Raw genomic sequence first — 57671 nt, forward strand, 5'->3', positions numbered from 1 at the left:
ACCATCTTGATATTTCCGCGTGCAAATATACGACTAAATATTATAAAATTGAATATCAGCTACTTAAAAGTAAAGCAGGTGGAATTTGGTTTCCCCTGAACCCTTGAATTCAAACGTTGGAGCTGGAATTTTGATCGTATTAAAAATTGTTAACAGGGTGTTAACAAAGCGGGATTTGGTTTCAATTTTTGTCAAATCAACATCAAGACTGAGGTAAAATTGACGGAATCTTTTACTTTCGGGAAGAAAAACTGTATTAACCAACTCGTCATTCCCTGTAATCATGCCTTCAGCGCCATATCCAACTGCCACATTCAGCCATTTCGGAATTGTAGAAGATTTGCCAAAGGAATGAATATTGGCTGACAGCCAATACGTTTGTCCATTGTAATCCTTTAGGATTTGTTCCGATAATGAACTTCCCAAAACATTAGGCCTTGTCGAAGCATAAGGTGTGGTATGGAATGAAAATTTGGGTACAATCCGTTGCTCCTTCCATAACAACTCCTGGGAAACATATAAAGCAGTTCCGGTTATATTTGCTGCTACATCGCCCAAGGAAGCACCCCAATTTGAAGAATAGCCATCAAAAACCTCAACCGCAGTCATGAAAGCCAGACCCAAAGTTGCGCCATAAATGAGTTGGCTTTTTCTGCCTGCTCCACTCCATTTCAATGCATTTGCTCCAAAACTTCCAAGATGATAGGTCGAAAAAACATGCCCGGCTTTGTCCATCTGGAGCCATTCGCCATTATCATTGATAAAATGAAAATCGGAACGCGGATAATCTGCATACCAAACCTGATTCAGGCCAATCAAAGCAGCCGAGCCAATGGCAGCTTCAGAAATAACAAGGGTTTTAAGCCTTTTTTTGTTTAAGGTATCGGAAGGTTTAAGAAAGCTTTCGATGGAACTTTGTGCAGAAGAAAGTTGGAATATTCCAAATAATAAAAGTGTAAGTATGCATTTAAATACTTTCAAGATTATCGGTTTGTTCCTTGTTTATTCAACCAATCAGCGTATTTCTTGGCATTTTTCATATGTTCATTATAATCGGATGCAAAAACATGATAGCCGAATTTTTCAACACTTGCACAGAAATAAAGGTAATTGTGTTTTTCAGCATTCAAAACAGCATCAATCGCATCAACATCGGGCATTGCAATTGGACCCGGAGGCAGGCCTATATTTTGATAAGTGTTATAAGGCGATTTAATAAACAAATCATTGTACAAAACACGTTTGATGACCTGCTCGAAATTATTATCGCGCAATTTCAAAGCGTAAATTACTGTTGGATCGGCCTGCAAAGGCATTCCTTGTTTATAGCGGTTGAGATAAACTCCGGCAATTCTCGGGCGTTCGCTTTTCTTAACAGATTCCTTGTGTACTATCGACGCAACCGTAATCACCTGAACCGGAGTTAAATCTAATGCAGCAGCTTTTGCAAGGCGTTCCTTTGTCCAGAAACGGTTATATTCATCAAGCATTCTGCCTCTGAATTTTTCTGCTGAAATGTTCCAATACACCTCATATGTATTTGGTAAAAACATTGCAAAAACATTCTGTTTGGTGAATCCGTTTGTTTTTAAGAATTCAGGTTCGTAAAAGGTTGCCAGTAATTTTGAAGTGTCGGGCTCAATTTGGGAACTCAAACGCTCGCAAAGATTTTCGAGCCTTTCCTGGTTGTTGAAGGCCAATTTCACCGGAACATTTAGCCTCATAGCCCTAACCATCTGAAACGCGCTCATTCCTTTCTTTAATAGAAAGCGTCCAGCTTTTACATTCTCTGGATATGAACGGCGTTCAGCAATAAATTCGAATGCGCTCATACTCTTTACCAAAGGGGAAAGGATTTTTTCAACGTCCTGATAACTCGATCCGGTTGGAACTTCAACGTATACTTCTTCTTTCTCGAATTTTGTATTGGATGTGAAAAATCTAATAAAAACAACCAATACGAAAACAATAAAAACTATGGCTAAAACCTTGATAATCTTATTTCTATTCAAAACAATTTATTTTTTAATTAATTGAAAAACAGCTTCGTCATGAAAAGCATTGTTGGTAAAATTCCAGTCTTTTTTAACGCCTATTTTCTCAAATCCAAATGTAGTAAAAAGCGACAAACTTGCTTTATTATCGGTTCCAATATTTGCGTACAGCTGATGCAGTTGTAATTGTAAAAAACTGAAATCAATCATAAGGCGTAATGCTTCTTTGCCAAAACCACTATTTCGGTCTGTTTCGTTCTGAATAATTATCCCAACGCCGGCGCGTTTATTTTTGGCATCAAAGTCAAATAAATCAATCAAACCTACAGCTTCAGAAGATTCTTTTTTACAGATTGCCAATCGCAGTTGTTTGGCTTCATAAATATCCTGATGGGCATTTTCGAGATATTGCCGAATGAGGAATTTGCTGTAAGGTGTTATGGTATTGCTCACTTCCCAAATATTTTCATCGTTTTCTATAGCATAGATAAACTCCAAATCTTCGGGTTCCAATGCGCGTAAATAGATATTTTGTCCTTGTAATGTTACCATTCGATTTCTCCTTCAAAAACAAAGGTTGCCGGACCTTTTAAGAACACATTGATATAACGATCGTCTACCTTGTCAAAGGAAACTTCCAGTTTTCCGCCTTCAACATCCAATTGTATCACATGGGAATTGGTTTTTCCAAGCACATTCGTTGCAATCGCTGCTGCGGTTGCACCTGTTCCGCACGATAAGGTTTCATCTTCAACACCGCGCTCGTAAGTCCGCAAACGAAAATGATCACTCGAAAGCTGCTTAACAAAATTGACATTGCTTCCGGCCTTTCCATACAAATCAGAATAACGGATTGCCGCACCAATGCTTTTGACATCATAATTGTCCAAATCCTTCACAAGCATTACATGATGTGGTGAACCGGTATTGAGAAAAACATAATCGGTTTCAATTTTTACTTCTGAAACATCTTTCATCTGCAAGGAAATATCTCCATTGCCCAAAATCGAAGCATAATGCAAACCATCTGTTGCCCTAAACGTAGTTTCATCCGAAATAAGATTCAGGTTTTTGGCGAAAGCCACTATGCAGCGTCCACCATTTCCACACATGGAACTTTGATTGCCATCAGAATTATAATAAACCATGTTAAAATCTGAATCCTTGCTGTTTTCAAGCAATATCAAACCATCCGCTCCAATTCCGAAGCGACGGTCGCAAAGATGTCCGATGAGTTTGGTGTTATTTTTAGGAAAAACATTTAGCCTGTTATCGATAAAGATAAAGTCATTTCCGGTTCCCTGATATTTATAAAAAGTAGTCTTCATCACGTTGTTTCTCTCACAAAGATAACAAATATTAAGATTAACTTAAAAATTGTTAAACCTCCGTTAAAGCAGGTTCAAGTGGAAATTGATTTTTTCTAATTTTACTATCGAATAATTTAAAAATGGTATAAATATGAAACGATTATCAAGTTTATTTTTGGTTTCTTTATTGAGTGGTGCAACCACATTGGGCGCGTACAAATTATTTATAGAAGAAAAGGACAGCAGGAATTCGATAGTCACGACTGCGCCAGATGGTTTTGGAAGGAATGTTGGGCTTGCAGCCGAAGGAATTGATTTTACAACTGCTGCTGAAAACACCGTCCATACTGTAGTACACGTTAAGAATGTTTCTGTCAGAACGGTATCTGACCCAATAATGGAATTCTTTTATGGTTCCCGTGGTGGTCAGCAACAGGAACAAATCGGGACAGGTTCGGGGGTTATCATTTCGCAGGATGGTTACATCGTAACGAACAACCACGTTGTAAAAGACGCCACCGATTTGGAAGTAACCTTAAACAACAATAAATCATACAAAGCAAAACTTATCGGAACCGATTCTAAAATGGATATCGCTTTGTTAAAAATCAATGCAGACGAAAAATTACCGTATTCAACATTTGCCGATTCCGATCAGGTAAAAGTAGGCGAATGGGTTCTGGCAGTTGGTAATCCTTACAATTTAACGTCAACAGTGACAGCCGGAATCGTTTCGGCGAAAGCCCGAAATTTAGAAAACAATGGACTTCAGTCATTCATACAAACCGATGCTGCGGTAAATCCAGGGAACTCCGGAGGCGCATTGGTAAATACACGTGGCGAACTAATCGGAATCAATACTATGATTTCATCTCCAACAGGAAGTTACACTGGATATTCCTTTGCAATCCCATCCAACATTACCCGAAAAATCATTGAAGATATTATGGAATTTGGTAACGTTCAACGCGGAATCCTTGGTGTTGAAGGTGGAGAATTGAACAGTAAAGCTTCAAAAGAATTGGGGATTAATGATACTGAAGGTTTCTATATTAATAAAGTAACCAAAAATTCAGGCGCTGAAAAAGCAGGATTGCAAAAAGGCGACATCATCAAAAAATTAGACAATCAACGCATCAATACGTTCTCTGAACTTTCGGGATATATCAGTACCAAAAGGCCAAACGACAAAGTTCAGGTTACGTTTATCCGAGACGGCGAAACCAAATCGGTTCCGGTAACCCTGATTAAAAACGATTTGATATCAACGGAATTCAAAGGGTTGGAATTGGAAGACATTGAAGCAGCTGATAAAAGAAAATTCAGGATTGGCTATGGTGTTCGGATTAAGGATATCAACAACGAAAATTTGAGGCCTTATTACGACCAACTTAAAGGAAACATCATTCTCTCGGTTGATAATGTGAAAGCTACAGATGTCCAAACGATTTCAAAATTCTTAAACAACAAAGACGAGAACCAGAGTGTTAACATCCAAATGATCAATCGCTCCGGACAACTCATTCAGATAATATTATAAGGTAAAAGGTTAATTATTGAAAAACCAGTTCAGATTTTGAGCTGGTTTTTTTGTTTTATAAAAAAGTAACGAAATCGTTTTCGTGAAACGTCGTAATTTTATACTTTTGCGCCACCCGAGGCTGACAAGCCGAATTGAACGGAGTTAAATTTAATTTTTACACACAACTAAACACATATTTATTTTATGGACAGTAACAAATTTTACGAGAAGGAGTTATCATTTCAAGCTGACAGACGTAAGGCAGCAGTTGAATTAATTAAAATTATCAGTGATTTGTGGTATGACAAATCGATTGAATTGGTACTTTTTAGAAATCAACTGATTGACCGAAATGTGAGTGATATTATCAATTTTCACGAATATGCAGGTGAGTTTGTTCAAAAGCCAATCAACATTTTTGATTCAGTAGAAATTGCACGTGCAATCCTTGATTTAGATTTACCGCCATCACGTATTGACATTGGAAAATTAACTTATGAATACCATCTTGAAGATAATAAATATGACGATGGTCGTGCTTTTGTTATTGACAAATTGAAAAATGCAAAGGATTTCCAAAACATGAAACCAAAAGATGTTGTTTTATATGGTTTTGGTCGTATTGGCCGTTTATTGGCTCGTGAGATGATGAGCAAAATGGGTAAAGGACAACAACTTCGCCTTCGTGCCATTGTTACACGTGACAAAAACGATGCAACATCATTGGAAAAAAGAGCTTCATTATTGCGTTATGATTCTGTTCACGGTGATTTCCAGGGTTCGGTTCAGGCTGATGCCGAAAACCAGGCCTTAATCATCAACGGAACAACAGTACACGTTATTACAGCTTCCGGTCCTGAGGAAATTGATTATACAAAATACGGAATTGAAGATGCCTTATGCATTGACAATACTGGTGCTTTTACAACCGAAGAAGCTTTAAGAAGGCATTTGACTTCTAAAGGAATCAGCAAAGTTTTATTGACTGCGCCAGGAAAAGGTGTTCCAAACATCGTTTACGGGGTAAACCATAATGACCACAATCCAGATAATGTTGATATTTTTTCTGCGGCTTCCTGCACCACAAATGCAATTACGCCAGTTTTAAAAGTAGTTGAAGATGCACTTGGAGTTGTAAAAGGTCATATTGAGACCATTCACGCTTATACCAATGACCAGAACCTGGTGGATAACATGCATAAAAAATACCGTCGTGGCCGTGCTGCTGCCTTGAACATGGTTATTACAGAAACCGGTGCCGGAACTGCAGTAGCAAAAGCTTTACCAAGTTTGGCCGGAAAACTGACTTCAAACGCGATTCGTGTTCCTGTTCCAAATGGTTCTTTGGTGGTTATGAATTTAGAAATTGGCAAAGCAACCACTTTTGAGGAATTCAATAAAATCATGAAAAAATACGCTTTGGAAGGCGAATTGGTAGAACAGATCAGATATTCACTAAATAACGAGTTGGTTTCTTCCGATATTGTTGGAACAGCACAGCCGTCAATTTACGACAGTAATGCTACGATTGTTTCAAGTGATGGAAAAAGCATCGTTTTATATGTTTGGTATGATAACGAATACGGATACAGCCATCAGGTAATCCGTTTAGCAAAATATATTGCTAAAGTTAGAAGATACACTTATTATTAATAGATTATTAGTTCAGTTAAAAGTCCGTCTAATTATACGATTAGGCGGATTTTTTTTGGCTTCAGATTTCAAAAACATGCATTTCGTCGATAAAAATGATGCGACCTGCTATTCCTTTCAATAAATTTTATACTTTTTTTTGAAGTTTTACACAATTTTTTGTGGATAACTGCGTTTTGTATTAAATTAATTATTATTTTTCGTCCCTAATTTGTCGCCCCACAAATCTATTATTTATGAGAAAAGTGCTTTTCGGTTTACTTATCGTGACTTGTTTTGCGTTCTCCAAAGGAGATCCAACAGTTGAGACCTATAATTATGGTCAGGATGGAATGGAGCTGGTTGCCCGTTCTAAAAAAGGTGTTATCATTGTGAGCACCTACAATGCCAAAATGACGATCCGTCAGGAAATTGCCAGGAAAATATACGATTTGTATTTGGCGAATAAAATCCAAAACAATAAAAAAATCACTGTTGACGGTTCAGAAGCAGATGTTACCGGAAAATGTGTTATCAGAAAAAAGAACAGCCTAACCGCTGTAGATTTCTACTATGAAGAAGTGAAATGGAGTTCAGGCCTGAAGGAAGTTTATAAAAGCGTTCAATAAAGTTCAGTATAGTTAAAAAAAATGCCCAACAAATGTTGGGCATTTTTTTGTCCTAAATTGAAATCAATTACGCTTTACCGGCTGCAATCAGATTCAATGCCGAACCTGCAACAAACCAGCCAATCTGGCTTTCGTTGTAAGTGTGGTTCGCTAAGATTATATCTTTTGTTCCGTCTGCGTGAACAAATTCTAAAGTCAATGGTTTTGCCGGAGCAAACTCTGTCAAGTCCAAAAAGTTGATGGTGTCGTTCTCCTGTATCTTGTCATAATCCGCTTCGTTAGCAAAGGTTAATGCCAACATACCCTGTTTCTTCAAATTCGTTTCGTGGATACGTGCAAATGATTTCACCAAAACCGCTTTCACTCCAAGGAACCTTGGCTCCATTGCTGCGTGCTCTCTTGAAGAACCTTCACCGTAGTTTTGATCCCCAACAACAATCGTTGGAACCCCAGCTGCTTTGTAAGCCCTTTGAACTGCAGGAACTGCGTCGTAGTTTCCGGTTAATTGGTTTTTAACTTTATTGGCTTCCTGATTATAAGCATTGACAGCCCCAATCAACATATTGTTTGAAATGTTATCCAAATGGCCACGGAAACGTAACCATGGCCCAGCCATAGAGATATGGTCGGTAGTACATTTTCCGAAAGCCTTGATCAACAATTTGGCTCCTGAAATATTTTTCCCATCCCAAGGTTCAAATGGTGCCAATAATTGCAGCCTGTCCGAAGTTGGAGAAACTACAACCTGAACTCCGCTTCCATCAGCAGCTGGTGCCTGGAAACCTGCATCTTCAACATCAAAACCTCTTTTTGGCAATTCATCACCATGAGGAGGATTCAGTTTCACAGCTTCGCCATTATCATTGATTAAAGTATCCGTAATCGGATTAAAGGATAAATCTCCAGATATTGCCAAGGCAGCAACCATTTCTGGTGAAGTTACAAAAGCGTGTGTATTTGGATTTCCGTCAGCACGTTTAGAGAAGTTTCTGTTAAACGAGTGAACAATGGTATTTTTTTCTCCTTTGTCTGCTCCTGCCCTGTCCCATTGCCCGATACAAGGTCCACAGGCATTGGTAAATACTTTGGTTCCCATTTTTTCAAAAGTGGCAATGATGCCGTCTCTTTCGATGGTGTACCGGATTTGCTCTGAGCCCGGATTGATTCCGAATTCTGCTTTCGGCGTGATTCCGTGTGCAACTGCCTGCTCCACAATAGATGCAGCACGCGCCATATCTTCGTAAGATGAATTGGTACATGATCCAATTAATCCCCATTCCACTTTTAAAGGCCAGCCATTTGCAATAGCTTCTTCTTTCATTTTTGAAACCGGAGTTCCTCTATCTGGAGTAAATGGTCCGTTGATGTGTGGTTCCAATTCTGATAAATTGATTTCAATAACCTGGTCAAAATATTGACTAGGATTTGCATACACTTCAGCATCGCCAGTTAAGTAATCCGCAACTTTATCTGCAGCATCAACAATATCCTGACGGTCTGTTGCAGCCAAATACCTTCTCATCGAATCATCATAACCAAAAGTAGAAGTGGTTGCTCCAATTTCGGCTCCCATGTTACAGATGGTTCCTTTTCCGGTGCAGGACATATTTGTTGCGCCTTCGCCAAAATATTCAACGATGGCTCCGGTTCCTCCTTTTACGGTAAGGATATCAGCTACTTTTAGGATTACGTCTTTTGGAGCAGTCCAACCGTTTAATTTTCCGGTCAATTTTACTCCGATTAATTTTGGAAATTTCAACTCCCATGACATTCCCGACATTACATCAACTGCATCTGCTCCACCAACACCAATGGCCAACATTCCTAAACCTCCGGCATTAACGGTATGTGAATCGGTACCAATCATCATTCCGCCAGGAAAAGCATAATTTTCCAAAACGATTTGGTGGATGATCCCGGAACCTGGCTTCCAAAAGCCGATTCCGTATTTATTGGAAACTGAAGAAAGGAAATCAAAAACCTCTTTTGATTGTGAATTGGCTACAGCTAAATCGGTAGTGGCTCCAACTTTCGCCTGGATTAAGTGATCACAATGAACTGTAGTAGGAACGGCTACTGTCTTTTTACCTGCATGCATAAATTGCAATAAGGCCATCTGTGCAGTCGCATCCTGGCAGGCTACCCTATCCGGAGCAAAATCGACATAATCCTTTCCGCGAGTGAACGATTTTGAAGGATTGCCTTCCCATAAGTGAGAATATAAGATCTTTTCTGAAAGCGTTAATGGTCGGCCTACTAATTCACGTGCCTTGTCTACACGCTCAGCCATTGTCCCATAAACTTTTTTAATCATTTCAATATCAAAAGCCATAGTATATTTGGTTTATTTGTTTCGCAGTGCAAATTTACGAAAACGTTGTATTTAAGTAAATATTTTTCAGGAAATATGTTGTCTGCATATGATGTTTTACGAAATACTGATTTTTGACATTTGCTTTTTGCCAATGTGATATTTAAAAGCATAAAAATTAACTATTCTCAATTTTTATCCCTTAAATCCATAATTGGTTTTTCGTAAAAACGGTAAAAAACATAACTTACAACCACTGTAGTAATAAGATAAAAAGCCGTAATCAGATGAAGCTGAATCAAAGATGTCTTTTCCTTATCCACAAACAACATCAATAACTGCATAATTACGCTGTAATGCAGTAGGTAAATTGAATAGGAAATCCTGCTGATAAATTCAACCGGTTTTTTTATGATTCCAACAGAAGTTTCCAGTTGTGAAAAGAACGGAACGAAAAACGCAATTGAAAAAGATGCCAATGGAAGATAGATGACATTCCATACAAAAGGGTAATTCTCCGGAAGAATGCGTAAAAAACCCATTCCGAAATACATGAACAGCATGATTAAAACTCCGATGAATACAGCTGTAAATTTATATTCAGTCCATTTTTTTTGATAATTAATGCTCAGCCAGGCACATAAAACTCCCATAAAAATGGCATCCAGACGGTAAATCATCACCGACTTTAGGGAAACGTTCCATTCGTCCAGATTGGTTGTTGGTGTTTTGGAATGGTAGATTATTTTGAACAAAATAAATAACGTAATTAATAACAAAGTGATTATTAAAAAGTATCGGTTTTTGTTTTTTGGTTTAAAAAAAATTGACAACAATAACAAGGAAAACGGTAAAACAATGTAGGCCCATTCCTCTACAGAAAGGCTCCACGACTCAGGGAAAAAAGTCGGCATTTTGGAAAATCCATTTTGCAGGAAAACAAAATACAGACCTAGCTTTGGAATACTATATCCGAGGCTGATGGTGATGATTATATTAATGATCAAGACCAGGAAATAATTCGGTAACGTCCTGAACCATCTTCGCTTCAGGAAACCCAAAGCACTTTTGATTGTAAACTCTTCTTTGATGAATATCTTATAGAGAATCCTGCCAATCAGAAAGCCACTCAGTAAAAAGAAAAATTCTACACCAAGAAAACCGAATAATGCAAAAAGCTGTCGGATGATGCCATCATTGGGGTTATAAATCCAAAGAATGTGTGAGCAAAGCACCATAGTGATTGCCATCGCACGCATCAAATCTAATCCAAAAACCCTGGTATTAGTTGCCATCCAATTTTAATTTTTTGTGCCTGTATTCATTGATTGGTTTTTCAAAATAATTGTATAAAAGGTAACTCACGCCAACCGTAACCAACAAATAAAACAACGTAAAGATATTCAACTGCCAGATATTATAATTACTGGTATCGATAAAATTTTTGAGCAGGAAAAGTATAAAACTGTAATGCAGCAAATACACAGAATATGAAATTTTGCAGATGAACCTAATACCATTTCCGATGCTTTCCGAAGGTGATTCGAGGTTGAGCAAAAATGGGATAAACATGCAGATTGCCAATGAAACTGTGGGAAGGCAAATGAGATTCCAGAACCAGCCGGCATTGCTTAATGTAAATCTGAAAAGCACAATACAAATAATCAGCATCAGGAATAATAAAATTCCGCTTGCCACAAACAGCCATCGTTTTGACAGCATAAAATCTTTGTAATTCTGATAGAAATAACCAAACAAAACTCCAATCAACACCGAATCCATCCTATAAACCACAACCGAGCGCACCTGAAAACTCCACAGCTTCAAATCTACATTCGTCGAATGGATATTGTAATACATTTTTAAAAGGAATACAACTGCAATAAGCCCGATGATAACGCTAAGGAACAGAAATCGTTTGGAGGTTTTTACAAATACATGCGAAATAAAAAATAGCAGGAAAACGGCAAAAATGTAACCCATTTCCTTTACGGGCAGACTCCAGGATTCCGGAAAAAATGGCGAAACCGGAGAAGCAAAATTTTGCAGCAACAGGAAGTATTTCCATATTCCTGCAATCGAAAAACCGTATGCTGTAAAAACAACTGCATTAATAATAATGACCAAATAATAACTTGGCAAGAGCCGCATCAGCCTTCGATAAATAAACAAAGAGCCGTCTTTCAGCGTATACTCTTCATGCAAAAACTGTTTGTAAAGCATTCCGCCAATTAAAAAACCGCTCAGCACAATGAACAATTCAATTCCCAAAAAGCCACTCATGTCCTGTAGTTTCCCAAGAACTCCGTTGGAATTATAAATCCATGATGTATGAGAAAACAAAATCATGCTCACGGCGAGCACTCTTAAAAAATCCAATCCAAAAAATCTTTTTGCACCGATTTGTTTTCTTTCATTCATATAAAATGTATTTTTGAAAAAGATGAGAAAATCAAAGATATATAAAATTTTAGGAGTTCTAATTTTGTTAGGAATTATTGGCGGTGGAATTTGGTACTGGCAATTACCAACACGTCACAAAGCCATTGTAAAATCGTTTTTGTTTGAAAAGCTGGGTGTTGTAAATCCGAATTGGAAGGTTGAAAACCAATCGGAAACCTATAAAATGATTTCTCCCGAATTTTACATTGACGGTATCTACAAATCGATGGAAGGACCAAAATCTTCCAATTATGTGCAGCTTTCCAAGGATTCAACCCTGCTTTGGCTGACCGGATTCCATGTAAAGGCTTTGGATGCTAAATCATTGCAATATATTTCGAATGATTTTATCTGCCACACCAATGTCGATTTCAATGATGTGAATTATTACAGTTCATTCCATCTTCAAAAGCGGATTGGTTCGCAATACCCTCGATTGACATCGCTTTCTCACGGCATGGAAAGCTTTAGTTTTCCCGAAGGTTATGGCGTTCCGATGAAAGGAAATGAATATTTGTACGTAACGACACAATCCTTAAACCATAATCTTCCCGATGCTAATTTCTGGGTTCGACATGAGGTTGACATCAATTATTCCAAAGAAAAAAACCTAAAGCCATTGATGAGCCGTACAGCTTTCATCATGCTGCCTTTCAATCAATCCGATCCGTATAAATCACCTTTAGATCCCGGAACCAATCAATGCATTCCGGTGGAAACCAAAAACCATACGTATGATGACGGAAAAGGAAATAAACTCTCTGGGCATTGGGTAATTCCGGTTGGGAAAAACACTTATAGAAGTTCGGTCAACAATCAGCTCCAGATTCAGGACAGCCTGCGTTTGCATGCCGCAGCAATTCACGTGCACCCTTTTTCAACAAGGATTTCCTTATTTGATAAAACAACAAACAAAGCAATATTTAGCAGCAAGATTGTAAACCACAAGGACAAAATTGGATTGACCAGCATTGAACCTTTTTCTTCTGTAGAAGGTATTTGGTTATACAAAAACCATGAATATGAAATTGTTTTAGACGTCAACAACACAACCCAAACCGAGCAGGACATGATGGGAAGCATGTTTTTGTTTTTTTATGACAAAGAGCTCGACGATTTACTCCAAAAGAAATAAGGCAATGGAAAAACTTGAAAAAATTATATTCTACAATATGGATAAGGCGATTAAGTCTTATCGGATGTTTGCTCAAAAGAAACTCAAGGAAAATGGCTTTAAGATTACGATTGACCAATGGCTGATTATCAAAACCATATTAGAAAATCCAACAATAACACAGCAGGAAATTGCCCGGAATGTCTTTAAGGACAATGCCTCAGTAACCCGAATTATTGACCTGCTTGTAAAATCGGAATACCTTGAAAGGCGCGACAATCCGGACGACAGAAGAAAATCAAACCTTGTCGTTACCGAAGAAGGGGAATCAATCATCTACAAAGTGCAGGACCTGGTGCTGCAAAACAGGAAAAACGCACTGAATACCATTACTCCAGAGGAATTGGAAACCATGAACCTTGCGCTTAAAAAAATCATAGACAATTGTTCTTAGCTGAATTAAATGTTAAAATTTTAAGGAATTTATTTTTTTGCTGTAACAAATTTATTTTGTGATGTACTTATAATAGTTGTTTGACATATCAAGCAAAATGATTATTCTATTACATTAATCAAAAAACCAACAACTTATGGCACACAAAATTGGGTTATTATTGGCTTTGGCTGCTTCTTTGCTCGGCGCAATATCAGATCAGGAGTTAAAACCAATCAAAAATCACGCATCGGAAATCAATATTACACGTACCCGATAAAATAAATCAAAAAATGAAGCAGTTAATCTTATTAGCAATCCTTTTGCTACAGTCCTCCTATTGCCTTTCGCAAACGAATATTGGAAAAATAAACGGTACCATTTCAAATGAAAAAAACGTGCCGGTTGAATTTGCCAATGTCACCTTACATCGCGTTGCAGATTCCGTATTTGTAAAGGCTTCGATAAGCGATGAAAAGGGAAATTTTGAACTGGATAACCTTTCCAACGGTGATTACTATTTAAAGGTAACACATGCCTCATTTGAAAATTACAGAAGCGGGAATTTCGTCATTTCGCCTGAAAAACAATCCATAAGTTTTGAAAAAATTATTGTAAAACCCAACTCAAATACCTTGAAGGAAGTTGTGGTCACCAAAGAAAAACAATTCATTGAAAGAAAATTAGACAAGATAGTTGTTAATGTTGAAAATAGTATTGTTTCTGCTGGAAACACTGTATTAGATGTTCTTGAGCGTTCTCCGAGTGTCATGGTTAACCAGGAGAGCTCAATAAATTTGAAAGGAAAATCGGGTGTGATTGTAATGATTGATGGCAAACCTACACCTCTTTCCGGTACTGATTTGATTGTATATTTAAAAAGTGTTCCAGCAGCAAACATACAAACCATCGAGATTATCACGAATCCATCAGCCAAATATGACGCGGCAGGAAATGCCGGGATTATCAACATCAAATTTAAGAAAGACCAAAAACAGGGTTTCAATGGTTCGGCGACCTTAAGCTACGGACAAGGAGTTTACAAAAAACCATCGGCGAGCATCAACCTGAATTTCCGTGATAAGAAATGGAATTTCTTCGGAAGCCATTCTTATGCAAATCCGCTCAATTACGGCGCCTTTTTTATCAATAGGAAATTCTTTGATGACAGCCATAATGTGACTTCAATTTTTGAACAGGATTCGTTTACCAAAGTACCGTCAATCAGCAACAATTCGCGTATTGGTGCCGATTTTTATGCAACCGAAAAAACGGTTTTTGGGGTTTTGATGAATGGAAACTGGAATAATAATGACCGATATGCCAACACCGATGCTGTAATTACACATCCGGACGGAACACTTGATTATACTACGCAAACCAGTATTTTATCGGATGAAAGCCGTTTCAATGGTTTTGCCAATTTTAACTTTAAGCATAGTTTCAACACAGCCGGAAAAGAGATAACAGCCGATATCGATTACGGAAAATTCGATGCAACAACACTTCAGGACATTCATAACATTAATGCCAATCCTGATGAAAGCATCATTTCAGACACCATGGTTGCCACCGACCAAACCGGAATCATTACCGTAAAATCAATAAAGACAGATTATACTCATCCGTTTTCTGAGAAAATGAAGCTGGAAGTTGGACTCAAATCAAGTCTGGTAACTTCCGACAATGACGTTAAGTTTTATAATGTAGAAAACGGTGAGTCTATTCTGGATGTCACAAAATCGAATCATTTTATTTATGAGGAAAACATCAATGCGGCTTATGGAAGTTTTGCAAGAGAGTTTACCAAATGGGATTTTCAGGCTGGTTTGCGTATGGAACATACCAAAACCAATGGAAAACAATTGGCTACAGGAGACCAGTTTTCGAGAAATTATGTAACCTTCTTTCCAAACATTGTAGTCAATAGGAAATTCACTGAGGAGAATTCACTTTCATTATCCTATACCAAACGCATTGACAGACCAACCTATCGCCAGCTCAATCCTTTCAAGGTTTTTGTGGATTCGTATACGTATGTTGTGGGTGACCCAACGTTGAATTCGGTAATTACGCACTCATTTGAACTCAATCACACTTATAAATCAAAATACATTACAACGCTGAGTTATACCAGAAGCAAGGAAAGCATCACCGACATTTTTGTACAGGATGATGATACCCGCATTTCCTATCAGATTCCGGCCAACATCCAGGATTATGAGCAATTTAATTTGGGAGTTTACATTCCGCTTAAATACAGAAAGGTTGTCAACTCAACACTTTCGGCTTCGGTTTACTTAAATAAATATTCAAGTCCGCTTGACGGTGGAAGCCTGCAACAGGATTTTACTTCCTGGGATATGAATATGAACAACAGCATTGTTTTAGGAAAAGGATGGACTGCCGAATTGAATGGTTATTATCAGAGCCGAATGGTTTGGGGATTGTTTTACATCAAACATCTATCTCAAATTTCAGCCGGAATCCAGAAAGTTTCCAATGATAAAAACTCCATTTTCAAGCTGAATGTCAGTGACATTTTCCTAACCAATCACATTGCGGTAGATGTTCGCTACCAAAACCAGGATTTCTTTACTGAAAGAACCTGGGATGCGAGAGTTGTGACACTTTCTTATACGTATCGCTTTGGGAAAAATACAGTCTCAAGGGCACGTCAGAGAACTACCGGAGTTGAGGATGAAAAACGCAGGGCGAGCTAATCCTAAAAGGCTTTACAATGAAAAAGGCAGTTTTAATCAGCATTTCAATATTATGGAATGTAATGGCTATTGATGCGCAAAATGTGGCTTCCTTTAAAATCAGTTTTGACGAGGATAAAGTTGTGCTTCCCATTTCTTACCGCAGCGGTGCCAATCCCGTTATCGAGGTACAATTAAACGGGAAAGGCCCATATAAGTTTATGTTTGATACCGGAAGCCCAATAGTTGCCAAATTAGACGAAAAAGTTTTCAACGAACTCAATCTATCCGTAACTGATTCTGTACTGGCTGGAGATGGCAGCGGTGCCAATTCGAAATCCTTTCCGGTAACCAATCTGAAAGAAATATCCATTGGCACTTATCATATCAAAAATGTTGATGCCATGGTTCGGAACTACAATCAGCGCAAAAACATTGATGTAATTGATGGGGTAATTGGGCTAAGTTTTTTTAAGGGTGTTTTGGTCGAATTGAATTTTGAAACAAATCAGTTGATTATTAGCAAAGGCAAATTGGATAAAGAGGATAAAAGTGCCTTTGCTATGTCAACTGAAAATGACGTTCCCAGGATAAAGTTAAAGCTTGGTTCCAAAGAACTGCCAGCAATCCTTGACACCGGAAATATGGGTTGGCTGACTGTGCATAGTTCTGATATTACAAATGAGATGATACTAGGAACGCCAAAGGTTGTTGGCAGGGCAAAAACGGTAAGCAATGAATTTGAAATCAGGGAAGCTGAACTCAATCAGGCGATAGCAATCGGGTCAATTGAATTCCAAAATCCAACAATCATCATAAATGACGTTTTGCCACAGAGTAATGCGGGAATTCGGTTTTTAAGGCAAATGAATATCACATTTGACATGAAAAACAACTTGGTAAGATTGGTGAGGTTCCAACCTAAATTATCGGAAACCAATTCGAAAAACGATAATGAATACACCGGAAAATATGGAGACCGAACAATCACTGCAAATGATGAAGGAACATTATTCATTCAAAGGCCAAATGGGATGCTTATGAAAATGGTTGCCAGGTCAAAAGACGGATTTGGATTGGAAATGGTGCCAAACGCTGCCATTGTTTTTGAAAGGGATTCCAACAATAAAATAATTGCCGTTAAAGTCAGCAAAGGTGATGGCGTCTGGGAAAGAAGCGCTAAAGATTAAAACACTTTCGACAAAAACTTGTAGATCATAATGATTGAGGAAGCAAAGAGCAGTATGCAGAATGTTAAACCGAAAATCAATAAATTCCTTGCTTCAGGTGTAAAAGACGAAAACTCCCTAAATTCAGACATTACAGCAAAAACCATGTAAATGGAAAACAGTGCCGTAATGGTCGCCAAAAACATTCCTATGAATTTGTTCTGGAAAATTACCTGGAACAGCAGTATGAAGAATACTGCTAAGGCAAATGGATTAATGACATTCCTTCCCAGATAATTGTCTAAAAACCAATAAGCGCTTAGGATGACAATGATGATTTCGGGGAGCAGTAAAAGGTATTTTTTTTTCATTTGATATAGATTTTTCTCCGCTGCGCTCCGAACAGTTCGGCTTTGCCTTGGGTTTGATTTTTTCCGCTGCGCTCCAAACAATTCGGCAACGCCTCGGGTGATGATGTACTATATAAACGAAAAAAAAGCTGTTTTATTACAACAGCTTATCAATTATCATTTCTTCGGTAATGCCTTCGGCATCAGCCTTGTAATTTTTAATGATTCGATGGCGCAGGATTCCGGTTGCAACCGCCTTTACATCTTCAATATCCGGAGAGAATTTTCCATTGAATGCGGCATTTGTTTTGGCTGCCAAAATCAGGTTCTGTGAAGCTCTTGGACCTGCGCCCCAATCCAAATAATTCTTGATATAATCATTCGACAAAGGATTGTTCGGACGTGTTTTGCTCACTAAGGTTACTGCGTATTCAATAACATTATCGGCAACCGGGATTCGGCGTACCAAATGTTGGAAATCAATAATCTCCTGAGCGGTAAACAACGGGCTGATTTCTGGTTTAGCGTCAGAGGTTGTGCTTTTCACCACATCAACTTCTTCAGCAAAAGAAGGATAATCCAATTTAATGGCAAACATAAAACGGTCCAATTGCGCTTCAGGCAAAGGATAAGTTCCTTCCTGCTCAATTGGATTTTGGGTTGCCAAAACGAAATAAGGCAAATCCAATTTATAATTTTGTCCAGCAATCGTTACAGAACGTTCCTGCATCGCTTCAAGCAAAGCTGCCTGTGTTTTTGGCGGCGTCCTGTTAATCTCATCGGCCAAAATGATGTTGGCAAAAATAGGCCCTTTGATGAATTTGAACTGACGGCTTTCATCCAGGATTTCACTTCCAAGTATGTCCGACGGCATCAAATCGGGTGTAAACTGTATTCTTTTGAAGTCTAATCCTAAAGCCTGTGAAATGGTGTTTACCATCAAGGTCTTCGCCAAACCGGGAACACCAACCAAAAGTGCGTGTCCTCCAGAAAAGATACTCAATAAAATTTGGTCAACAACGGCGTCCTGACCTACAATTATTTTGGCGATTTCTGTTTTAAGTTCAGCTCTTTTTTGAACTAATTTTTTAATGGCGGTAACATCTGACATAGGATTTACGCTTTAGGTTTATGACTTATTTTTTAATCCAATTATTGACAAATACACAATCCCTGTATTCACCATTAATCTTGATGTAAGTTTCCTTGATTTTTTCATCTGTCCATTTTGCAATGGCTTTGATTTGTTTTTCCTTCAATGCCAAATCCTTGATTTTGGTATAATCTTTAGCATAATCGGCAGTGTGCTCATTAATCCTGTTAGTGATTGTGATGATTTTGTATTTTTTACCTTGTCTTGGATCATCGTCTAAGATTGGCTGTGTAATCGCATTGTCTTTTAAATTGGAAACTTCGCTATACAGGCTTGGATCCATTTTGGTCAATTCGAAATGCGTATCCTGTGTTTTTGGGTTGATTAAGGTTCCTCCATTGGCACGGGTTTCCTTTTCGTCAGACATCGTTCTGGCTGCATCCGCAAAAGTGATTTCTCCGTTTTCGATTTTTCTTTTAATGCTTAGGATTTTTTCTTTCGCATCTTTCAATGCCTGGTCAGAAACTTTTGGCATCATCAGGATGTGCCTTAATTCCACTTCCTGTCCTTTGATTTTTTCAACCATGATGATATGGTAACCAAATTCGGTTTCAAATGGCTCAGAGATTTCACCTTCATTAAGTGAGAAGGCAACTTCCTTAAACTCTTTTACAAACTGCGATTTCCTGTTGATTTTATAATAACCTCCACTCGAAGTAGAACCTCTGTCATCAGAATAAATAACAGCCCTTGTCTTAAAACTTGCTCCGGCCAGGACTTCGTCTTTTATTTCCTTAAGCCTTTTGATAACCCTTTGTTTTTCCTCATCGGTAACTTTTGGCTGCACGACAATTTGGGCTACTTCCATTTCAGCTCCAAAAACCGGCAAATCGGCTTGTGGAATGGCTTTAAAGAAATTACGGGTTTCTTCCGGTGTGATTTCTACGCCGTCAATGATTTTTTTCTGCATTTCTGCACCCAACTTAATTGTTTTGATAATGTCAAACAGCTCGGTTTTCAATTCTTCTTCAGAGCCTTTTTTGAAATACGTAACAACCTTATCCATCGAACCTAATTGCTCCACCATATAGGAAATCTGATCGTTCATTTTTTCCTTAACCTCTTCATCCTTAATCACGATACTGTCCTGAACAGCCTGGTGTGCAAACAATTTATCTTCCAATAGTTTGCCCAACATCTGGCAACGCGTAATATCTTTTGTGGATTGACCCTGGCTTGATAATTCCAAAAACGATTTATCGACATCAGAATCAAGGATGATGTAATCCCCAACAGTTGCAATGACACCATCAACCTTTTGCTTTTTGAAAGAACTGGTCAACGGTTTTGTTTTTACCGTGTCCTTAATGACTTCCTGAGCATTGGCAAAGCCTACAGTGCAAAAAATTGCAATGATTGCTACGGTAAGTTTGCTATTTATATATTTCATAATCCTTGTTTTTAATGGCATCATTAGTGATATCTTTTTCAAATTTTTTAATCAATTCCAATTTTCTTTTATTCAATATAACTTCTTTCAAAGTTGGCTTTATGTATTCAAATGGCGAAACCTGATTCTTGTCAATTACATTGGTAATCTTTATCAGATAAGTATCATCCTTATCCTGAATCTGAATCTTTTTCCCGGGCCTCATTAGTTCATCCCTGTTATCGGGATTGATTACCGGCAGTTTTACATACACCTGGTTCATATCAACCCAAACACTGTCGTTTAATGCAAAACTCTTGAATTGCAACTTGTAAGTGTCCCAAAACTTTTTGTCCTTTTTATTGTAATCAAAGAACTTACTACTTATGGTTGCAAAACGAGGATTGTCTTTTGACAGATTGATAAAACGCAACCGGACTAATGTTCCGTTGGTTTTAAAATTTTCCTTGTTTTCGTCGTAATACCTTTTTAAATCGTCCTGGCTTACAACCGTGTCAACCGTATTCCTAACTATTTCCTCTATATACGCCTTGGTATATAAATCTATTTTATATTGCTTTATTAAAGCATTGTACTCTGCTTTTTTCCTGTCGCTCAGGTTTCGTTCTGCCGCATCGATCAACAATTTCTGGCTTGCCCATCGATCGATATAATCCCTTACCAAAAGGATGCTGTCCTCTTTAGAAGTTCCGGCCGGAACCAAGGTTGCGATGTCGCTTTTATACAAATAGTTTTTTCCTACTCTGGCAATTGATTGCGGTTTTTGTTCTGGTTTCAAATAATTACAGGAACAAACCATCAAAAAAACCAGGAAAAAACTTTTTCTAATCATTTATTTCAGCTGTTGTTTTACGTGGGTGAAGGCGTCTGTATTTACCTTAACCGTAAACTCCTTTTTCAAATCATCAACCCAACGCTGCTCCAAATATTGCTGGTAATCATTGACGATTTTCCCTTTGCATTCCTCAAGCGTTTTAGGGCTTTCGGGTAATACGCGTTCTACATTGGTCACAAAATAGTATTCTCCTTCCTTAAATACATTTGAAACGCCAACATCATATTTCATAGTTTTTGGCAAAGCATCAGTTCCTTCTTCAAAAACTCCGCTGTTGGTCATCACATTGATGACATTGTTAACATTGAGCTTGTCTTTGATGGTTTGTGGCTCGGTGTTCTTTTTTAAAAGTGCCTGAGCTTTTTTAATCATGTCTTCTTTGGTTGATGAAGCCACGGTTACTTCCACTCTTTTCTTCCACATATGCTCCATTTTGTGTTGGTCGTAGAAGCTTTTCAATCCAAGTGTATCTGTTTTTGCCCTATCCCAGATTTCTTTTTCCATTAAGTCAAAAAGCAATAAACCGTCACGATATTCTTCCATAACATTGGCAAATTCAGGGAAATCATTTTCCAAATTCTCATCATAATAAGCAGTCAGCTGATCGTCTAAGAATTTCTCGTATAATTCTTCCGTAAGTTTTGCTACTGGTTTGGTTTTCAAACCTGATTTTTGCTGTTTTTCAACAAAATCCAAAAACGCCTTATTATCAATCTTTTTTGAATTTATGGTAAGCAAAGTGGTGTTGTTAAACGTTTCTGGAGCTTTCCATTTACCGTCATAGAAATCATTGGTAACCAATTTAGACATGGCAGCAAATTGTTTATTGTCTCTTTTATGAGTGTATTTTTTTCTAAGCTTTTCGTTTAAGGAAGCCGTAATTTTTTTAGATCGGTCGTCTTTACCCACTTTGGTTTCCAATTCAGGTTTCATTTCATCCAAAGATTTTATCGGATGCTTTTCAATCAGCTTAATGATGTGCCAGCCAAATTGGGACTGGAATGGCGCAGAAACATCTCCGACATTTTTAAGTGCAAATGCCATGTTTTCAAATTCCTCAGAGCTCAATTGCCCTGAACCAAATTTGTTCAACACTCCGCCTTTTGATGACGAGGATTTGTCCTCCGAAAACTGTTTTGCCAAATCCTCAAACTTTTCGCCTTGCTGCAGTTTTTTGTAAATATCCTCAATGATTCTTTTGGAATCCTTGTCAACATCTTCCGGTTTCGGGCTCAGGATCATGATGTGGGCAACGGTGATTTCACCACGGTTGGCTCTTACGTCATTAATCTTTAGGATATGGTAACCAAAACGTGTCCTGATAATTTTAGAAATTTCACCTTTTGGTGTATTGAAAGCTGCCGTTTCAAAAGGATAAACCATTCTGAAAGCAGAAAAATATCCTAAATCACCTTTGTTTTCCTTCGCTGATGGATCTTCAGAAAACTGTACTGCCAAATCGTCGAAGTTTTCTCCGGCAACCGCTTTTTTCCTAATATCCTCAATTTTTTTATACGCTTTCAAAGTATCTTCTGCAGTTGCATTTTCATCAACAAGGATAAGAATATGCGAAGCCCTAACTTCTTTTTGAAGACGGTTGTAACCTTCCTCAATAAGCTCCTGAGTGATTTTGGTATCGTTAAAATAATTTTTGGCTAACTGGCTTCGGTACGATTTTAATTCATTTTGGTATTGGGCACCATTCTGCAAACCCAGTTTGTAGGCTTTGTTTACCTTCAATTTATAACCCACAAATAAATCCAAATACTGATTGAGGTCTTTTTGGGTATCGTCTTTTACTAAGTCCAGGTTTTTCTTGTAAATTCTTGCAAATTCGTCGGTGTAGTAAGGCTTGTCGTTGATTGAAAATAGAACTTCCCTTGTGTTATTTTGTGCAATATTGGCATATGATATTAAAAATAACAATGCGAAAAAAAACTGTTTTAAGTTCATGCTGATAAAAAATTTCAATAAAAATTTACAATTAAATTTTGTGTTCCTTGAATTGTCAAAAACTGCTTAAAAATTGCAGTGTAACAATCAACAAAAATAGTAATTCAAACACATTATCCAACTATACACGCTACTATTAACAAAATTTTATTAACACTTAAGGAAACCTTAATAAATGCCAAAATATTTGAAACGGAAAGCATATCGAAATAATCAGTAAATAATAGTATTTTTGCAACCAATTTATCAAAATCATGAGCTTTTTAAAAGAAATACAACGCCGCAGGACCTTTGGAATCATCTCGCATCCCGATGCCGGAAAAACAACTCTTACCGAGAAATTACTACTCTTTGGTGGAGCCATTCAGGAAGCTGGTGCGGTTAAGAACAATAAAATCAAAAAAGGAGCCACTTCCGATTTCATGGAAATAGAGCGCCAGAGAGGGATTTCGGTTTCGACTTCGGTTTTGGCATTCAACTATCAAGGCAAAAAAATCAACATCCTGGATACGCCCGGACACAAGGATTTTGCTGAAGATACTTTCCGAACGTTAACGGCTGTCGACAGTGTGATTGTGGTGATTGACGTTGCAAAAGGGGTTGAGGAACAAACCGAAAAATTGGTTGCCGTTTGTAGGATGAGAAACATTCCGATGATTGTTTTCATAAACAAATTGGACAGGGAAGGAAAGGATGCTTTTGATTTGATGGACGAAGTAGAGCAAAAGTTAGGCTTGAGCGTAACGCCATTGAGTTTCCCAATCGGAATGGGGTATGACTTTCAGGGAATTTACAATATCTGGGAGCAAAACATCAATCTTTTTAGTGGTGACAGCCGTAAGAATATTGAAGATACGATTGCCTTTTCTGATATTGACAGTCCGGAATTGGAAAAAATCATTGGAGAGAAACCAGCTGTAAAACTTAGGGAAGAACTCGAATTGATTTCAGAAGTTTATCCTGCCTTTGACAGGGAACAATACCTCAGCGGTAATTTGCAACCCGTATTTTTTGGTTCGGCATTGAACAATTTCGGAGTTAGGGAATTGTTGGATTGCTTTGTGGAAATCGCTCCGGCACCAAGGCCAAAGGAATCTGAAACGAGATTGGTAAAACCCGAAGAAGAAAAAATGGCCGGATTTGTATTCAAAATCCACGCAAATATGGATCCGAAGCACCGCGACAGGCTGGCATTCGTCAAAATAGTTTCGGGAACCTTTGAGCGCAACAAACCGTATCTGCATGTCCGTCAGGGAAAGAACCTGAAATTCTCAAGCCCTAATGCATTTTTTGCTGAGAAAAAGGAAATTGTAGACATCTCATATCCTGGCGATATTGTTGGTTTGCACGACACCGGGAATTTCAAGATTGGCGACACGCTTACCGAAGGGGAAATCATGAGTTTTAAAGGAATTCCGAGTTTCTCACCCGAACACTTTAGATATATAAATAATGCTGACCCTTTAAAAGCAAAACAACTGGACAAAGGTATTGACCAGCTGATGGATGAAGGTGTGGCGCAGTTGTTTACCTTAGAAATGAATAACCGAAAAGTCATCGGGACTGTTGGAGCACTTCAGTATGAAGTAATCCAGTACCGTTTGGAGCATGAATATGGTGCCAAATGCAGCTATGAAACTTTTCCAGTTCATAAAGCCTGTTGGGTAAAGCCCGATGACGCCAAGAGCGAAGAATTCAAGGAATTTAAAAGAATTAAGCAAAAGTTTCTTGCGCATGATAAATATGGTCAATTAGTGTTTTTGGCAGATTCTGAATTTACAATCCAAATGACTCAGAGTAAATTCCCAAATGTAAAATTGTATTTTACCTCAGAATTTGAGTAAATCGTCGTAAAATTTGAACTAAATTTTTTAGTTCTAAAAATGATTCCTATATTTACCGGCTGTAATAGAGCGTTTATGAAAAACCTATTGAAATTTTACTTACTGGCTTTTATTTTATTGTCTGATTTTGTGGCTTTTGCACAACCAGGCGATGACGATGGTGGTGGCGGACTTGAAGGTGGTGACCCGGAACCAGCGCCAATTAACAGCAAATTAATCCTGTTAGCAATAACCGGTATTCTTTTCGTAATGTATACTTTTAGAAAAAATAAAAAGCAAGCTTAAAAAAAAATTTTAAGCTTATTTTTTTATAAAAACCATAAAAAAATCCCCACCGTTTTGGTGGGGATTTTTTATTTAACAATAATATAATATCATCGGATAACCTTCTTGGTAACCACGATTCCATCTTCGGAAGTAATTTGAAGCAATAAAACTTCATTTGCCAATCCGCCACTTATTGTAGCCTGATTCGAATTGATATTGGTTTTGTCGAATAACAATCTTCCTCTGATATCAAACACTTTTACCGATTTCATAATTGTGTTTCCTGAATTGATTACAAACTCATTGCCCTGGCTGTAAATAACCACTGAATTTGCAGTGAAAGTATGATTAGACAATTGTGCCTGGTATACAACTTCAAAACGATTGGTAAACGTTCCTGCATCTGAAGCAAAAGTATAAGCGCCAGTACTTAAATTATGGATTGTAGTCGTCAGGTTGTCTTTTAAATAAACTGCCTGTGCACCGTTAGTAAATATTCCGTCAACATGATCAATGGCAATGGTGTAGCTTCCTGCTGTAGTTATTTTACAACTTAATGGAATCATATCAGAGGCATTGAATGGCAATGCTTTTCCTTGAATGGTATAATCTGTATTGTCAAGGATTGAGCTCAACAAAGCACTCCCTGTATTGATATTTTTACCGTCGTATAAATCCACATCGTTGGTTGCACCAGTCATATAACCGGCAGCCATTTGGCAAAATGCACCCGAAGCATTCGTTAAATTCAACCAGAATCTGTTCGTTTCAACAACATCATTCACAGCAGTTGCATTGCCTGTTTTAAAGAATTGATCTGCATTATCGGAAGAACGCTGCCCGTTTCTAAAATCAACAGTTGTCGCAGCACCGGAAGCTTCTACAAAGAAACCTTGTCCGGTTCTCAGGATTCCATTCGGATTGAATACCTGCGCTTCATTGTTGGATGTAAATGTTCCTCCTGCCCAGGTACAATAAGCATTATTGGAAGTATTGTTGTTGGTTTCCCTCCAAAAATACAATGTCCCGGTAATGTTGGTACTATTATCTGAAACAAATTGCGTCATGCTGATTGGTGACGGATAAGGATTTCCAACCAAATTAAAGCGTTGTCCTGCACCACCGTTTATCATATTAAAAGTTATGTTCCCGTTATTTGGAACCCCGGTAAATGTACCATTCCAAATGGTTGCAGCAGTTGGATGATCCCAAGGCATACGGATTAAGTATCCTTTCGCCTGAGCAAACTGAACATTATTGCTGTCAGTACCATTAACGCCACTAGCATTCAAACCTGTCAGGTTGAATCCGAGGTCAGCGTTGTTGAATACATTAGTGTTCGTTCTGTAAACGTAAAACCTGTTTCCGAAAGTAGAAGGGGAATAAGCATATACTCCCTGACCCGTAACTGGCGAAGACCATAAGGTATAATCAAGACGCTTCAACGCTGATGAATTCCTTTTTACAATTATATTACCCGAATTGGCCAAAGTGGTGTTCTGCAATAAATTGGCATTGTTATTTAAGGTAAATGTACTTCCGGCTTCAACAGTTAACCTTCCGTTCAAAGTAACATCGAATCCTGACGGAACAGTTACTGTTGCATTATTTTTCAATCGAAGCGAACAGGCAGCTAAATCACCGCTCAACGTTGCTGTTGAACCATCGAACACAACTGATTTTCCAGATGTTGGCGTCCCATTCGACCATGATGCACCTCCATTGGTAGAAGTAGTCAAATCAATGGTAATGGAAGCTGAACCTGTATTACCTGTTCCTACACAACCGCTGGCACCTGTTACAGAAACCAAAGTATAAGTCGTCGTTGCCAATGGCGAAACTGAAATATTTGAACCACTCGCATAATTGTTTACGGTTGTATTTGAAGTCCCATCATTGTAAACTACTGTAAATGGAGAAGTTCCTCCGGTTATTGCAACACTTAGATTCGTTGGGCTGCCTGAGCAGATAGCGGCGCTTCCGGTTAGGATTGCGGCAGAAGTTGTTGCATTTACTGTAACCAATTGCGAAGCACATGTTGTGGTGTTACAAGTTCCACTGTAACGCACATAGTAAGTTGTATTGGATGAAGGAGAAACTGTTATTGAATTTCCGGTTCCTGCAGAAGTCCCTCCGCATGAACCCGTAAACCATTGCACTGTTGCTCCTGTTCCCAATGTACCTCCACTTACTGTAAGTGTAGTACTGTTTCCGTTGCATATAGTCGTCGTTCCTGTAATTCCGGTTGGAGCTACAGATGGTGTGTTTACCGTTACCAATTGCGAAGCACATGCTGTGGTATTACAAGTCCCGTTATAACGCACATAATACGTTGTATTCGACGAAGGTGAAACTGTAATCGAGTTTCCTGTTCCGGCAGAAGTTCCACCACAAGAACCAGTGAACCATTCTGCTGTTGCTCCAGTTCCAGCTGTTCCGCCACTTACTGTTAAAGTAGTGCTGTTCCCGTTGCAGATTGTTGTTGTTCCTGCAATTCCGGTTGGAGCCACAGATGGTGTGTTTACCGTTACCAATTGCGAAGCACATGCTGTGGTATTACAACTTCCGCTATAACGTACATAATAAGTTGTATTGGTTGAAGGTGAAACGGTAATCGAGTTTCCTGTCCCTGCTGATGTTCCTCCGCATGAACCTGTAAACCATTGTACTGATGCTCCCGTTCCTGAAGTTCCGCCACTTATTGTAAGTGTCGTACTATTCCCGTTACAGATTGTAGTGGTTCCGGTAATCCCGGTTGGAGCTACCGATGGTGTATTCACTGTTACCAATTGCGAAGCACATGTTGTTGTGTTACAGGTTCCGCTGTAACGTACATAATAAGTTGTATTCGATGAAGGCGAAACTGTTATTGAGTTTCCTGTTCCTGCAGAAGTTCCACCACAAGAGCCTGTAAACCATTGCACCGTTGCTCCGGTTCCTGCAGCTCCACCACTTACTGTAAGTGTTGTACTGTTTCCATTACAGATAGTACTTGTTCCTGTAATTCCGGTTGGAGCAGTTGACAAGGTGTTTACTGTAATCAATTGCGAAGCGCAGGTTGTAGTGTTGCAGGTTCCGCTGTAACGCACATAATAAGTTGTGTTGGATGTCGGTGAAACTGTTATTGAAGTTCCTGTTCCGGCAGAAGTTCCACCGCAAGAACCCGTAAACCATTGTACTGTTGCTCCAGCCCCTAATGTTCCTCCGCTTACCGTTAAAGTAGTGCTGTTTCCATTACAGATAGTGCTTGTTCCTGTAATTCCTGTTGGAGCTACCGATGATGAATTTACATTTATGGTTCCTGTTGCATTCACATTTCCACAACCTCCAGTCAAAGGAATGCTGTAATTGAATGTTCCGGTCGCTGTTGGTGTTCCGCTTATTGTTATTGTATTTGATGACCAGGCAGCAGTTACTCCGGTTGGCAAACCTGAAGCAGTACCAATTCCTGTTGCTCCTGTTGTAGTGTGGGTTATTGCGGTTAAAGCCGTATTCACACATAAGGTCGGTGAAGATGAAGCAGCGCCAGCTGTATTAGTTGGGTTTACTGTTATGCTCGGAGTTGTTGTCAATTGGGTTGTACAACCTGTTGCAGTTATTGTAGCCAATACATTAAATGTAGTAGCAACCGTTAAGTTACCTGTAGGCAGGTTTAAATTACCGCCATTACCTGTAAGGGCAGATCCTATATTAGTATTTCCTGAATTATTCCTTAATTGATAGTTTTCAGTGGAAAGAGAACCTGCAACAATAACATTGGCTCCGGTTCCTGTACATACCGCTGCCGAAGAAACTGTTATAGTTTTATTTGCTGGATTCGGAGTTGTTGATACATTTACCAAATTACTTGGAACCGACGCACAACCAGTAGTTAGGTTTGTCGCTTCAACGTAGTAACCTGTTCCAGCCGGCACATTGGTAAAGCTAAGTGCAGCTCCTGTTCCGATTATTGGGTCACCAACCTCTTCATCTGCATCATCAATCAATTGATATTCTATTCCAGCTACAGAGGTAGTCGAAGTAATTGTTCCATTATCTCCGGGACTTGCGCAAATAGTGCTTCCTGTTATAACAAGTGCTGCAGGATTTGCTGTTGTTGTAACATTAACAGCATTACTGTTAGAAGAAATACATCCCGTTGTAGCATTGGTTGCTACAACATAATATCCATTTCCTGCATCCAAATCGGTCCAAGTCAAAGCACTTCCTGTACCAGGCAGTACTGCCTGAATCGCTACATTACTTGAATTATACAGCTGGTAATTCACGCCTGTTTGGGAAGTTGAAGAAGTAATCGTTCCATCATCTCCAGGACTTGCACAGATTGTACTTCCGGTCAAAACCAAGGCTGTTGGATTAGCATTTGCAGAGACATTTACAGCCGTGCTTGTCGAAAAACATCCGGTAGTAGCATTGGTAGCAATAACGTAATAGCCATTTCCAGCTGCCAGTGCTGTCCAGTTCAAAGCTGAACCTGTTCCTGCCTTAGCAGCCTGTACAGTTGCATTACTCGAATTATATAATTGATAATTAACTCCGGTTTGAGAAGTTGTTGTTGTTATTGTTCCATTTCCTCCTGGGCTTGTACAAATGGTACTTCCTGTTAAGGAAGGCACAGCTGGATTAGAATTTATAGTCAATACAACAGCCGTTCTTGTTGCACTCAAACATCCTGTTGCTGAAACTCTGGTCTGAGCATGGTAAGTCCCGGCTGCTGCAGGTGTATAAGAAGTAGAACCTGATAACAACAAAGTTCCACCACTAGCCTGATTATACCAGTCGACAACCTGCCCAGCAGTTACTGTTACTGTTAATGCCGGAATGGTAGCTCCTGAACAAATTGTTTTATTTCCACCACTTGTTGGTGCACTAGGCGCATTACAGTTAATATTGATGATACCGGTTGCAGTTGATCCAAACCAGGTAGCATTTTTATTTACCGCTGGCGAAGCGGTAGAACCCCAAGTTCCGATAACCTGAGAAGCCCCACCAAGCGTAAGCGATAAAGCGCTATGAGTCAAACCTGTTCCCAAATTGGCTACAGCTGTTCCGCTTATTGATAGATTGTTGTTTATTGTAGTAGCGTTACTTAATGTCTTGATTCCAGAACCTGAAAATCCAAGGTTGTAGAAAGACGAATTGGCTGCAATCGTTTGATTTCCGGCTGCGCCAAAATTTACTGTCCCGGTTGAAGGCACAAACACGCTTCCTGTTCCGTTCCATGCAGTTGCGCTCACAGCATTTACATTCAATATGCTGCTTCCACCATTTAAGACTCCAGCTGTAAGTGTTACAATTCCTGTGAAAGTATGTGTAAATCCTATTCCAAGATTCAATGCAGCAGTTCCTGAACCATTTATTGTCAGGGTTGATCCATTTGCATTTCCCGTCATAGTTGCTATACCTGCAATTTTAGTAAATGTAACCGCTCCTGTCGTAGTAAAATCGTCTATTGATTGCGTTGCTGTTGTACCCGCAATTGTTACGCCTCCTGAACCACTTGTTAGCGTTCCGTTATTGATAAAATCACCATGGAAAGTCATCAAATTTGCCCCTGGCGTTAAAGTAGCTCCTGTATTGATATTCAGAGGAACACTAGTATTGTTACCAATCTGAACAACTCCCGGTGTAGTTATAGCTCCCGTGTTTTTGATAACAATCCCTCCAGTGGCCACGAATGGTGTAATCCATTCCTCAGTAGAGGCTGTTCTTGCTGTTGCAGTGTTATACTGCAAAGTTGCCGCCGTTCCATAAGATATTGCTCCTGTAGTTACAGTAGTGATAGCCGTTCCTTCCATTGACAACACAGCATTGATGGTTGGCGATGTGGCAAAAGTCTTCGTCCCTGAACCCGATAAGGTTAGATTGCTATAGGTTGTTACGTAAGCAGTTTGTCCAGCTCCGGTATAGTTAACAGTATTTCCCGCTGTTGCTGCGTTTAGTGTTGTAATTCCGATTGTTCCGTTTAAGTTTAAAATCCCTGTTGCTCCCTGAATAAAACTTCCAGTTCCGGTTAATGATGCGGCAGCAGTAACTGTACTGTTATTAGTAACAGAAACTCCGGTTACTGTAAGTGCAGTAGCAGAAGTAAATATGCTGTTGATGGTATACGCTCCGGTAAAAGTTGCCGTTGGGATAATTGTTGAAGTGGTTCCGCTAATTATTTTTGTTGCTCCGGTAAAATTATGCGCTCCTGTATTGGCTGTAAATGTTGTAGCATTATTAGTAAAATTTCCTCCAAAATTAATTGCAGAAACAGCTGATTCATTCCAAACACCATTTAGGGTTACGTCTCCAGTAAATGTTTTTGCGCCGGTTCCTCCAAGAACAATCGATCCTGTAACCGAAGTTGCGCCACCTACACCTAAGGTAAAGTTGTTACCTGTCGTAAATGTGGTACCAGAATTAATCGTAAGATTATTGGTTATGGCCAAATTAACAACCGAAGTAGTTGTTGCAGTCCCGCTCAAAGAAAGCGCACCAATTGTTGTAGTTCCTGTGGCTAAGGTTTTTGCGCCGCTTCCTGAAAAATTTAAATTACTATAGTTTCCGGTGTGGATTGTTTGTGCCGCTCCGGTATAATTAACCGTATTTCCTGAAGTAGTAGCATTTAATGTTGTTATCCCGGACGTCCCTCCAATATTCAAAGTCGCTGTAGCTCCTTGAGTTACACCTCCTGTACCGGCAAGCGATGTAGCCGCGGTAATCGTTCCGTTATTGGTTAAAGTTACTCCGGTAACCGTAAGTAAGGTTGAGCATGTCAGAGTTCCATTGTTTGTATAAGCAGATGTAAATGTTGCCCTTGGCATAGCCGTATTTGTGCTTCCTGACAAAGTCCCTGCTCCTGTAAAGTTGTGCAAACTAGCTACTAACGAAGTAAACGTCGTCGCATTATTAATAAAATTATTTTTTATAACATATGTATTTGCCACAGTATTCGCACCTGCATTCGACTCGTCCCAAACAGCACCTGCGTTCAAGGTTAAAACCCCATTAAAGTTGATTGTACGCTTTGTAGTGCTTGTCGAACCAAAATTGATTCTTCCTGTTATGGTGGTAGCGCCCAGTATGGTAGTATTTCGCTTAATTGTCATTGTTCCTCCACTATTAACCGTAAGCGCTCCAAAAGTTACCGTAACTCCGGAGTTATTCATGGTCAGTATGGCGCCGCTATTCACCGTTACAGAACCCGCAGCGGTTTGCGTTATTGAGGCGGCAATGTTAACGAAATTAGTTCCAGTGGTTGCAATAATGACAGTATCTCCCGTTCCTGGCGCTACACCGCCAACCCATGTTGATCCGGTTGCCCAGTTTCCACCTGTAGCAGTACTGGTAATGGTTGCTGCCTGTATAGCAAATGTTGACAGGACAAAGGGCAGAATGAATAAAGATTTTTTTAAGGTTGAAAGGTTAATTCCTTTCGGATTCGAATTGAGAACTATTTTTTTCATTTTGACAGAATGATTAAAAAATTTATTTGTTGCGAATAATTGAAAAGCAAAAATAGATATTAAGTTTAGAAAAAAACAAAAAAAAATCCGATTAAATACGCTTTTTATCGATTAAATGCATATTTTTATATATTTTTGTAATATTTATCTTTATTTTACTTGATTTTATTTTGCTTTTTTGCAAAATTAATGATATGTAAGGCTTAGGCTATAAGTTAAAATCTTAAGTAATACACTAGTTATTAACATTCGCAGGACGCGATACAATAAAAAACCCCGCTATTTCTAGCGGGGTTTTGAGTATAATTTTAAGATGATTTTATCGAATCACTTTCTTAGTTACTGTGATTCCATCTACTGATGTTATTTGAACCAAAAGAACTTGATTGGATAAACCGGCACTGATTGAAGCCTGGCTCGAATTGATTCCGTTTTTCTCTTGAATCAATCTGCCTCTGATGTCAAATATTTTTACAGATGACATGACAATGCTGCCCGTGTTGATTACGAAATCATTATTCTGGTTGTAGACAATTACATTGTTTGCAGTAAAGGTTGGATTATTGGTTCCCAATTGGGTTTGATAAATAATTTCAAAACGATTGGTAGACGTTCCTGGTGCTGCCGTAAATGAATAACTTCCAATTTTCAGGTCATGTTCTGTACCCATTAGATTATCCTTTAAGATAATGGCTTGTGAGCCCGAGAATAATCCGTCAACATGGTCGATGGCAATTGTATATTCTCCAGCATCTGTAACTTTAAAGCTAAGCGGAATTACATCTGAGGCACTAAATGGCAAAGATTTACCTTGAATTGTGTAATCTGTATTATCCAAAATTGAGTTCAATAATACACTACCGGTATTGATGTTTTTACCATCGTATATATCCACTTCATTGGTAGCATTGGTCATATAACCGGCGGCCATTTGCGAAAACGCTCCTGAAGCATTTGTCAGGTTCAGCCAGAATCTGTTGGTTTCAACAACATCGTTGGCAACATTGGTGTTTCCTGATTTAAAGAACTGGTTTGAATTGTCTGAAGAACGTTGTCCGTTTTTAAAGCTTAAAGCAGTTGCTGCCCCAGAAGCCTCAACAAAGAACCCTTGACCTGTCCTGATGATTCCGTTCGGATTGAAAACCTGAGCTTCATTGTTGGATGTAAATGTTCCTCCTGCCCAGGTACAATAAGCATTATTGGAAGTATTGTTATTGGTTTCCCTCCAGAAATATAGTGTTCCGGTAATATTCGAACTGTTATCTGAAACAAACTGTGTCATATCGATTGGCGATGGATAAGGATTTCCAACCAAATTAAAGCGTTGTCCTGCTCCACCATTGGTCATTGTAAAATTGATGTCTCCATTATGAGGAATACCTGTAAATTGACCATTCCAGATTGTAGCCGCTGTTGGATGATCCCAAGGCATACGGATTAAATATCCTTTAGCTGATGCAAACTGAACATTGTTGCTGTCGGTACCATTTACTCCATTCGGATCTAAACCGGTAATGCTGAGTCCAACATCTGCATTGTTATAAACATTCGTATTGGTTCTGTAAACATAAAACCTGTTTCCAAATGTAGAAGGTGAAAAAGCGTAAACTCCCTGACCCGTAACTGGTGAAGACCATAAGGTATAATCAAAACGTTTTAACGCCGATGAGTTACGTTTTACAATGATGTTCCCTGAATTGCTATAGCTTGTACCAGATGGAATAGTCTGCAATAAATTAGCATTGTTATCTAAAGTAAATGTACTGCCAGCTTCTACAGCTAAAGCACCTGTTAAAACAACATCCGATCCTGATTGAATAGTTACAACTGAACTATTTTTTAATGTAAGCGAACAGGCCGCAAAGTCAGCACCCAATGATATGCTTGTATTGTCAAAAATTACTGATTTTCCTGCCGATGGCGATCCATTAGACCAAGGCCCACCATTCGTTGAAGTAGTCGAATCGATTGAAACCAAAGCAGAACCACTATTTCCAACGCCAACACAGCCATTAGCATCAGTAACTGATGTTAAGGTATAGGTTGTTGAACTTGTTGGAGTAACAGGGATATCGGTACCACTGATATAACTTCCAACACTGCCGCCAGAATAAACCACTGCATAAGGAGAAGTTCCACCAGTAATAGTAACCTGTATATTAGCTGTGCTTCCTGCACAAATAGAGGTAGAACCTGAAATTACTGAAGCACTTGGCCCATTCACCGTTATTGTTCCTGTAGCATTAGCACTTCCACATCCACCAGTTAATGGAATCGAATAATTATATACGCCCGGCGCTGTTGGTGTTCCACTAATTGTAATCGTATTAGTTGCCCATCCTGCACTTACTCCTGAAGGCAATCCGGTTGGCGATCCAATTCCGGTTGCTCCTGTAGTAGAGTGTGTAATTGGTGTTAGTGCCGTATTAACACATAAAGAAGGTGTAGAAGATGGCGAACCAACTGTATTAACCGGATTAACAGTAATTGTACCGGTTGCATTTACGCTACCACAGCCTCCTGTCAATGGAATCGAATAATTGAAAGTTCCTGAAACTGTAGGTGTACCACTAATGGTAATTGTATTGGTTGCCCATCCTGCATTTACCCCAGAAGGAAGGCCTGTTGGTGACCCGATTCCGGTAGCTCCTGTTGTGGAGTGTGTAATTGGAGTCAGGGCTGTATTAATACACAATGTTGGCGTTGTTGATGGTGAACCAGCGATATTATTTGGTGTTACTGTAATAGTACCTGTTGCATTAATACTTCCACAGCCACCTGTTAATGGAATTGAATAGTTGAATGTTCCTGACACTGTAGGTGTACCACTAATTGTGATTGTATTTGATGCCCATCCTGCAGTTACGCCTGTAGGAAGGTTCGTCGGTGTTCCGATTCCTGTTGCTCCTGTTGTTGAATGTGTAATTGGAGTCAATGCCGTATTGATACACAATGTTGGCGTTGATGAAGGTGAACCTGAAATATTGTTTGGATTAACGGTTATTGTTGCAGTATTATTTGAAGTTATTCTTGTAACACAATTATTGGTAAGATGATTTATAGTAATTGTTGTAGAACCGCTATTGGCCAAAACTGCCGCTGTTGTAAAACTTCCTGAACCAGCTCCACCTGATACTGTCATGGTTGCATTACCTGAACCAGTATTAGACCCACTTAATGTATAGAATACACTATAGGTTCCATCTGGTAAATTAGCTCCAGATGACGTAACCGAAACTGTTGCTGCAGTTCCGATACATGTTGAAGTATTTACTGTACTTGCGAGACTATAGGTAGCACATGATCCTACATTCAAATAACCTGTATTATTTGCAAAGAATGCAGAGTCAATATTGGCTGCAGGTGAACCTGTTCCACCATAGGATGTACCTGTTGTTCTTACTGAACCACCAGTAGTCAGCGTAGCCGAAGTGGAACCAAAAGTTCCAAGGTCAGCCTTAACTCCTGTATTGATATTCAGGTTTCCATTGATTGTAGTTGCTACTCCTAAAGTTTTAGTACTTGTGTTGGTTGCAAAAACCAAATCCTGGAATGTAGTTGTTGAGCCTGAAATACTTTGTGCAGAACCATTTAAGGTAACCGTTCTTCCGTTGGCTGTGAAAGTTCCATTATTGGTAAAGTTTCCTTTTATAAATAAATCTCCCGAAGCTGTTGTACTCATGGCAAATGAACCACTACTGATAGTGAAGTTTCCATTAATGTCTCTATGAAATGCATCTCCTCCGGTACTATTCCAGTTTACGGATGAACTATTTGAAATTACAAAATTCCAAGGCACACCTTGCTGTGCAGAACCTGTAGCGGTAACATTTCTAAACCAAGCTGCTGATTCATTTGCGCCTGAATTGTCATATAATGAAAAACTTCCTCCGTTACTGATTTCCAATGTTGAACCACTGGCATAGATTGGAGCCGAATTACCAGATGCAAATCCTCCGCTTAAAATCTTGAAAGTTCCATTTAAGGTCGTAAGGTTTGAACCGAAATTCACACCGCTGTTGGTTTCCAAAGTAACGTTAACACCCAATGACCAGCTCCCGCTTGCCGTTGTGAATGTTTTGGTACCATTTGAAACTGCTATCTTACTACCTGATGCTCCGTTGATTGTTGAAGCAACTCCATTAGCATGGATATTTCCGCCTGTCGAAGAGAAAGAAATGGTTTGCCCATTCAAATCTAAATTACTCGCAGATGTTTTTATTTCAAATGTGTTTCCAGAAGTGGCAGCAATGGCTAAATTGGTTCCTGTAGCCAATGTCACAGTTCCTGCAGTTGCTTTATCGATTAATAAATAATCAAAGGTTTCTGTTCCTCCTCCGGTTACTGTTATTGTTTGTGTTGTACCGCTTCCGGTAAAGAATACTGCTTTCGAGTTTCTTGTAAATGTTAATCCCGATGAAGCTTTAGTCCAGTTTCCACCAACCTTTAAATCTCCGTTGATAGTAAAATTGGCGCTATAATTTACATTTCCTGTAACGGTTGTGGTTGTCGTTCCGCTTAAAGTTAATGGTGCAGTAGTCCCAACAGTTATATTGGCACATTGAAAAGTATTTCCGTTCAAATCCAGAAACATTGTTCTTCCGTTTGCATTGGAAGTGCTCAAGGTTCCTGTAATTGTTCTTGCAGCACCTAATTGAACCGCACCGGCATTGATTGACGCACTGTTTTGCATTTGCAGGATTACGTTAACCGGACCATTTGAAGCCGGCCAGTATCCATGTGTAGAATCTACAGGGCCATAAGCTGTGGTTTGGGTAAAATTATAGATAAGCGTTCCGCCCGAACCATAAGTCCACGTTCCTCCGGCACCACTACCTGTAAAAGATCCCTGATTCACCTGGAAAGAACCATTAACAGTCATGGTACGGCTACTGGCTATCCAGTTTCCTGCAGCAAAATTGGTATTGTTTGCCAAAGTTTTACCCGAAGCAATAACCCAGTTAATATTGGTATTGGTAAATGTTCCTGCTGATGTCGAAAAAGTCGCACTTGAAGCCCCGCCTGTAAAATTAAAACTCGAGACTGAGCCGGTACATTTGAAGGTTCCTCCAGTCTGGCTGAAATTCCCACCCAAATTAATTGTTGGCGCCGCAGTACCGCTTGCTAAATCAAGAATACCTCCAGACACAGTTAAGTTTCCACCAATGGTAAGGGTGTAGCCAGTATTTCCCGATAAACGCAACTCTCTGGTGCTTCCGCCCGTTGACTGCACAGTAAGGTTTCCATTTACCGTGGTAAGTGCTCCCTGCTGATTCCATGAACCAGCCAAAGTGGTAACGTTGAAAATCAAATTACCCCATGTTACCGAAGGCAATGTTGCTAAGGCTGTACCTGTACCATCACCCCATTTTTGAATTTCCACCGTACTGGTTGTCGCAAAAGATTTTGTTGTACCTGGGATATCAGTAGCTGAACCATTGGCATTATTGGAAGCGTTATGAGTATATTTCGCCCCGGCTTCTATTGTAAATGTTCCTGTCGCAGCAAAAACGGCTGTAGCAGTTGTGGTAGAACCTGTTTTAATTGTAACGTTATTGAAGGAACTAGCCGTTGTGATGGATGGCGTGGCTCCAGTAAAGTTAACCGTGCTGGTTGATTTAGTAAAGGTTGCAGCCGTATTTAAGGACCATGCAGAAGTGGCTCCTGTCATATTAATAATACCTGCTCCCGAAAAGGTCAAAAATGATTTGGAATTAGCTGCAGAAGTAAGATTTCCTCCTATCGACACTGTACCGGTGCTTATGCTCAATATGGCATCGTGGGAGTGCGCACCATTGGTACTTTGCCCTTGTATGTCAATATTACCACCAACCGTAAGCGTATTGGAATTAACATCTATCGTATTGGTACGGTCTCCATTTGCCGAGTTAGACAAAATGGAAACATTCCCCGTTACAGTCAAACTATTATTTAAATTTATCGCTGTCGTAGCGGATGTTCCTCCTGTTAGAGTAATGGAATTAGCTGCTGCAGCTACGTTTACGGTAACCGTGACACCCGTGTTGATTGTAACTGCATCAGAAGAAGTTGGTGTGGCAGCTGAACCAGCTACTCCACCTGCCGTTGTGGCCCAAATTGAACCATTCCAGTTACCAGTGGCTACAGCAAACCTTTGGGCATGAAGGTTATTGAAACCAAAAAATAGTAAAAGCAACAAAATGCATTTTCTTGCTCCAGAAATTGCAAACCCATTGTAAAGCGTTCTAAAAGAAGTAATTATTGCATCCATAGTAATAGTCATTAGTTTAACTGTCAAAAATACCCTAATCACAATTTGATGAAAAATAATATCGATTAGATGCAATTTTAATTGTTAAAGTGCTGTTTTTAGTTAAAATTCAGCCAATTAAGACTATAAAAATGTTATAACTTTACGCATAGCGTTTTTCCCTTAACTCTTGCTGGTCACTCCTATAAATTTCAAAAAAAAATCCCCGCTATTTCTAGCAGGGATTTGAATATAAAAATTGAATGTTTTTATCGAATTACTTTCTTCGTTACTGTAATTCCATCTTCTGAAGTAATCTGAATCAGGTGAACTCCATTTGACAAACCAGAACTTATAGAAGTCTGACTCGCATTGATATTGTTTTTCTCCTGCAATAACCTGCCTCTGATGTCAAAAACTTTTACCGATTTCATAATCGCATTTCCGGAATTAATTACAAAATCATTGTTTTGGTTGTAAACGATTACATTGTTTGCGGTAAAGGTTGGATTATTGGTTCCCAATTGCGTTTGGTAAATCACCTCAAAACGATTGGAAGACGTTCCTGCGTCAGCTGTAAAAGTGTAGCTTCCTGTTTTCAGGTCATGTTCTGTATCCATTAGATTATCCTTTAAGATAATAGCTTGTGAGCCCGAGAATAATCCGTCAACATGGTCGATGGCAATTGTATATTCTCCGGCATCTGTAACTTTAAAGCTAAGCGGAATCACGTCCGATGTATTAAAAGGCAATGCCTTGCCCTGAATGGTGTAATCTGTATTATCCAAGATTGAGTTCAATAATACGCTACCCGTATTGATGTTTTTACCATCGTATAAATCCACTTCATTGGTAGCATTGGTCATATAACCCGCAGCCATTTGGGAAAACGCTCCTGAAGCATTTGTCAGGTTTAGCCAGAATCTGTTGGTTTCTTCAACGTCGTTGGCAACATTTGCATTCCCCGATTTAAAGAACTGGTTTGAATTGTCTGAAGAACGTTGTCCGTTTTTAAAACTTAAGGCAGTTGCTGCACCCGAAGCCTCTACAATAAACCCTTGACCTGTCCTGATGATTCCGTTCGGATTGAAAACCTGAGCCTCACTATTTGACACAAATGTTCCTCCTGCCCATGAGCAGTAAGCATTGTTTACAGTAGTTCCGTTTGTTTCCCTCCAGAAATAAAGTGTTCCTGTAATATTCGTACTGTTATCTGACACGAATTGTGTCATGCTTATTGGCGAAGGATAAGGATTCCCAACCAAATTAAAGCGTTGTCCTGCTCCACCATTGGTCATCGTAAAATTGATGTCTCCGTTGTTAGGAACTCCTGTAAATTGACCATTCCAGATTGTTGCTGCCGTTGGATGATCCCAAGGCATACGGATTAAGTATCCTTTTGCCTGGGCAAACTGAACATTGTTACCGTCTGTTCCATTGACACCGTCTGAGTTCAAACCTGTGATATTGAATCCAAGGTCAGCGTTGTTATAAACATTGGTATTGGTCCTGTATACATAAAAACGGTTGGCAAAAGTAAATGGCGAGAATGAATAAACTCCCTGACCTGTAACCGGCGAAGACCACAAAGTATAATCAAGTCTTTTTAATGCAGAGCTGTTGCGTTTTACAATTATATTACCCGTGTTGGAATTTGTAGTTCCGCTTTGCAATAAATTGGCATTGTTATTCAATGTAAAGGTACTTCCTGAATCTACAGTTATTGCACCAGTTAATGTTATATCAGTTGCAGATGCCACAGTAACCGTAGCATTATTAGTCAATCGTAATGTACAACCAACAATATCAGAACTTATTGTTCCTGTTCCTCCATTAAAAATAACCGCCTTAAGGTTGGTTGGAGTCCCATTACTCCAGGTTGCCCCACCATCAGTTGACGTAGTTGTTGGTAACGCAAGAACCGCATTTCCGGTCATCGTCTGGCTTACATTACAACTTCCGTTGGTGTTGGTTGCTACAACCGTGTAAGTTCCTGTAGTGGTCTGAACTCCAAAATTCAAAGCACTTCCCGTTCCCGGAACCGCAGAACCCACATTATTCCCATCAACCTTAAGCTGATAGTTCACATTTGTTTCTGAACCTGATAAGGTAACCGAAACACCGGTACCTCCAGGGCAATAAGCTCCTCCACCTCCAACAGTAAAGGTCGCAGGTGTTTTACAGGTAACATATCCTTTTACGATAACATCATCTATACGGAAGTTTCCGGCACCAGATGAAGAACGTGAACCATTTAACCATCCTTGGATAAGAACTGGTATGGTCGATAAATTTGTTAAACCAGTTGTATTCTGATTAACTGATACCAACGTTCCGTCTGGAGCGTTCACTGTATATAAAGCGCTTCCACCTGCAATGTCATATGAGAAAGCAGAAGGTCCGGCAGCTGTTGCCAAAGCATTAAACTGCATGCTGGTAACTTCAATCACATAACCCGTATTGGCAGTAATTGTAAAATTAAAATTCTTAGCTCCGGTTTGAGTTGTTGTTGTATATCCACCTGAACCGGCAACATAAGGTTCATTAGGGAATTCACTACCCGTCGTAACAAGAGTAGAAAGTGTTCCAGCAGAGATAGCAAAATCAGTAACTCCAACGTTGGCATTTTTTGCAGTATAATTTATGTATGGACTTGTTGTAAAATCGAATTGGGCAATAACGGTTGGTGCCAAAGTAATTACTATGTTTCCACTGGTAATTGTCGTAAAACTTCCTGAGTTCGCCGTGATGGTAAACGTGCTTGCAGTATCAAATTGTGCCGCACTGAAAGTAGCAACACCAGCTACAGCTGCAACTGTTAATGTTCCTGATAAAACACCCGTTCCACTGGCTTTAGCAATTGTAACGTTTCCTGTATAGGTATTATCTACACTGTTATCCGGCCTTCTTGCCTCAACTGTGAATGACGCTAAATTCACCCCAACATTTCCTGTTGATGGTACTCCAACAAAAGTCAAATGATCTGCAGCAGCGAGTACTGTAAAAGTAGCACTGGTTCCTGCTGTTGCCACTGCAACTCCCGAAGTATTGGTAGCCGTAATGGTTACTCCTGTTCCGGCATTCGCCAAAATAATCCCGCTGACAACTACCGAGCTCGAACCTGAATTTATAGTTCCGGTAGTAGTTCCTGAGATTGCTCCTGCATTTCCGTTTGTAGTCAAACTAAACGAAGAACTTGCCGATAAGGTAGTATTGGAACCGTAATTATCCTGTACTGTTACGGTTGCACTAAATCCTGAACCCGCTGTTGGCGAAGAAGGAGTGATAGCTGTAACCACGTATTTAGAAGGTACTGATAACAATCCATTGTCTTTTCCAATGGCAAAATATTGTGTTCCTGTCGTTAAATCTGCAGGCGAAAGCGTTGTGTTTGTTGTAACGGTGAATGGATTTGCTCCAGCCACAGTAGATGCTGCCTGTTGTGAATAAGCTGTTCCGTTATAATGCCCGATGAAATAATCAGTAGCTGCTGCGAAACCTGCTCCGGTTTCTCCAGTATTGTATTGCGCAACTACGGTTAGGGTACTTCCTCCTGCAACGGCTTCGGTTGTGATCCATTGTCTGGTAACCGTTTTTGTATTATTGGCACCAGCTGGCGCTGTATTGGCTACTCTCACTCCATAAACGTCTGAAGTTCCTGAGTTAGTGAAGGTAATTGGATTGTAGGCTGTATTTCCTACTGCAAATAAGGTAGCGGTTCCTCCAACGGTTCTTTTCAACTGACCGGTGCCGGCAGCAACTACATAGTTGGTAGTACTTGCTCCTGTAATGTTCCCTGCACTTCCAATGTTCAGGTTATTTGTTCCTAAAGTTATTTTTCCTGAAGTGAATGCCAAAGTTTGATTCACAATCACCGAATTATTTAATGTCAATCCTGTACTATTGTTCAAAGTCAGGTAATCAAAAGTAGTAGCTCCTGTTATTGCCTGGGCACTAGCTCCGTTGAATCGAACCGAACGCAGGTTTGGTATGAAGGTACCGCCAGATAGGGTCCAGTTTCCTGCCACATTCAAATCTCCTCCGACAGCATCCCCTAAAGAAAGACTGCCCGAAAGCACTATATTCCTTCCAACGGTTAACGCACCGCTTTTGTTGTTTCCATTACCGTAATCCATGTATAAAGCCGAACCGGTATCGATAGTTAAATCCCTTACCAAAGCCAAAGCTGTTGAAAATGCTGCTCCGGCTGTATTTGGATAATTTAGTGTAGTGGAATTGGTCACCTGTACATCATTTGGATAACCTGCACCCGAAACGGTACTCCATTCCAAACCTCTTCCATAAGTACCACCGCTGTTATATTTCAATAAAGCTGCAGCTCCGTAAATTGGTGGATTGGTATTTACAAAACAGCTTGTCGTACTATTGATAGACAAAGTTCCGTTCAGGGTTGTGATGTAAACCGCTCCCGATTTACCAAAATCAAGGTTACCATTAGTATTCAGGTTCACGGTAACATTGGCAGCCAATGTCAAACTTCCTGTTCCTGCATTGTTGGCAACAACCTTATAATTAGTGAAAGCCAAACTACCACCGGCAACTGTCGAGTTGATGGTTCGGGTTCCGTTTACATAGATGGCACCGCCCGAATTGTTAAAAGTAATGATACGGCCATTCAGGTCAAGGCCTCCTGTATTGATAAGTTGTAACACATTCCCACTTGCGGCATTTACAGTAATGTCGGTAGCCGGTGAGCTGCTCAAAACAAGGCTTCCCGCCGTTTTGTCTACGACTAAGTAATCGAAAGCTATGGTTCCGGCACCTGTTTTTGTTATCGTTTGTGTGGCAGCTCCATTAAAGAAAACCGCTCTTCCGTTTGTTGAAAAATTGGCAGAAGCACCAACAGTTAAATTCCCTCCAACATATAAATCTCCCGAAGAGGTTCCCAAAGTAATATTACCATTAATGATAACATCTGAAACCACAGCCAAACCGGCATTTCCGCCACTGAAGTTTTGGTATAATGATGAACCAGCGTCAACCGTCAATGTTCCGTTGGCTTTATAAGTACCCGTTCCGCCATTGGCAAAATTCAAGGTTGTATTGTTACTCACCTGGACATTGTTTGGATAACCAGGTGTGGTTCCAATGGTTCCTGTAGTTGCTGTCCATTCGGCAGCTCTTCCCGGAGAACCTCCCGAATTGTATTTCAACAATGATGCAGAACCGTAAATTGGGTTTCCTGTTCCAGACCATCCGTATCCAGAATTCAACTGAAGCGTACCATTGGTGCCGATAGTAATATTACCCGGATTGTTTATGTTGGCCGAAGTTTGGAACAAACCTGTAACCGTTCTGGCAAAACCTAAATCCAAAGGACAGCTGGTATTAACCGTAACGTTTACCGGACCACTTGAAGTAGGCCAATAGTTTCCATTATTTGCGGTATAACTTGTATTAAAAATCAGCGTTCCGGCTGAGCCATATACTAAATTGTTTGTTCCTGAAGTACTGGTAACCCATCCTCCTGAATTAAGCTGGAAAGAACCATTAATAGTAGTCGTTCCGTTATTGGTATAGGTAACAGCTGTTGCCAAAGTACCTCCTGAGTTCACCGTTGTGGTTGTATTTGCATTTCTGGTGCTGTAAGTTCCATTATCCATAGTGATGACAGCTCCTGAAACAATTACTGCATTGTCTGCAGACGTTGGAACCACACCTCCAACCCAACTTGAGGTTGAAGACCAGTTTCCGGTTACTGCATTTGAGGTAATTGTAGTACCTGCAGTTCCCTGAACCGTAAAATCATCAATTCTAAAATTACCATTATTAGTTGAAGTTCCAGTCCATCTAAATCTTAAATTTGAAACACCAGCTGCTCCAGATGGAAGGCTGATTCTAGTTCCTCCATTCACCAAAGCCCAGTTTGCATTATAAGTCACCTGAGTGTAAGTGACCGCATTCCAATTCGTTCCATCAGAACTCCATTCAAAAGGAATTGCGCCAGAAAAAGTAGCTGTTCCTCTAGCTCCCCATAAAACTGTGATTCCGGTATATCCTACAGTAGATAAGCTATTATTGTAAGTAAGGGTATGAGTCGAACCATTAGTTCCTGTAGCTGCGAAAAGCACATTTGCTCCTGCTGAAAAACCAGGGTAAGTCGACGATACAGAAGCTGTACTTCCGTTCCAACCGTTGGTTGTGTTTGAGCTTGTCCAACCTGTAGGCAATACGGCATTAGTTGTTCCAAAATTTTCTGTTAGCAATGTTGTCTGTCCAAAAGACAACGAACTAACCAGCAAAAGTGCGAAAAGCACAAAACCCATAGCAACATTTTTGAAAGGATTACTATTGGAAACAATAGTAGGATGCGTAAAAATTTTCATAAATCAATGGTATTAATAATGTTTTTAAAAATATGTTTGGCTTGTATTGGTTTAAATTAATCGCAAAAAAAAGAACTTAAAACTAATTTTAAGTCCCCGCTTTTGTGTCGATTTTGGGGTGATAAATCTACAATAAAATTCGACAAATTAACATTAATTTACGATTAAATCGATGAAAAGAAATTTGTTATAGGAAAAGACAGCGGAAAACCAATTCATTTGTAAATAATAGTAATATTTCTCCGCTTATTTTTTTGCTCTAAATCAAATTTTAAAGTTGGAAACAGCCTGTTTTAGCGGTTAATACATTCACAATAAATCATTTGTGCCCAACTAAAAAAAAAAAAATGGCAAATCCCCACCCGTCATCCCTTGAAAAACAGGACTTCCATACTCTTAAGAAAATCTTAAGTATTATCTTATTAAATATGGCATTGTGTTTGGTTCGGCAGAATCATGGAATAGTCCATGCAAAACCATCTAAATTTTTAAATTATGAAAACAAATGAAACCGGCCACTACAAAAATGTAGTCAGCCTAAACGCCCTCAAAGTATTCGCCGAAGGATTGGGAAACGGATACGCTCCACAAAAGGAAATCCTGCAGCTGCCTAATGTGGTCTCCCTGCTGGCAGAAGCAAACCTGCTGCATAATGCCGTAAAGGATCAATGCAATACCGTGTCCCTAAGTGTAGACCACCGCCAATTGGTTTTCAAGGATGTAAAACCGCTAAGTACCAGGATAATCAACACGATGCAGTCCACAGAGGTAGATCCGAAAACAGTCGATGATGCAAAGTATTTTAATGCTAAAATCCAGGGCGCACGCATCAACAGGAAACCCAACGGAAAAGAAGGTGAGGAATTAAACGGTACCAATTCCGTATCAAGGCAGAGTTATGACAGCATCTATGAAAACTTCAGGAGCCTAAACAACCTGCTGATACAGGACGGCAATTACAACCCTGCCGAAACCGAAGTCAATACTGCCGGGTTGACACTGAAGCAAAACGAGATGCTGGCAGCCAATCAGGAGATACTCGTACAAACCAATGACCTCGCTTCCAAGCGTATCCAAAGGAACAATAGGTTCTACGTGGGCGATGCCTGCCTGGTAGCCGTCGGAAAGGGAATCAAAACATACATCCGTGGCAAATACGGCATCCACTCCCCAGAGTTCGCCCAGGTAAGTACTATTAACTTTAAAATTTATAAAATAAGATAAATGGGAAACAATACTTGCTAAGACCGCCTCAAAGGCGGTTCTTTTTTTGCCCATTCCCAAGTAGAGGCAATTCTCATTCTAATTGCAGGTTTCCGTTACATTATCCTCCCATCCCCTTTTAAAAATGCCCCTGTCAACCGCAATCTTACGATAGTTAGTTTCAATATAGTTAGGGTCAACTATAAAACGTTGGGCAGCCATTTCAATACTGCCAACGGCAATTTTAGTAGTGCGGGTTACATTTATAGTGTTGAATCCCGCCAATTCAATGTAGCCGACGGCAGTTTCAATGTTGCGCACGGTAGTTTCAATTTTGCTCACGGCTGTTTCAATGTCGCAGACGTCGATTGCAATGCTGCAGGCTGTAGTTACAATAATTCCACTTACGCCATTCCGAATAATTCCAAAGCTGTCAGAATTACATCATGCCCAGTTAGAAACCGGCACGTGCAAATCAAACCACAAATCGAAAATTACCAACAAATAAAAAGCCCTTTCAACTATGAAAGGGCTTCTTAAAATTCGAATAATGCTTATGCCTGTCCGGCTGTACCAAAATTCAAAGGAATTTGTGGCTGTTCGGTATCCTTGATTTCTCCATTGACCTGTTCAAACCTGTGGATGTTTTCGCCTAATGCCTTTAGGAATCTTTTGGCATGTTGTGGTGTCAACACGATTCTCGCTTTTACTTTTGCCTTGGGAACACCGGGCATGATCGTTACAAAATCCATCACAAACTCTGAAGCAGAGTGATTGATTATTGCTAAATTTGAATAAATTCCTTCTGCTGTTTTTTCATCAAGTTCGATGTTGATCTGACCTTGCTGTTGTTGATTGTTATCGCTCATTTGATATTAGATTTTGATATTGGAATTAAAAAGCCACTAATTTAGAAATTAAAATAGTGGCTTTTAGTTAATTTAACTTTTAATCCTGCGACTAGTAGATATACTCTTCTTTGCTCGCCATGATTTCGTTGTAGTCTTCTTTCGAGCCAACAATTGTATGATCGTAATCTCTCATACCTGTTCCGGCCGGAATTCTGTGTCCAACGATAACATTTTCCTTAAGTCCTTCCAATGTATCCACTTTACCAGCAACCGCTGCTTCGTTCAATACTTTTGTAGTTTCCTGGAACGATGCCGCAGAGATAAATGATTTCGTTTGTAACGAAGCTCTTGTGATACCTTGTAATACAGGAGTTGCAGTAGCTGTAACTACATCACGTGCTACAACCTGGTTTTTATCATTACGTTTCAATAATGAATTCTCATCACGCAATTCACGTGGAGAAACAATCTGACCTGGTTTTAACACTTCTGAATCACCTGCATCTTCAACCACTTTCATTCCGTACAATTTATCGTTTTCTTCCAAGAAATCAGAAGTGTGGATTAATTGCTCTTCTAGGAATAAAGTATCTCCCGGATCTTCAACCTGAACTTTACGCATCATCTGACGGATTACAACTTCAAAGTGTTTGTCGTTGATTTTTACTCCTTGCAGACGATAAACTTCCTGGATCTCATTAACCAAATACTGCTGAACAGCGGATGGTCCTTGGATTCTTAAGATATCTTCCGGTGTAATGGCTCCATCTGATAAAGGCATACCTGCTTTCACGAAGTCATTTTCCTGTACAAGAATCTGGCTTGATAATTTCACTAGGTATTTCTTGATTTCACCAAATTTAGATTCGATTACAATCTCACGGTTACCTCTTTTGATTTTACCAAAAGAAACTACACCATCAATCTCAGATACAACCGCTGGATTCGAAGGATTACGAGCCTCTAGCAACTCGGTAATTCTTGGAAGACCTCCGGTGATATCTCCAGCTTTTGAAGAACGACGAGGGATTTTAACCAAGACTTTACCAGCTTTGATTTTCTCACCATCTTCAACCATAAGGTGTGCCCCAACAGGTAAGTTGTACGAACGGATTAATTCTCCGTCTTTACCATAGATATGTAATGTTGGAATCAATTTTTTGTTTCTTCCTTCCGAAATTACTTTTTCCTGGAAACCGGTTTGCTCATCGATTTCAACCTGGAACGATTGTCCCTGCTCTAAATCTTCGTAGCCAATTTTTCCGGTAAACTCAGAAACGATAACTCCGTTATATGGATCCCATTTACAGATAACCGCTCCTTTTTCAACAGTATCTCCATCTTTTACATTGATAGAAGAACCGTAAGGAATGTTGTGTGTGCTTAATAGGATTCCGGTTTTAGCGTCAATTAATTTCAATTCTGTTGAACGTGAAACCACGATATCCACTTTTTCTCCATCTGCATCTTCTCCAACAACAGTTTTCAAATCTTCAATTTCTAGTCTTCCTCCGAATCTTGCAATGATTGCAGATTCTTCAGAAACTCCTCCTGCAACTCCTCCAACGTGGAAGGTACGAAGTGTCAACTGTGTTCCCGGCTCACCAATTGATTGGGCAGCGATAACTCCGACTGCTTCACCTTTTTGGGTCATTTTACCGGTTGCCAGGTTTCTTCCGTAACATTTAGCACAGATACCTTTCTTAGCCTCACAAGTCAATGGAGAACGAACATCGATTCTTTCCAATGGAGATTCTTCAATAGCCTTAACAATAGCTTCGGTAATCTGCTCACCAGAGTTAACCAGAATTTCGTTAGTCAATGGGTTGATTACATCCTGCAACGCAACACGTCCAAGGATTCTCTCTCCTAATGTTTCAACGATTTCCTCGTTTTTCTTCAAGGCAGAAACTTCAATTCCTCTTAAAGTACCACAATCTACAGAGTTAACGATAACGTCTTGAGAAACGTCATGTAAACGACGGGTTAAGTAACCAGCATCCGCAGTTTTCAAAGCGGTATCTGCTAATCCTTTACGCGCACCGTGCGTAGAGATAAAGTATTCTAAGATCGAAAGACCTTCCTTAAAGTTAGAAAGAATTGGGTTTTCAATAATTTCACCACCTCCAGCAGTCGATTTTTTAGGCTTAGCCATCAAACCACGCATACCGGTTAACTGACGGATCTGTTCTTTAGAACCCCTCGCTCCAGAGTCAAGCATCATATATACCGAGTTGAAACCTTGTTGGTCTTCACGGATATTTTTCATAGCTAACTCCGTCAACTGCGCGTTTGCAGATGTCCAGATATCAATAACCTGGTTGTAACGCTCGTTGTTCGTGATAAGACCCATGTTATAGTTCATCGAGATTCCGTCAACCTGCTCTCTTGCATCAGCAATCAATTTCTCTTTTTGTTCCGGAATTCTAATATCTCCTAATGAGAATGACAATCCACCTTTGAAAGCGAATTTGTATCCCATATCCTTCATTTCATCAAGGAAAGCTGCCGTTGTAGGAACGTCTGTTACTGCAAGGATTTTTCCGATGATGTCACGTAAAGATTTTTTAGTCAATACTTCGTTGATATATCCTGCTGCAGCTGGTACTACTTCGTTGAATAATACTCTACCTGCAGTAGTCTGTATAATTTTGTATACTAATTCTCCTTCTTCATTAAAATCTTTAGCTCTGATTTTCACTCGAGCATTCAATTCAACTCTTCCTTCGTTCAAAGCGATATTACACTCTTCAGCAGAATAGAAAGTTAAACCTTCACCTAAGATTTTGTGTTCAGGAACTGACAATCTTTCTTTGGTCATATAATATAGACCCAATACCATGTCCTGAGATGGAACCGTAATTGGCGCACCATTCGCAGGGTTCAGGATATTGTGCGAAGCCAACATCAATAACTGACACTCAAGGATAGCCTCTGGCCCAAGTGGCAGGTGTACCGCCATCTGGTCACCATCAAAATCCGCGTTAAACGCCGTACACACTAATGGGTGTAACTGGATAGCTTTTCCTTCAATCAATTTTGGCTGGAATGCCTGGATTCCTAATCGGTGCAAAGTAGGAGCACGGTTTAGCAATACCGGGTGACCTTTGATTACATTTTCAAGGATATCCCAAACTACAGGCTCTTTTTTGTCGATTATTTTCTTGGCCGACTTAACTGTCTTAACAATTCCTCTTTCGATTAACTTACGAATAACGAATGGTTTGTATAGTTCAGCAGCCATATCTTTTGGAAGACCACATTCGAACAATTTCATTTCCGGCCCAACGACAATTACCGAACGGGCAGAATAATCCACACGTTTTCCTAATAAGTTTTGACGGAAACGACCTTGCTTACCTTTCAATGAATCAGAAAGCGATTTCAACGGTCTGTTTGATTCTGTTTTAACCGCAGAAGCTTTTCTTGTATTATCGAATAGCGAGTCAACAGATTCCTGCAACATACGTTTTTCGTTTCTTAAGATCACTTCAGGAGCTTTAATCTCCATCAATCTTTTCAAACGATTGTTACGGATGATTACCCTTCTGTACAAATCATTCAAATCTGATGTAGCGAAACGACCACCATCAAGCGGCACCAACGGACGCAATTCTGGCGGGATAACAGGTACAACCTTCATGATCATCCATTCCGGACGGTTTTCACGGTTTTTGTTGGAATCACGGAATGATTCCACAACCTGTAATCTTTTTAACGCTTCGGTTTTTCTTTGTTTAGAAGTTTCATTATTCGCAGCGTGACGCAATTCGTATGACAAAGCATTCAAATCGGTTCTTGCCAATAAGTCCATGATACATTCAGCACCCATTTTGGCAACAAATTTATTTGGATCAAAATCATCCAAATATTGGTTTTCCTGTGGCAATGAATCTAAAATGTTCAAGTATTCTTCTTCCGTAAGGAAATCTAATCTCTGCAACGGCTCGCCTTCTGCGTTAACCGCAATACCAGCCTGGATTACTACATATCTTTCATAGTAGATAATCATATCTAATTTCTTAGATGGCAATCCAAGGATGTATCCGATTTTGTTTGGCAAAGAACGGAAGTACCATATATGAGCAATTGGCACAACAAGGTTGATGTGTCCTACTCTATCACGACGTACTTTTTTCTCCGTAACTTCAACCCCACAACGGTCACAAACGATTCCTTTGTAACGGATTCTTTTATATTTTCCACAAGCACATTCAAAATCTTTTACCGGACCGAAGATTCGTTCGCAGAAAAGACCATCACGCTCAGGCTTGTGCGTTCTATAATTGATCGTTTCCGGTTTCAACACCTCTCCTCTTGACTCTGCCAAGATTGATTCTGGTGAAGCTAAACCAATTGAAATTCTGTCAAATCTTTTGATAGTATTTTTAGTATCTTTATTTCTATTCATCATAGTCGTAAACTTTTAAAGTTTTAAGTTTCAGTCCGAAGCACCCAATTACGGGCACTTCTTCCCGATTACTATATTTATTCTTCTAATCTGATGTCTAATCCAAGACCTTTCAATTCATGCATCAATACATTGAATGATTCTGGCAATCCTGGTTCTGGCATAGACTCTCCCTTAACGATTGCCTCGTAAGTTTTAGCTCTACCAATAACGTCATCCGATTTAACAGTCAATATTTCTCTAAGCGTGCTTGATGCTCCATAAGCTTCAAGTGCCCAAACCTCCATTTCTCCAAAACGCTGACCTCCAAATTGAGCTTTACCTCCAAGTGGCTGTTGTGTAATAAGAGAGTATGGACCGATAGAACGTGCGTGCATCTTATCATCAACCATGTGTCCAAGTTTCAACATATAAATCACTCCGACAGTTGCTGCCTGATGGAAACGCTCTCCAGTTCCACCATCATACAAATAAGTATGACCAAAACGTGGAATTCCGGCTTCATCAGTAAGTTCATTGATTTGGTCTAATGTTGCTCCGTCAAAAATTGGTGTAGCATAAGTTCTACCCAAGTTCATTCCGGCCCAACCAAGAACAGTCTCATAAATCTGACCGATGTTCATACGCGAAGGTACACCAAGTGGATTCAATACGATATCAACCGGAGTTCCATCTTCTAAGAATGGCATATCCTCATGACGAACGATACGAGCCACAATACCTTTGTTTCCGTGACGTCCCGCCATTTTATCACCCACTTTCAACTTACGTTTCTTAGCGATGTAAACTTTAGCCAATTTCAAGATACCAGCTGGTAACTCATCTCCAACAGTGATGGTGAATTTCTCTCTTCTTAAAGCACCTTGTAAGTCGTTCAACTTGATTTTGTAATTGTGAATCAAGTCGTTAACTAAAGTATTTGACTCTTCGTCAGATACCCATTGCCCTTTGGTTAAGTGAGCGAAATCTTCAACTCCGTGTAACATTTTTAGGGTGTATTTTTTACCTTTTGGTAAAACCTCTTCTCCTAAATCGTTCATAACACCCTGAGATGTTTTTCCGTTTACAATGTTGAATAATTTGTCAACCAATTTGTCTTTCAATTCAACAAATTTCGTTTCGAATTCCATTTCCAAAGACGTCAAATCGTCTTTATCCTTGGTACGTTTCTTTTTATCTTTTACCGCTCTTGCGAATAATTTTTTGTCTAAAACCACACCGTGTAATGATGGAGAAGCTTTTAATGAAGCATCTTTCACATCACCAGCCTTATCCCCGAAGATTGCTCTAAGAAGTTTCTCTTCCGGAGTTGGATCTGATTCTCCTTTTGGTGTAATTTTTCCGATAAGAATGTCGCCAGGCTTAACTTCAGCCCCGATTCTGATCATTCCGTTCTCATCCAAATCTTTGGTTGCTTCTTCAGAAACGTTCGGGATATCATTAGTCAACTCTTCGTTACCTAATTTAGTATCCCTAACTTCCAAAGAATAATCATCAACGTGGATAGACGTGAAGATATCATCACGAACCACTTTTTCAGAAATCACAATCGCATCCTCGAAGTTATACCCTTTCCAAGGCATAAACGCAACTTTAAGGTTTCTACCCAAAGCCAACTCTCCGTTTTGCGTGGCATATCCTTCGCAAAGTACCTGTCCTAATTTCACTCTGTCACCTTTTCTAACGATAGGTTTCAGGTTGATAGACGTACTTTGGTTCGTTTTTCTAAATTTGATTAACTGGTATGTTTTTTCATCTGGGTCAAAACTTACCATTCTTTCAGCTTCAGTCCTGTCGTATTTGATGGTAATCATGTTCGCATCAACGTACTCAACAGTACCGTTTCCTTCAGCATTAATCAATACTCTTGAATCAGAAGCAACCTGTCTTTCTAATCCAGTTCCAACAATCGGTGCTTCAGGACGTAACAATGGTACAGCCTGACGCATCATGTTTGATCCCATCAACGCACGGTTCGCATCATCATGTTCCAAAAATGGAATCAATGAAGCCGAAATCGATGCAATCTGGTTAGGAGCAACGTCTGTATAATGAACCTGTCCTGGATCAACAACCGGGAAATCACCTTCTTCACGGGCAATAACCTTATCGGCAGTGATTTTTCCTTTTCCGTCCATTTCAATGTTTGCCTGAGCAATCATTTTTCCTTCTTCTTCTTCTGCGCTTAAGTAAATTGGTTCAGCAGTTAAATCAACCACACCATTTTTAACTTCACGGTAAGGAGTTTCGATGAATCCCATTCCGTTCACTTTAGCGTAAACACCAAGTGATGAAATCAATCCGATGTTTGGTCCCTCAGGAGTTTCAATTGGGCAAAGTCTTCCGTAGTGCGTATAGTGAACGTCACGTACCTCAAATCCTGCTCTTTCTCTTGAAAGTCCACCTGGTCCAAGTGCTGACAATCTTCTTTTGTGCGTAATCTCAGCCAATGGATTTGTTTGATCCATGAATTGAGATAACTGGTTCGTACCAAAGAAAGAGTTGATAACTGATGACAATGTTTTTGCATTGATCAAATCAATTGGTGTAAACACCTCGTTATCCCTAACGTTCATTCTTTCACGGATAGTACGCGCCATACGCGCTAAACCAACACCGAATTGTTGTGACAATTGTTCTCCAACTGTTCTAACACGACGGTTTGATAAGTGATCGATATCATCAATATCCGCTTTCGCGTTGATTAATTCGATTAAGTATTTTACAATGGTAATGATATCCTCTTTGGTCAAGACCTGCTTTTCCATTGGGATATCCAAACCAAGTTTTTTGTTCATTCTGTAACGACCTACTTCACCTAAGTTGTAACGTTGGTCAGAGAAGAACAATTTATCTATGATACCACGAGCCGTTTCCTCATCAGGCGGTTCTGCATTACGCAACTGACGGTAAATGTGCTCAACGGCTTCTTTTTCAGAGTTTGTTGGATCTTTTTGTAACGTATTGTGGATGATTGCATAATCACCTTGATTCGCATCTTCCTTGTGTAACAAAATAGATTTAACGTTAGAATCGATGATTTCTTCCACATTATCTTTGTCAATAATAGTGTCACGGTCAAGGATAATCTCGTTACGTTCGATAGAAACTACCTCTCCGGTATCCTCATCTACGAAATCTTCATGCCAGGTATTTAATACTCTCGCTGCTAATTTTCTACCGATATATTTTTTAAGTCCTGTTTTAGAAACCTTAATCTCTTCAGCAAGGTCGAAAATCTCAAGGATATCCTTATCTCTTTCGAAACCGATTGCACGGAATAAAGTAGTTACAGGTAATTTTTTCTTTCTGTCGATATAAGCATACATCACGCTGTTGATATCGGTAGCGAATTCAATCCATGAACCTTTGAAAGGAATTACCCTAGCTGAATATAACTTCGTACCATTTGCGTGGAAAGACTGACCAAAGAATACTCCTGGAGAACGGTGTAATTGGGAAACAACCACACGCTCAGCACCATTGATTACGAAAGTACCGCTTGGTGTCATATAAGGAATAGTTCCTAAGTAAACATCCTGTACAATCGTTTCAAAATCCTCGTGCTCTGGGTCAGTACAATAAAGTTTCAGACGTGCTTTTAACGGCACACTGTATGTTAAACCTCTTTCGATACACTCTTGAATAGTGTAACGTGGTGGGTCAACAAAATAATCTAGGAACTCCAATACAAATTGGTTTCTTGTATCAGTGATTGGAAAGTTTTCCATGAAGGTGTTGTATAAACCTTCGTTGCCTCTTTCGTCTGATTTCGTTTCCAATTGGAAGAAATCTTGGAAGGATTTTACCTGAACATCCAGGAAATCCGGATATTGAGGAATGTTTTTGGTAGAGGCAAAATTCAATCTTTCAGTCTGATTTGTTATCATCAATGGAGAAAATTTTGATTTAAAAAAAGTAATTTGTTGTGTGTAAAAACACTGTTTAATCTATACTTTCCTTTTTTTGATAATCAATACCTCTTAAAAATAAACCAGGAAATTAGTCTATTTTTTTCTTCGTAATTGATTAAAAGCTTATTCGTAACTTAAGCTATGTGGGAATAAAATTGGATATAATTTTATTATACGAAAAATGGTTTAGGCCCTTGGACGCTTTGTCCAAGGCCTAAACCTGTTTCTAAAACTAGGTGTGAATTATTTTAATTCAACAACAGCTCCAGCTTCTTCTAAAGATTTTTTCAAACCTTCAGCTTCTGCTTTAGTAACTCCTTCTTTAATGTTAGATGGCGCACCGTCTACTAAATCTTTAGCTTCTTTAAGACCTAAACCTGTTAATTCCTTAACAGCTTTAACTACTGCTAATTTAGAAGCACCAGCATCTTTAAGTACTACTGTGAATTCAGTTTGCTCTTCAGCAGCACCAGCGTCTCCACCAGCAGCACCTCCAGAAACTACTACAGCTGCAGCAGCTGGTTCGATACCATACTCATCTTTTAATATTGTAGCTAAATCATTAACTTCTTTTACAGTTAAGTTAACTAATTGTTCTGCGAATTGTTTCAAATCTGCCATTTTTTCTATCGTTTAAAATGTTCTTTAATTATTATTTTTTTAGTCTGCTCTAATTATTCTGCTGTTTCTCCTTTTTGTTCAGCGTTGTTCAATAAAGCTGAAAGGATACGTTTAGCAGGAGATTGAAGTAATCCGATGATTTCACCGATAACTTCTTCTTTAGATTTAAGCGACGCTAAGCTATCCAATAGGTTATCTCCAATGTAGATTTCCTGGTTGATGTAAGCACCTTTAAATACTGGTTTATCAGATTTTTTTCTGAAATCCTTGATAATCTTAGCCGGAGCATTTGCAGTATCTGAAATGAATACAGAAGAGTTACCTTTTAAAATAGTTGGTAAATCACCATAATCATTTGTAGAAGCTTCCATTGCTTTTTCAAGCAAAGTATTTTTAACAACTTCTAATTTGATACCTGCTTTAAAGCAAGCTCTTCTTAAGTTTGAAGTTGTCTCAGCATCTAATCCAGAAGTATCTGCAATGTAGATTACACTTGTTTCAGCCAACTTTGCAGTTAAATCTTCTATCGCGATTGATTTTTCTTCTCTTGTCATAATAAAATGTTTTTAACTACCAATTATACTGCTTTAGGATCTAAGGCAATAGCAGGACTCATAGTACTTGACAAGTGAATAGACTTGATGTAAGCACCTTTCGCTGCAGTTGGTTTTAATTTGATTAATGTTTGAATAATTTCGTGGGCGTTCTCAGTAATCTGCTCTGCACCGAAAGAAATTCTTCCAATACCAGCGTGAACGATACCTGTTTTGTCAACTTTAAAGTCGATTTTACCAGATTTCACTTCCTGAACCGCTTTTCCAACCTCCATAGTAACAGTACCGGTTTTAGGGTTTGGCATCAAACCTCTTGGTCCTAACACTCTTCCTAATGGTCCTAATTTACCCATGATAGCAGGCATAGTGATGATTACATCAACATCTGTCCAACCATCTTTAATTTTTTGAAGGTAATCGTCCAATCCTACGTAATCAGCTCCAGCAGCTTTTGCTTCAGCTTCTTTGTCCGGAGTAACTAAAGCCAAAACTTTAGTATCTTTTCCAGTTCCGTGAGGAAGGGTTACAACACCTCTTACCATTTGATTTGCTTTTCTTGGATCTACTCCTAAACGAACAGCAATGTCTACAGACTCGTCAAATTTTGCAGAAGCAACAGTTTTCAATAAAGATGAAGCATCTTTTAATGAATACAATTTGTTTTTCTCAATTTTTGAAGCAGCGTCTTTTTGTTTTTTTGTCAATTTTGCCATGTCTTATCCTTTGTTTAGAGGAGAATCTCCTGTTACAGTTAATCCCATTGATCTAGCTGTTCCAGCAATCATGCTCATAGCAGATTCGATAGTGAACGCATTTAAATCAGTCATCTTGTCTTCAGCAATCGTTTTGATTTGGTCCCAAGAAACGTTACCAACTTTACGACGATTAGGCTCTCCAGAACCAGATTTTAATTTAGCAGCATCCAATAATTGAATTGCAGCAGGTGGAGTTTTCACGACAAAATCGAATGATTTGTCTTTATACACGGTAATTTGTACCGGTAACACTTTGCCAGGTTGATCTTGTGTTCTAGCATTAAA

General features: G+C 39.4%; 34 protein-coding genes (1 of these 34 cut by a window edge). 11 read left to right on the forward strand and 23 right to left on the reverse strand.

The window, feature by feature from the left end:
- Positions 1 to 63: 63 nt before the first annotated feature.
- The 4 genes from L1S31_RS00710 to dapF are packed head-to-tail and all read right to left on the reverse strand — an operon-like array spanning position 64 to position 3322.
- The gene (locus tag L1S31_RS00710; RefSeq protein ID WP_236460483.1) at positions 64 to 981 is read right to left on the reverse strand and encodes a DUF2279 domain-containing protein; all 918 of its coding nucleotides are present in this window, start codon (positions 979 to 981) and stop codon (positions 64 to 66) included.
- Positions 982 to 983: 2 nt separating this feature from the next.
- Positions 984 to 2012 (reverse strand): endolytic transglycosylase MltG, encoded by a 1029-nt coding sequence (gene mltG, locus L1S31_RS00715; RefSeq protein WP_236460485.1) that lies wholly within the window; start codon positions 2010 to 2012, stop codon positions 984 to 986.
- Between the two features lie 6 nt (positions 2013 to 2018).
- Positions 2019 to 2546 (reverse strand): GNAT family N-acetyltransferase, encoded by a 528-nt coding sequence (locus L1S31_RS00720; protein ID WP_236460496.1) that lies wholly within the window; start codon positions 2544 to 2546, stop codon positions 2019 to 2021.
- Complete coding sequence (dapF, locus tag L1S31_RS00725; protein ID WP_236460524.1) at positions 2540 to 3322, reverse strand: diaminopimelate epimerase; 783 nt, start codon at positions 3320 to 3322, stop codon at positions 2540 to 2542. Before dapF ends, L1S31_RS00720 begins: the two co-directional genes overlap by 7 nt.
- Before the next feature lie 133 nt (positions 3323 to 3455).
- On the opposite strand from dapF, the gene L1S31_RS00730 reads away from it, so the two are divergent.
- The 3 genes from L1S31_RS00730 to L1S31_RS00740 all read left to right on the forward strand — a co-directional run bounded on the left by L1S31_RS00730 (position 3456) and on the right by L1S31_RS00740 (position 7087).
- On the forward strand, positions 3456 to 4844 hold the full coding sequence (locus L1S31_RS00730) for a Do family serine endopeptidase (protein WP_236460540.1): 1389 nt from the start codon (positions 3456 to 3458) through the stop codon (positions 4842 to 4844).
- A gap of 186 nt (positions 4845 to 5030) precedes the next feature.
- Positions 5031 to 6479: a glyceraldehyde-3-phosphate dehydrogenase gene (locus L1S31_RS00735; RefSeq protein WP_236460542.1), complete on the forward strand. Its 1449-nt coding sequence runs from the start codon at positions 5031 to 5033 to the stop codon at positions 6477 to 6479.
- Positions 6480 to 6715: 236 nt separating this feature from the next.
- On the forward strand, positions 6716 to 7087 hold the full coding sequence (locus L1S31_RS00740; protein ID WP_236460552.1) for a hypothetical protein: 372 nt from the start codon (positions 6716 to 6718) through the stop codon (positions 7085 to 7087).
- A 67-nt stretch (positions 7088 to 7154) separates the two neighbouring features.
- Here the strand turns inward: L1S31_RS00740 and L1S31_RS00745 are convergent, their stop codons facing one another.
- The 3 genes from L1S31_RS00745 to L1S31_RS00755 all read right to left on the reverse strand — a co-directional run bounded on the left by L1S31_RS00745 (position 7155) and on the right by L1S31_RS00755 (position 11819).
- Positions 7155 to 9419: an aconitate hydratase gene (locus tag L1S31_RS00745; RefSeq protein ID WP_236460554.1), complete on the reverse strand. Its 2265-nt coding sequence runs from the start codon at positions 9417 to 9419 to the stop codon at positions 7155 to 7157.
- 167 nt (positions 9420 to 9586) lie between these two features.
- Positions 9587 to 10693 (reverse strand): acyltransferase family protein, encoded by a 1107-nt coding sequence (locus L1S31_RS00750; RefSeq protein ID WP_236460556.1) that lies wholly within the window; start codon positions 10691 to 10693, stop codon positions 9587 to 9589.
- Positions 10683 to 11819, reverse strand: a complete 1137-nt coding sequence (locus tag L1S31_RS00755; RefSeq protein WP_236460567.1) for an acyltransferase family protein — start codon at positions 11817 to 11819, stop codon at positions 10683 to 10685. Before L1S31_RS00755 ends, L1S31_RS00750 begins: the two co-directional genes overlap by 11 nt.
- A 64-nt stretch (positions 11820 to 11883) precedes the next feature.
- Between L1S31_RS00755 and L1S31_RS00760 the strand changes: the two genes are divergently transcribed.
- From L1S31_RS00760 to L1S31_RS00775, 5 genes are all read left to right on the forward strand, one after another.
- Positions 11884 to 12975: a hypothetical protein gene (locus L1S31_RS00760; RefSeq protein ID WP_236460576.1), complete on the forward strand. Its 1092-nt coding sequence runs from the start codon at positions 11884 to 11886 to the stop codon at positions 12973 to 12975.
- Between the two features lie 4 nt (positions 12976 to 12979).
- Positions 12980 to 13408, forward strand: coding sequence for a MarR family winged helix-turn-helix transcriptional regulator (locus L1S31_RS00765; RefSeq protein WP_236460579.1), 429 nt, complete (start codon positions 12980 to 12982; stop codon positions 13406 to 13408).
- A gap of 136 nt (positions 13409 to 13544) precedes the next feature.
- Complete coding sequence (locus L1S31_RS14885; RefSeq protein WP_255702128.1) at positions 13545 to 13667, forward strand: hypothetical protein; 123 nt, start codon at positions 13545 to 13547, stop codon at positions 13665 to 13667.
- A gap of 13 nt (positions 13668 to 13680) precedes the next feature.
- Positions 13681 to 16110: a TonB-dependent receptor gene (locus L1S31_RS00770; RefSeq protein WP_236460581.1), complete on the forward strand. Its 2430-nt coding sequence runs from the start codon at positions 13681 to 13683 to the stop codon at positions 16108 to 16110.
- A 17-nt stretch (positions 16111 to 16127) separates the two neighbouring features.
- Positions 16128 to 17279 (forward strand): retropepsin-like aspartic protease, encoded by a 1152-nt coding sequence (locus L1S31_RS00775; RefSeq protein WP_236460592.1) that lies wholly within the window; start codon positions 16128 to 16130, stop codon positions 17277 to 17279.
- Here the strand turns inward: L1S31_RS00775 and L1S31_RS00780 are convergent.
- From L1S31_RS00780 to L1S31_RS00800, 5 genes are all read right to left on the reverse strand, one after another.
- Entirely contained in the window at positions 17276 to 17629 is a 354-nt protein-coding gene (locus L1S31_RS00780) for a hypothetical protein (RefSeq protein ID WP_236460594.1), read from the reverse strand. The genes L1S31_RS00775 and L1S31_RS00780 overlap by 4 nt on opposite strands.
- Positions 17630 to 17765: 136 nt before the next feature.
- Positions 17766 to 18719, reverse strand: coding sequence for an AAA family ATPase (locus L1S31_RS00785; RefSeq protein WP_236460603.1), 954 nt, complete (start codon positions 18717 to 18719; stop codon positions 17766 to 17768).
- A 25-nt stretch (positions 18720 to 18744) separates the two neighbouring features.
- Positions 18745 to 20172 (reverse strand): peptidylprolyl isomerase, encoded by a 1428-nt coding sequence (locus L1S31_RS00790; protein ID WP_236463485.1) that lies wholly within the window; start codon positions 20170 to 20172, stop codon positions 18745 to 18747.
- Positions 20135 to 20983 (reverse strand): hypothetical protein, encoded by an 849-nt coding sequence (locus L1S31_RS00795; RefSeq protein WP_236460605.1) that lies wholly within the window; start codon positions 20981 to 20983, stop codon positions 20135 to 20137. The genes L1S31_RS00790 and L1S31_RS00795 overlap by 38 nt, the downstream gene beginning before the upstream one ends.
- Positions 20984 to 22912 (reverse strand): peptidylprolyl isomerase, encoded by a 1929-nt coding sequence (locus tag L1S31_RS00800; protein ID WP_236460607.1) that lies wholly within the window; start codon positions 22910 to 22912, stop codon positions 20984 to 20986.
- A gap of 281 nt (positions 22913 to 23193) precedes the next feature.
- On the opposite strand from L1S31_RS00800, the gene L1S31_RS00805 reads away from it, so the two are divergent.
- Both L1S31_RS00805 and L1S31_RS00810 read left to right on the forward strand, forming a co-directional pair.
- On the forward strand, positions 23194 to 24783 hold the full coding sequence (locus L1S31_RS00805; RefSeq protein ID WP_236460609.1) for a peptide chain release factor 3: 1590 nt from the start codon (positions 23194 to 23196) through the stop codon (positions 24781 to 24783).
- Between the two features lie 75 nt (positions 24784 to 24858).
- A complete protein-coding gene (locus L1S31_RS00810; protein ID WP_502539609.1) occupies positions 24859 to 25068 on the forward strand; it encodes an Fjoh_0651 family PID-CTERM protein in 210 nt (69 codons plus the stop codon).
- Between the two features lie 89 nt (positions 25069 to 25157).
- On the opposite strand, the gene L1S31_RS00815 is transcribed toward L1S31_RS00810, so the two are convergent.
- The 3 genes from L1S31_RS00815 to L1S31_RS00825 all read right to left on the reverse strand — a co-directional run bounded on the left by L1S31_RS00815 (position 25158) and on the right by L1S31_RS00825 (position 45077).
- Positions 25158 to 30287 (reverse strand): RemA C-terminal-like gliding motility protein, encoded by a 5130-nt coding sequence (locus tag L1S31_RS00815; protein WP_370637867.1) that lies wholly within the window; start codon positions 30285 to 30287, stop codon positions 25158 to 25160.
- Positions 30288 to 32820: 2533 nt separating this feature from the next.
- Positions 32821 to 38751 carry a RemA C-terminal-like gliding motility protein gene (locus L1S31_RS00820; RefSeq protein ID WP_236460632.1) on the reverse strand — a complete coding sequence of 1977 codons (5931 nt, stop codon included), beginning with the start codon at positions 38749 to 38751 and terminating at the stop codon, positions 32821 to 32823.
- Positions 38752 to 38999: 248 nt separating this feature from the next.
- On the reverse strand, positions 39000 to 45077 hold the full coding sequence (locus L1S31_RS00825) for a RemA C-terminal-like gliding motility protein (RefSeq protein WP_236460634.1): 6078 nt from the start codon (positions 45075 to 45077) through the stop codon (positions 39000 to 39002).
- 495 nt (positions 45078 to 45572) lie between these two features.
- On the opposite strand from L1S31_RS00825, the gene L1S31_RS00830 reads away from it, so the two are divergent.
- Entirely contained in the window at positions 45573 to 46301 is a 729-nt protein-coding gene (locus L1S31_RS00830) for a hypothetical protein (protein WP_236460643.1), read from the forward strand.
- A gap of 78 nt (positions 46302 to 46379) precedes the next feature.
- Here the strand turns inward: L1S31_RS00830 and L1S31_RS00835 are convergent, their stop codons facing one another.
- The 8 genes from L1S31_RS00835 to rplK all read right to left on the reverse strand — a co-directional run.
- Positions 46380 to 46622: a hypothetical protein gene (locus L1S31_RS00835; protein ID WP_236460645.1), complete on the reverse strand. Its 243-nt coding sequence runs from the start codon at positions 46620 to 46622 to the stop codon at positions 46380 to 46382.
- A 212-nt stretch (positions 46623 to 46834) separates the two neighbouring features.
- Positions 46835 to 47149, reverse strand: a complete 315-nt coding sequence (locus tag L1S31_RS00840; RefSeq protein ID WP_236460648.1) for a DUF3467 domain-containing protein — start codon at positions 47147 to 47149, stop codon at positions 46835 to 46837.
- Between the two features lie 91 nt (positions 47150 to 47240).
- Positions 47241 to 51545, reverse strand: coding sequence for a DNA-directed RNA polymerase subunit beta' (gene rpoC / locus L1S31_RS00845; protein WP_236460650.1), 4305 nt, complete (start codon positions 51543 to 51545; stop codon positions 47241 to 47243).
- Between the two features lie 74 nt (positions 51546 to 51619).
- The gene (gene rpoB, locus L1S31_RS00850) at positions 51620 to 55432 is read right to left on the reverse strand and encodes a DNA-directed RNA polymerase subunit beta (protein WP_236460652.1); all 3813 of its coding nucleotides are present in this window, start codon (positions 55430 to 55432) and stop codon (positions 51620 to 51622) included.
- A 267-nt stretch (positions 55433 to 55699) separates the two neighbouring features.
- On the reverse strand, positions 55700 to 56077 hold the full coding sequence (rplL, locus tag L1S31_RS00855) for a 50S ribosomal protein L7/L12 (protein ID WP_236460655.1): 378 nt from the start codon (positions 56075 to 56077) through the stop codon (positions 55700 to 55702).
- A 53-nt stretch (positions 56078 to 56130) separates the two neighbouring features.
- Positions 56131 to 56631: a 50S ribosomal protein L10 gene (rplJ, locus tag L1S31_RS00860; RefSeq protein ID WP_236460678.1), complete on the reverse strand. Its 501-nt coding sequence runs from the start codon at positions 56629 to 56631 to the stop codon at positions 56131 to 56133.
- Between the two features lie 23 nt (positions 56632 to 56654).
- A complete protein-coding gene (rplA, locus tag L1S31_RS00865) occupies positions 56655 to 57344 on the reverse strand; it encodes a 50S ribosomal protein L1 (protein WP_236460680.1) in 690 nt (229 codons plus the stop codon).
- Between the two features lie 3 nt (positions 57345 to 57347).
- Positions 57348 to 57671: the 3' portion of a 50S ribosomal protein L11 gene (rplK, locus tag L1S31_RS00870; protein ID WP_236460692.1), read on the reverse strand. It continues 123 nt past the right edge of the window; 324 of the gene's 447 nt are visible here — the last part of the coding sequence; the start codon falls outside the window, past its right edge; its stop codon occupies positions 57348 to 57350.

The sequence above is a fragment of the Flavobacterium wongokense genome, assembly GCF_021608265.1.
GTDB lineage: Bacteria > Bacteroidota > Bacteroidia > Flavobacteriales > Flavobacteriaceae > Flavobacterium > Flavobacterium wongokense.

Excerpts from the sequence above, each read along its gene's own strand:
- L1S31_RS00720 (WP_236460496.1), bottom strand. The coding sequence starts at position 2,546 with ATGGTAACATTACAAGGACAAAATATCTATTTACGCGCATTGGAACCC.
- dapF (WP_236460524.1), bottom strand. The coding sequence starts at position 3,322 with ATGAAGACTACTTTTTATAAATATCAGGGAACCGGAAATGACTTTATC.
- L1S31_RS00730 (WP_236460540.1), top strand. The coding sequence starts at position 3,456 with ATGAAACGATTATCAAGTTTATTTTTGGTTTCTTTATTGAGTGGTGCA.
- L1S31_RS00735 (WP_236460542.1), top strand. The coding sequence starts at position 5,031 with ATGGACAGTAACAAATTTTACGAGAAGGAGTTATCATTTCAAGCTGAC.
- L1S31_RS00740 (WP_236460552.1), top strand. The coding sequence starts at position 6,716 with ATGAGAAAAGTGCTTTTCGGTTTACTTATCGTGACTTGTTTTGCGTTC.
- L1S31_RS00745 (WP_236460554.1), bottom strand. The coding sequence starts at position 9,419 with ATGGCTTTTGATATTGAAATGATTAAAAAAGTTTATGGGACAATGGCT.
- L1S31_RS00750 (WP_236460556.1), bottom strand. The coding sequence starts at position 10,693 with ATGGCAACTAATACCAGGGTTTTTGGATTAGATTTGATGCGTGCGATG.
- L1S31_RS00755 (WP_236460567.1), bottom strand. The coding sequence starts at position 11,819 with ATGAATGAAAGAAAACAAATCGGTGCAAAAAGATTTTTTGGATTGGAT.
- L1S31_RS00765 (WP_236460579.1), top strand. The coding sequence starts at position 12,980 with ATGGAAAAACTTGAAAAAATTATATTCTACAATATGGATAAGGCGATT.
- L1S31_RS14885 (WP_255702128.1), top strand. The coding sequence starts at position 13,545 with ATGGCACACAAAATTGGGTTATTATTGGCTTTGGCTGCTTCTTTGCTC.
- L1S31_RS00770 (WP_236460581.1), top strand. The coding sequence starts at position 13,681 with ATGAAGCAGTTAATCTTATTAGCAATCCTTTTGCTACAGTCCTCCTAT.
- L1S31_RS00775 (WP_236460592.1), top strand. The coding sequence starts at position 16,128 with ATGAAAAAGGCAGTTTTAATCAGCATTTCAATATTATGGAATGTAATG.
- L1S31_RS00780 (WP_236460594.1), bottom strand. The coding sequence starts at position 17,629 with ATGAAAAAAAAATACCTTTTACTGCTCCCCGAAATCATCATTGTCATC.
- L1S31_RS00785 (WP_236460603.1), bottom strand. The coding sequence starts at position 18,719 with ATGTCAGATGTTACCGCCATTAAAAAATTAGTTCAAAAAAGAGCTGAA.
- L1S31_RS00790 (WP_236463485.1), bottom strand. The coding sequence starts at position 20,172 with ATGCCATTAAAAACAAGGATTATGAAATATATAAATAGCAAACTTACC.
- L1S31_RS00795 (WP_236460605.1), bottom strand. The coding sequence starts at position 20,983 with ATGATTAGAAAAAGTTTTTTCCTGGTTTTTTTGATGGTTTGTTCCTGT.
- L1S31_RS00805 (WP_236460609.1), top strand. The coding sequence starts at position 23,194 with ATGAGCTTTTTAAAAGAAATACAACGCCGCAGGACCTTTGGAATCATC.
- L1S31_RS00810 (WP_502539609.1), top strand. The coding sequence starts at position 24,859 with ATGAAAAACCTATTGAAATTTTACTTACTGGCTTTTATTTTATTGTCT.
- L1S31_RS00820 (WP_236460632.1), bottom strand. The coding sequence starts at position 38,751 with ATGGATGCAATAATTACTTCTTTTAGAACGCTTTACAATGGGTTTGCA.
- L1S31_RS00825 (WP_236460634.1), bottom strand. The coding sequence starts at position 45,077 with ATGAAAATTTTTACGCATCCTACTATTGTTTCCAATAGTAATCCTTTC.
- L1S31_RS00830 (WP_236460643.1), top strand. The coding sequence starts at position 45,573 with ATGAAAACAAATGAAACCGGCCACTACAAAAATGTAGTCAGCCTAAAC.
- L1S31_RS00840 (WP_236460648.1), bottom strand. The coding sequence starts at position 47,149 with ATGAGCGATAACAATCAACAACAGCAAGGTCAGATCAACATCGAACTT.
- rpoC (WP_236460650.1), bottom strand. The coding sequence starts at position 51,545 with ATGATGAATAGAAATAAAGATACTAAAAATACTATCAAAAGATTTGAC.
- rpoB (WP_236460652.1), bottom strand. The coding sequence starts at position 55,432 with ATGATAACAAATCAGACTGAAAGATTGAATTTTGCCTCTACCAAAAAC.
- rplL (WP_236460655.1), bottom strand. The coding sequence starts at position 56,077 with ATGGCAGATTTGAAACAATTCGCAGAACAATTAGTTAACTTAACTGTA.
- rplJ (WP_236460678.1), bottom strand. The coding sequence starts at position 56,631 with ATGACAAGAGAAGAAAAATCAATCGCGATAGAAGATTTAACTGCAAAG.
- rplA (WP_236460680.1), bottom strand. The coding sequence starts at position 57,344 with ATGGCAAAATTGACAAAAAAACAAAAAGACGCTGCTTCAAAAATTGAG.